Origin of the sequence: Streptomyces sp. NPDC005899 (assembly GCF_040629645.1) — a bacterium.
Classification (GTDB): Bacteria; Actinomycetota; Actinomycetes; order Streptomycetales; family Streptomycetaceae; genus Streptomyces.
This window is the reverse complement of sequence record NZ_JBEXWB010000004.1, coordinates 1-57,671: the sequence shown is the minus strand read 5'-3', so window position 1 is coordinate 57,671 and position 57,671 is coordinate 1. Positions and strand designations below refer to the sequence as shown.

Below are 57,671 nucleotides of genomic sequence, written 5' to 3'. Positions count from 1 at the left end.
TGCGGGGGACGGCCGGTACGGAAGAGGGCGTCGGCCAGACCGGCCGCGCCCGGGTGGTGGGCCCGGACGTGCCCGGCACGTACGAGCGTGCTCGGGGCGGTGCCGCCGAGGTAGATCGAGCCCAGGTCGCTGATGTCCAGGGACAGGTCGGGATTCCGGTCCGTCGGGACGCAGTGGCCTTCGCCTTCCCGGACGGTCAGCAGGTAGCGGCCGTGTTCTCCGAGGAAGGGATCGTCGACGTCGAGGACGAGCGCGCCGTCCGTGAACCAGCCGCGTGCGGTCAGCGCATGCGGGATGTCGAGGAGCCGCACCCAGAGCCAGTCCGTGTCGTCGCTCACCTCGCCGGCGCGGAAGTCCGCGAGCTGCCAGCGCAATGGGTGCCCGGGCGGGAGGTGCTTGAACACGACCTTCGCGACGAGGTCGTGCCCGAGCAGGAACCGGGCCAGGGCCGCGAAGACGGAATCGTCGGTGGCGATGGTCTCGTCGACCGTCAAGGTGTCGGCCTCGCCGATCGAGTAGCTGGCGTACCCGTCCGGGACGCCGTCGGCGTCACGGTGGAAGGCCACGTAGCGCGGTGCCGTCGAGATCGGGGGCTGCCCCGCGCGCAGGGTCCACCAGCGGCGCGGCCGGGACAGCGCGCCGGGCTGGGCGCGGCGGTACCGGTCGTAGACCTCTTCCAGGATCTCGCCGCACTCGGCACGCCGCAGTATCTCCACCGCGGAGTTGTCCGAACCGGGCGACAGGGCGCCTGCCGGGATGCGGGCCCTGGGAACGGCGAAGGCGGCGCGCGGGCGCGGCACCGTCAGCCGCGCGGTGTAGGTGGCCGGTCCGTAGCCGAACCTCCCGTAGATCGGCGCTTCCGAAGCCAGCAGCACGGAAAGGGACTCTCCGCGGGCGCGCACCTCGGCGAGCTGACGCCGCATCATCGCGCTCAGCACACCCTGCCGACGGTGGGAGGGCAGGACACCGACGGCGGTCACACCGGCGACAGGGACGGGTGTCCCACCGGGCAGCGTGAGCTCGAACGAGTGCGCGGCAGCCGTGCCCACGGCCCGTCCGTCCGCCGTCATGGCGAGCAGGCCCCGGTCCATCTCGAGCGCCGACCACCAGAGCCCGCCGCCCTCCACCGGGGTCTCCGGGAAGCGCCCGAACGCGGCATGCACAGTGTCGACGAAGACATCGAGATCCTCATCGGTCGTGGACCGGATTTCCGTCACTGCCGCTGCCTCCCCGAGAAACCGGCACCACGATTCGTGGTGTCCCGGCACAGTGCAGCGCCGGCCCGTGGCCCGGTCAAACGAATTACGGCTGAGCGCACCGGCCGGCCACGGCACCGGCTCGCCGTGCCCGCCGCCTCGGCCGGTGTCTGCGGGAGGGAGGCCAGGGGGCAAAACCACCTCGCCCCTCGCCCTCACCCCGCCGCGGGGTGCCCCTCGCCCGCCGCCGGGACGGTAGGTGCGGCGGAACCGTCACCGAGCCAGGCGCGGAGGCAGTGAGCGCCGGGTGCGCGGATCGACCATGAGGCCGACCGATCCGAAGCTGCCTGGTCCCGCGAGAGTTGCGCGCGCCGGTCGGCTTTGCGGCCGACCGGCGCGTTCAGATCACGATGCGGCTCAGCACTCGCGAAGGCCCGGGGCGGGGTCCTGGCCGGTGTGTACGGACACCGCGGGGACGTTGCCCCACTGGCCGTTGTCGAGCTGCGTCCAGTACCAGATGTCGTTTCCGCCCTGGTGAGGGTCGCCATGGCCCCAGCAGGCGAACCAGCTGAATCCGGAGGTGAGGGTGCCGCGGGTCGCGGAGCGGTAGGAGCGGTCCGCGTATCCCTTCGCTCCGACGGTGTTGCCGCAGTACAGCCGCCCGTCCGAGCGGACCCCGCACTCGGCGGCGTGGGCGGTGGTGGCGGGTACGGACAGGGCGAGCAGCGCGGTGACAGCGAGGGTGCCCAGCACGGACGTCACGCGTCGCGCTTTCGGTCGAGTATTCATGATCGACACAACGGCTGAGCCCGGCGCGGGTAACGGAGGAAGCCGAGATCATGCCGGGATGGGCGCCTGTGGACGCGTACCGGAAGCCCCGGCGCGACCGCTCCGCGACACGCCCGCACGACGTGCGTACCGTCTCCCGCGCGGAGGCGTCGTCGTCCCGGCCGTCCGGATCGGGTGCCTGGAATCGCAAGGCACCGGAGTCCACCTGGCGAGCGCGCCCGGGGAGGAGCAGCGGAGGGTGCGTTCCTCACCGCACGGGGCTCAGGACCTGCGGCGTCGCGGTCGGGAGGGCCCCTCGGCGGCCAGGGAGCCGACCGGTTCGACGGGCTCCGGGCCGGGAACGGCAGACGGCGCCGGACCGGTTCGGCCGGCGCTCTTCGCCGCTCACGTCTCCCCGGACGACGGTGGTTGCCGGAAGATCGGCCTGCCCCGGGGTGTTCTCTCCGGGTATGAGGATCAGCGAAGCTTCCGGAGCGAGCGGTGTCAGCGCACGATCGTTGCGGTACTACGAGGACGAGGGCTTGATCGTCCCCGGTCGGTCGAGCAACGGGTTCCGCGACTACTGCCGGTCCACGATCGACCGGGTGCTCGCCGTACGTTCGCTGCTGGAATCCGGGCTGCCCGTCCGGTTGATCAGGGAAGCGCTGCCCAGCCCCACCGGCGAAGCCGATGGCCGCACGGACGTGGCGCACGCGGAATTCCTGCACGAGGTGCAGGCCCATCGTGATCGCCTCGCCGCGCGTGCAGCCATTCTCAGCAATCAGCAAGCGGCACTTGACGCCTACCTACGAGAGGCTCGTCGCACCGGCCGGCGATCGCCCGCTTGACCTTGACGTAAGTGTGAGAGTCCTACGTTGCCCGCATGGAGATCAACGAACAGCAGAGCAGCGCCGGCCGGTCGGTACGTGCGCTGGTGCAGCAGTCGCGCCGAGGGCCGAAAGACCTGGTCCTCACGACCGATCCGCGCCTCCTCACCCCGGGGCCCGGCGAGTACCTCATCCGGGTGGGCGCCGCCGGGGTCAACTTCGCTGACGTCATGCAGACCCATGGGACGTACGAAGGAGGCCCACAGGCGCCATACGTGGCGGGCTTCGAAGCCGCGGGCGAGATCATCGGGGTCGGCCCGCACGTCGAGAGCGCCCTCCCGCTCGGCACCCACGTCGTCGGAGCCGGGCCGGGCGCCTTCGCGCAGTACATGACGATGCCGGCCGCCGGGGTGGTCCCGGTGCCTTCCGGCTGGAGCGACGCCGAAGCCCTCGGCCTGGTGCTGAACTGGGCCACCGCCCTGGCGGCGCTGAGACCCCTGGGTGAGGTCGAGGCGGGCGAGGTGGTGCTCGTCCACGCCGCGGCCGGAGGAGTGGGTCAGGCCGCCGTCCGCCTTGCCCGGCACTACGGTGCACGCGTCATCGCGACGGCGTCACCGGGCAAGCACGAGACCGTCGAAGCGCTCGGTGCCGACGAGGTCCTGGACAGCGGACGCCCTGATCTGGCCGAGGAGATCACCCGCCTGACCGGCGGGGTCGACCTCGTACTGGAATCGGTGGGACAGGCGACCTTCGCTGTCAGCCTGTCGGTCGCCAAACCCTTCACCGGTCGTGTCGTCGTGTTCGGTGCCGCTTCCGGCGACGCCACTGTGACCACGCACGACCTGGTGTTCACCCACCAGGTACAGCTCAAGGGCCTGCACATCGGTGCGCTGGCGGCTGCGGCACCTTCCCTCTACCGGTCGTTGCTCGTCGAGCTCGAGTGCCTCGTCGGTCTGGGGGTGTACCCGCCCGGCACGCCTCAGGTCCACTCCCTGGCCGAAGGACCGTCAGTGCTGCGACAACTCGAAGCCGGCCGGACCCGCGGCAAGCACGCACTCGATCCCTGGCGGCGGGAAGGCCTGTGAGTCACCGCGGTCCGCAGGACGCCCTTACCGTCCCGACGGAAGCGACTGCGCCCCGCAGCACGTCGCCGGGACCGCCGAGCGCGCGTCTGGCGGCCGAAGTGGGCAACTCCGTGCGTGCCGCGCCGAGAAGGGGCGGCCGCTAACGCTGCCATGGTGAGACCGCTCTGCTCGACCCTTCCTCAGCACCTCGCAACCGGCCGGTCCGCGGCCGGCAGGTCCGCTGTCTGCGGTGCAGCAAGCCCGGGTGGGGGCAGTACCGTCCTCAGCAGGGCCGGGGAAGCCGGTCCCGCTGAGGCGATCGTGCGGGAGGCGGCCGTGGACCGGCCGATCGCGCGGGTCGCGCGCATGTCGGGGGTGACCGCCCGGACCCTGCGGCACTACGACGAGATCGGCCTGCTGCCGCCGGCCAGGACCGGTGCCAACGGCCACCGCTACTACGAGGAAGGCCAGTTGCTGCGCCTGCAGCAGAATCTCGTACTGCGGGCGCTGGGGTCGGGGCTTCCCCAGGTCGGCCGTATTCCGGCCGAGCAGATCGACGAGGTGGAAGCCCTGCGCGGACACCACAGAAGACTGCTCGCCGAGCGTGACCGACCGACCGACCTCGCTCGGCCGTCCGTCCGTCCGTAGGGCGTGACTCGTCGGCAGCCGCTTCGGCGTGCCGGCTCAGGCCGCGGTGGCAGTGCCGACCCGCGCTCATCGCGCGGTGTATCCGCCGTCGACGGGGAGGGCGATTCCGGTGACGTAGCCGGCACCGGGGCTGCACAGCCACAGGACTGCCTGGGCGATCTCCTCGGCGGTGCCGAGCCGGTCGATGGCCTGGCCTGCTTCGGCCTGCCGACGGTCGAGTTCTCCGGCGTCGATCATGGCGTCGACCATGGGGGTGCTGATGGTGCCGGGGCACACCGCGTTGACGCGGATGCCCCGGGAGCCGTATTCGAGGGCGGCGCTCCTGGTCAGGCCGATCACGCCGTGCTTGGTCGCGTGGTAGGCGGCGCGGCCGGGGTTGCCGACGAGGCCGCCGAGGGAGGAGCAGTTGACGATGGCACCGCTGCCCTGCTCCCGCATGTGGCGCAGTTCGTGCTTCGTGCTCGCCCAGATGCCGCGCAGGTTGATCGCGTTGACACGGTCGAACTGGTCGGCGCTCTCGTCGGCGGCGTCGGTGGGCGGGGGCATGATCCCGGCGTTGTTGTAGGCCATGTCGACGCGGCCGAAGACTTCTGCCGTGCGGTCGACGGCAGCGGCGACCTGGTCCTCGTCGGTGACGTCGCAGACCAGGGCGAGGGCTTGGTGGCCGGCGTCGGTGAGCTCCGTGACCGCCCGGTCGAGGGCGTGCTCGTCGATGTCGGCGAGGCCGACGGCGGCGCCCGCTTCGGCGAAGGCGCGGGCGGTGGCCAGGCCCATGCCCGAGGAGGCGCCGGTGACGAAGGCGACGCGGCCGGTGAAGTCGTAGGTGGGGTTCATGCGGTCCTCTCCCGTCGGGAGCTGAGTGGCGAATGGGGTACGGGGTGTGTCAGGGCGCGAGTGCACAGTCGCGGACACGGCGGGCAGGGTGCCGAGGACGGTCAGTGCCCGGAGAGGCGGTGGCGGGCGGTCCGGCGACGGGGCGATCGGTGACACCCGTCAGGAACGAGGCGGCGGCGAGGCCCCCGACACCACGAAGCGGCTGGCCCGTACGGATGCGGCCGCGGGAGGCATACGCGCATCTCTCCTCCTCGGTGCCGGGCGGCGTCAGGTGGTCGCGGCTTCGACGGTGATGCGGTCCGCCTCGCCCAACTGGTCGGCGCTGACGTCGAGGTGCCCGAGGACGAGCAGGTCCGCGGAGGCGTCCGGCCCGTCCCGGTGGAAGAGGGCCAGATTGCCCCAGGGCGCGTAGTAGGCGATATCTCCGGCCCTGGCCGCGACCGGTGCGGGGGAACCGGCGGTGTCCAGCTCGCGCGGCAGGTCGGCTGTCCGTTCCATGTCGTGGAAGTCCGCCAGGTCCAGGCTGAGGGGGAGGAGTGCGGCGAAGTCGCGGGCGGCGGGGCTGTCGTTCAGGGTGGCCTCGACGGGGTGGCCGTCGAGAGTGACCCGGATGTCCATGGCGGTACTCCTGTCGGAGGGATGCGACGAGGTGGGCGTCGCGGAGGGTGGTGTGTGGGTTGCTGCCGCCTTCCGGCGTGCCGAGGCGGAGGGCGGAGCGGGTGGCGCGGCTTCCCCGGAGCCGGTGGAGCAGGCGGTCACGGCGAGCAGCAGGGCCGCCGCCGAAGCCAGGCGGACCGGACCGGGGCCGACCACGGAGCTCGCGAAGAGGGGCCGCGGGCTCCTCATGCGGGCAGCGGCGAGGTGTCCGGCAGCGGCTTCGTGGAGCCGGCCCGCGGCACGGGGCTGCACTGCGGCACTTCGATCACACCCGGCGTGGCGGTCACGGCGTCGAGGGCCGCGATCAGGGCCTGCGGGTCGCACACGTCGGCGGCGAAGCCGCGGGCGTGGACACCCTCCCGGTCCAGTTCCGCGGCCAGGCCGTCGAGGCGGTACTGGCCGCGGGCGACGGGGGCGATGTCGACATCCGCGCGGCCGAAGCGGCGGGCGGTCGCCGGCCCCGGACCGGGGCCGGCACCGACCGGGGCGCATGGGGTCACGGTGAGCCTTTCGGGAGAGGAGACGGAGAGCAGGCCGCAGGGGCGCCGCAGGGGCGACCGGGACGGAAGTCAGCCGGTCACCGGGGCGGCGGTGTACTCCTCGTCGGTGACAGGCGTCAGCCAGTGGACGACGTCGTGGTCCTCGTCGCCCTCGTTGATGGCCAGGTGGACCATCAACCGGTTCGGCGCGGCGCCGTGCCAGTGCTCCTCGTCGGCCTCGAACAGGACCCGGTCACCCGGCCGGATGACCTCCACGGGCCCGCCGCGCCGCTGGCACAGGCCGACCCCTTCGGTGACGAAGACGGTCTGGCCCAGCGGATGACGGTGCCAGTGGGTGCGGGCGCCCGGCGTGAAGTGCACCAGTGAGGCGGTGACCCGGGACGGGGCGGGCGCGGCGGCGACGGGGTCGATGTAGACGTCACCGGTGAACCAGTCGGCCGGGCCCTTGGCGGTGTCGATCGAGCTGCGGGTGATCTGCACGGGCTGCTCCTTGTCGGGGGTGGACGTCAGGGCTTCAGGAGGGTCTTGACGGCGCGGCGCTCGTCCATGGCCCGGTAGCCCTCGGCGACCTGCTCCAGGGGCAGGGTGAGGTCGAAGACCTTGCCCGGGTCGATACGGCGGGTCAGGACGTGGTCGATCAGATCGGGCAGGTACCGGCGTACGGGGGCGGGTCCGCCGCGCAGGCCGACGTGGGAGAAGAACAGTTCCTGTCCGTCGACGGCGACCTCGTGGGGGACTCCGACGAAGCCCACGTTGCCGCCGGGCCGGGCGGAGTGCAGCGCCTGGCTCATGGCCTGGGCCGTGCCGACGCACTCCAGCACGGAGTCCGCGCCGATACCGCCGGTCATCTCCTTGATCCGGGCCACGCCCTCCGCACCCCGCTCGGCGATGATGTCGGTGGCGCCGAACTCGCGCGCCAGCTTCTGGCGGGACTCGTGCCGCGACATGGCGATGATCCGCTCCGCGCCCATCTCCTTGGCGGCGATCACCCCGCACAGGCCGACCGCGCCGTCGCCGACGACCACAGCGGTCGAGCCGGGCTTCACCTCGGCGGCGTCCGCGGCCCACCAGCCGGTGCCCATCACGTCGGAGACGGCCAGCAACCCGGGCCAGAACTCCTCGTCCGGCACCTCGTCGGTCGCGACGAGGGTGCCCTGGGCGTTGGGGATGCGGACGTACTCGGCCTGGCAGGTCGACATGAACTCGCGGTTCAGGCAGTTCGACTGGAAACCGTTGCGGCAGTTCGCGCAGGTGTTGTCCGAGGTGGCGAACGAGCCGACGACGAACTGGCCCGGCCGGACGGAGGTGACCTCGGCCCCGACCTCCTCCACGAAGCCGACGTACTCGTGCCCCATGGGGTGTGCGTGCTCCGTCGGCTCCGCACCGCGATAGGGCCACAGGTCCGAGCCGCACACGCAGGTCACGGCCGTACGGATCACGGCGTCGGTCGGCCGGAGGATCCTGGCGTCCTCCACGGTCTCGAAGCGTATGTCGCCGGGGGCGTGGATCACTGCTCCGCGCATGAGTGAGGCTCCTTGCCTGCTGGGGCGGGCCTGGCCGGTACCTGGGGTTCCGGCAAGCCGCCGAATGGGTGACGGTGCCCTGGTTGGCGGACGGCGAATCCGCCGCCCACTGGACCGGGCCCGGCGTCCGGTCCGCCCGCCACGACGGGCGGACGGCGAGCGCCATGTCATCCAGGTAACCCCCGTCCCGCACGGGCAGCGAGTCACTGCCGATGGGTGTACCAGCAGTACATCCCTCCGCCGCCGGACAGGCCGTACCGTCGAAGGCATGGACAACCGTGCCGAGGTCCGCGAGTTCCTCACCTCGCGGCGAGCGAAGATCAGCCCCGAGCGAGCCGGACTGCCCGCAGGTCCCCGGCGGCGCGTCCCGGGACTGCGCAGGAGCGAGGTCGCCGCCCTGGCCGACATGAGCGTGGAGTACTACTCCAAGCTCGAGCGCGGCAACCTCGCCGGTGTCTCCCCGTCCGTCCTCGAAGCCCTCGCCCGGGCCCTCCGGCTCGACGAAGCCGAACGTGCCCACCTGCTCCACCTGGCCCGGGCCGCCGACGGGTCCGACGCCCTCACCCGGCCCCGCCGGCGGCGTACGCAGGAGCAGTGGCGGCCGCACCGCAGCCTGCAGTGGACACTGGACGCCGTCACCGCGGGCCCCGCGTTCGTCCGCAACGGCCGCATGGACATCCTCGCCGTCAACCCGCTCGCCCGCGCCTTCTACGCAGACGTCTACGCCTCGCCCGGCAACCAGGCCAACCTGGCACGGTTCAACTTCCTCGACCCCGCCTCACGCCGCTTCTACCCGGACTGGGAACTCTTCGCCGACACGGCCGTCGCCCTCCTGCGCACCGAAGCCGGACGCAACCCGTACGACAAGGACCTGCACGACCTGGTCGGTGAGCTCTCCACCCGGAGCGACGACTTCCGCACCCGTTGGGGCACCCACAACGTCCGCCACCACGGAACCGGTACCAAACGCTTCCACCACCACGCCGTCGGCGACCTCACGCTCGCCTTCGAGGGCCTGGAGATGGCCGCCGAACCCGGCCTCACCCTCACCATCTACACGGCGGAGCCCGGATCGGCCTCCGAAGAGTGTCTCCGCCTCCTCTCCTCCTGGGCCGCCACGTCCCCCGCCCCCGCCCGCACACCGCACCCCACCGACTGACGTCCACCCGGTCGCCGGCTGCGCGTGGCGGGTCTCCGAGCGCGCTGCCCTGTCGGTCTGTACCGAGAAACCCATGAAGGCCGGGGTGTTCCCCGCCCCTGCGATGGGCACCTCCGTTTCCGCCGGGAGGCCGCTGTGTCGCGACACCGCCCCGACTGACCGCCCAGGACTCCACCACCCCCGGGGGGCCGGTCGAGGTCCCGCGCCCGGAGCCTTCAGGACGCGCCGCCCGGCGCACCGGTCGTCATCCGCAACCGCGGCGTCCGCAACTGGGCGTTCACTCCCGGCCCGGCCGCCGCCCGCGCGGGGCGTCAGGTCGCGGAGGCACTGCACCGGTGGGGCTACCGGCCCAAGGACGACCACCCGGACCTGGGCCGGTAGGTGCGCCGCGCGCGACGAGCCGGCACGGAGTGCGGTGGTGGGGCCGGACGGCTTCAGCCGCGTCACCCCGCGAGGCCGACGAGAGCCCTGCCCGTCAGCCGGCCGCCCGGCGACGAGCGCCGCATCGTTGTGGAGGAGCGGGCTTCGAGCACGGGCTCCGCTGGCTGCACGTCCGTGAGCGGCGGGCGCCACGCGTATGCCACCGTCGACCACGCCCGCGCGTCACAGTACCGGCGCGTAGCTCACCGAGGTGCTGGGCTCCGCGCCGGTAGGACGGAGGGCTCTTCAGGCGTTTGCTACCTGCTGCCTTGCGAGTTGTTCCCGGGCGCCGATCGTCCAGGGATGATGGGGACCGAACAACTGCTCCCGCCCCGTTACCACGAGTGCCGTGTGCCTGACCGCCTCCTCGTGGTGGCCGGTCGCGGCCAGGGCAAGGGCGAGGAGACTGCGGGCAGACAGCGAGATGGGGTAGTCCGCGCCGAAGCGCCGCTCGTAAGTGGCGAACGCCTCGCGCGCGCGGGGGAGTGCCTCGGTGACCTGGCCCGTCTCGAACAGGGCGTAGGCACAGTTGAGTTCGGCCCCCAGGGTGATGGAATGATCAGCTCCCAGTTCACGGCGGCAGTCGGTGACGAGTTGGGGCCCATCCGGGGCAGCGGCTTCCAGCTCGGGCCCTGGTGGCACCTCCAGAAGGTGCGATCGCGCGAGGAGGGTCAGAGGGTGCGACGGTCCCAGAGCGTCGGTCAGACCCGCTTTCGCTCGGTGCATGAACGAGACGGCTTCGGCGGTCCTTCCCAACTGGTACAGCGGAAGAGAAAGGGCGAGTCCGGCATCCAGTGTCGCGAGCGCTGTGGGCCCGAGAGCGCGCTCGCTGTCGGTGTGCACCTCACGCTGGATGGCGGCTGCTTCTTCGAATCGCCCGAGGCGGTAGACGCTTTTGCCGGCACGCTTCCTGAGCTCCAGGATGAGGACGTGGTCTCTGGCCAGGCGTTGTTCGGCCAGTTGCCGGGCCTGGGTCGCCAGAGCGAGCGCGGACGTGTACTCACCTGATCGGTGCAGAGCTGTCACCAGGCGCACAGCGCATTCCACCGCGATCTCCGCGGTGTTCTGCCCCACGGTCGGCCAGTCGCGTATGCGCCGGAGGAGCGCGAGGACGTGGGGGGAGAGAAGGCCGTACCCGTCGTCAGTGGTGCCGCGGTCGGGAATCACCGGAAGAACGGAAGCCAGGAGCCGTGCCGCCTCGGCAACGAGTTGCTCCCGCTCGTCCTCCGGCGTGCTCCGCGCGACACTGTCGAGCAGGACGCCGTGAGAACGCAGGCACCGGACACCCTGGGAGACGAGGTCCGTCAGGGAATGCTCGAGCAGGCCCCGTAGGGCCGACTCGACGCGGGCGGCACGGAGACCGGGGCCCAGCGACACACCTGACAACAAGGAGACCGGCAACGGGTCGCTCGACCAGCAGGCCAGCAGGCGGAGCAGCCTTACGGCTTCCGGCAGACCGGTGGCCGCGAGCCGGTCCATCGAAAGCTGCCACGTGCCGCTGATCAGGTGCCGCGAGTCGCCACCCGTCCCGACAACCGCACCCTGGTCGATCAGATCGATGGGGTCGACTCCCATGTCCCCGTCGAGGTGACGGCCGTAATCGGTCATGGTCCACGGAGTGATGACCTGATGGGCGAGGAACCCGCCGGCCAGGGTCAGGGCGAGCGGGAGGCGGCCCAGCCGATCCGCGATCACAGCCGCCTCCTCGACACTCCCGGAATCCGGGGCAAGGTCGCACAGGACCTCGGCGGCTTCCCTACGCGGCAGCACACCGACGTGCAGCAGGTCGGCCGCAGGCCACCAGTGGGCCGCGGCTTGACGGGTGGTCACGAGGACGGTTCCGCGGGCGCTGGTCCGTAGCCACCCGCCGTCTCGCAGCACCGCCGGATCGTCGGCATTGTCCAGGACGAGCAACCAGGAGCGGTCGGAGTGGTCCAGGTAGTCCCAGACCAGGTCCGCCGCGGCGCGAAGGCCACTGCGTGCCGCGACGAGCTCACCCTCGCCCGCCCCCCGGTCGGCGGCGATCGCGAGCATCCCGGCGCGCAGGGACGTCTGGTCGGAGGCGTTCACCCAGAAGCCCAGACGCTCACCCCCGGCGACGCACTCCTCGAAGAGCGTGTACGCCACGGCAGTCTTGCCGCATCCGCCGAGTCCGTGCAGCACCAGCACGGCGCTCGCGGTCTCCTCGGCCACCGCTGCCCGTAACCGGCTCATCAGGTCGACGCGGTCGCGAAGGACGACCGGCGGCCGGCCGACGGCCGGCCGCCGCACCGAGTCCGGACCGGACCACGCCCGCCCGTGGTGATGGTGCTCGGTGATGTACTGATCACCGGACGCCTGATAGACACGGCCCTGCCCGTCAGCGTGACCGTACTGCCGCTCCGTCACGACCGCCCCACGTGCATGTCCCCGCCTGCCTGGTATACCCGTGCATGACCGGAGGCGGTGGCACGCTGGGTGACCACGGACGGCGCCGGCTCGTCCGGAGGGTCTTCACCGAGAAGCGCACGAAGGTCCTCCGCCAGCTCAGGATGCGCGCCGAGCAAGCGCCGGATCCGGCCCTGCCACTCGACCCTCATCTCCGACTGCGTCTCCGCATCGCCCGTCTCTTCGGCCCTGAGCAACTCCTCTCGAGTCGAGGCGAGTTCGGCAGAGATGACCGGCACCCTGTCCGGTCGCACGCGATGCCATATCTCGAGCAGACCGTCCCGGGCGCTCTGCCATGCGTCAGTCGCGAGGAGAGTCATCAGCGTCGTCCCCGCGGTACTCGCCAGAAGTGTTATCTCCGCGTCCATGTAAGTCCCCCTGAAGACGTGGGCAGTGACGCCAACCCTAGGCCAGACGTGCCCCACCCGGCACCCGCTGACCGGCCGCCTGGAGTGCGACCGTACGGGAGCCCGGTCGAAGGCCGCCTCGCCCTGCCCGTGGTGTCGAGGTCGCGCCGGGTGCGTACCAGGTCGAAGGGGAAGCCGGCAGCATCCGATTGCGTGCCGGTTCGCGTTCGCTCAACCCGGTACTGGGAACGGCGCGCGTGAACACCTTGCGGCCGTGGGGCCGCAGGGTGTTCACGCGGGCTGATCGGCGACAGATCGCACTTCTTCCGTGATCGTCGCGACGGCGAGATCGCAACTCCCCGCCGGTACCGCGGGGACCCGACGCCGCACCCGGGTGCGGAGTTGTCACGGCCGGATCGGGCGAGAGCCAACCGGATCGTCGAAGCAGTCAGGTGGGCCCAGGCAAAGCATCCGACCTGTCCTCACGTATTCATTGAGCAGCCGTTTCATGAAGCAGGCCGTCTCGCACCAGAGCGAAGATCGAGAACGGGTGGCTCTCCAGGACGGCCCTCCGGCATGGCCGCTCCACCGGCCGGGTCGGGACGGGCCGGTGCATAGCGCCGGCACCGTGGTGGTTTCGTCGTGTCAGCGAGGCCGGCAGGACGCCGCGTGTCCCAACGCGGCGTGGGGGAGGCTCCCGTCCGGGCAGACCCGCGATCGACGGGGCGCAGAAGGCAGGTGACGGACACGCAACTGCGGGACGCCGCGGACCCCATCACCGTGGCTGCGCGGGCCGCCTGCACCAAGGACTGACACGCGCCCCACATGGCCGGGATCCCGGCCGACCAGCCGGGCAGGTGTCCCGGCCGTCTGCAACGGCATGTGCAGCGGCGTCCCGAGCGTGTGCGGTGACCGTCCGGCCGCCGTCGAGCCGCCGCCTGCGTCCGGGCGCGTCCCACCCGGCGCTCCCACCGGACGCATCCCGCCGGGCGGGGTCCGCAGCGGCCCCCGCCCCCGGCCGGAGTGAACGTCGCGTCGCATGCTGCGGTGTCATGGCCGTGGCTTGTGGGCGAACACCCACCGGTTCCCCTCGAGCGCGTCGTTCGGCTCCGGAAGGGGTCCGCGGCCGTGCCGACGGGTGAAGTCGAAGGGCGTGTACATCGTGGTGGACCAGCCGTTGGCCGTCAGGGCGCCCGCGGAGTCGGGCCGGGGCCCCTCGTCGAAGAGGTGCAAGAGGTCGATCCCGATCTGTTCACGTGTCGCCGTGTAGATCGGGCTGTCGCGGTACACCAGCAGGTCCTTCTCCAGTTTCGCCTCGAAGGCCAACGCACTGCCTTCGGTGGTCAGCCGGTCCACCGTGTCGATGAGGTACGTCTCGGCGGGGGCCGGCAGGTAGAAGAGGAGCCCCTCCGCCAGCCAGACGCTCGGTGCGGCCGGGTCGAAACCGGCGGCGGTCAGCGCGCTGACCCAGTCCTCGCGCAGGTCGACCGGTACGGGGACACGCTTCGCCTTCGGGACGGCCGCCCGGTCATCGAGCACGTGGTGCTTGAAATCCAGCACGCCGGCCCTGTCGATCTCGAAGACCGTGCAGCCGGACGGCCAGTCCAGCCGGAACGCGCGGGTGTCCAACCCCGCGCCCAGCAGGACCACCTGCCTGGTGCCCGTCCGGACCGACCGGAGCAGGAAGTCGTCGAGGACCCTGGTCCGCAGCCCGAAGTAGCGGGCGAACCGCCCCCACAGGGGGTTGGCGTCACCGTCCGGGACCTGCTGGATGCGCACCGGCCAGTGCGCGCATGCCGGCGCGGCGCGCACGAAGTGCTCCGCGTAGGCGTCCTGGGCCAGGCTGTCGTGGCGATGGGTCTCGATCGCCCGCGCCGCGGCGACCAGGAGGGCGGTCAGGCCGACGCCTCCGTCCACGCCTTCCACGTCGGTGCGCTGCGGTGCCGTGCCAGTCATGTGTCCTCCGTCGGCGGGAGTGTCGGCCGCGAGCTTCCTGCTCGTCGGGCGGGCTGGGTGAACGGGTGCGGTGTGCCGTGCTCAGCGGCTCCTGCCGGCCGGTAGCAGGACGGGTTTGACCACCCGGCCGGCGTCGCAGTCGCGCTCGGCCTGATTGATGTCGGCCAGCGGATAGGTGCGGATGAGCTGGTCGAAGGGGAAGCGTCCCGCCTGCCAGAGCCGGGTCAGGAGCGGAATCAGCAGTCCGGGGACGGCGTCCCCTTCGCAGATGTGGCGGATGCTGCGGCCCCGGTCGAGCGTGCCCGGTTCGAGCGGCAGCGCCGTGTGGAGCCGTGCCACCAGGCCGAGACTCCCGGTGGGACGCAAGGCCCGGAGCGTCTCGTTGATGAGGGGGGCGCAGGCCGTCGTGTCGAGTGCGTACTGCGCGCCGCCGCCGGTGAGCCGCCGGATCCGCTCGGCCAGTCCTGCCGTGTCGGCGGCGAGCGGGATCGCGCCGAAGCGTTCGGCCAGGGCCAGCCGCCGGGGATGCCGGTCGACGGCCACGGTCGGTGCGCCGACCGCGCCGGCCGCCATCACCGCGGCCAGGCCCACGGCTCCCGCCCCGACGACGACGAGGGTGTCGCCCGGTCCGGCGGCGAAGGTGTTCAGCACGGCTCCGGCGCCGGTGAGGAAGCCGCAGCCGAGCGGCCCGAGCAGTTCGACAGGCAGCGCGGAGTCGACCCGGACGGCGTTGCGGGCCGAGACGAGCGCGTACTCGGCGAAGGAGGACTGGCCGAACCACCGGGGGGCCAGCGCCGCACCGGCCGCGTCGGTGAGCCGTGGCACGTCCTCCGCACGTCCTCCGAACAGGTTGAGGGAGGCGAAGGAGTCGCAGTAGGCAGGGGCCGCGCCGCGGCAGTTGCGACAGTGCCCGCAGGAGTCGAAGCTCAGCACGACGTGGTCGCCGACGGCGAGACCGGTGCCCGGGCCACCGCCGGTCCGCACCACGACTCCGGACCCTTCGTGGCCGAGCACCGCCGGCAGCGGACTGCTGCCGGCCGAACGCCGGACCGCGAGATCGGTCCGGCACATCCCGCAGCCGGCGATCCGGACCAGGACCTCGCCCGCGGCGAGCTCCGTTACCAGGGCCACCTCCTCGACCGCGAACGGATCCCCGTACGAGCGCAGGACGGCCGCCCGGAACCTCACCGTCACGCCTCCCGCGGGCGGTGGACGACGAACGGCCGGAGGTTGCCGTACAGCCCCCACGGTCCGCCCGCCACACCGACTCCGCTGTCCTTGACGCCCGCGAAGGGCTGGGCGAGCGACAGCTCGGCGTGGTGGTTGATCCAGGCTGTACCGCACTCGAGCCGACCGGCCACGCCCTCGGCCCTGTCGAGGTCGGTGCCCCATACGGAGCCCCCCAGCCCGAAGCCGGTGCCGTTGGCGGCGTCGACGGCTTCGTCGACGCTCCGGTACGGCAGCACCGGCAGGGCCGGCCCGAACTGCTCCTGGGTCACCACCGGGCTGTCGGGTGGGACGTCGGTGAGGATCGTGGGGGCGAAGAAGTAGCCCGGCCCGGCCGGCCGGTGACCGCCGGCCGCCGCCCGGGCGCCGTCCGCCAAGGCGCGCTGCACCATCTCCTCGACCCTGGCCAGCTGGGGGGCGTTGTGTTGAGCGGTCCGAGCCGGGTCTCCGGGTCGAGGCCGGGCCCGACGGCGACGCTCCTGGCGCGCTCGGCGAGGGCTTCGACGACCTCGGCGTGGAGCCGGGCCGGGGCGTACACGCGCTTGACCGCCATGCAGACCTGCCCGCAGTTGCGGAAGGCGGCCTCGAACAGCCGGTCCGCGATCTTGTCCACGTCGACGTCGTCCAGCAGGACGGCGGCGTCGTTGCCGCCCAGTTCCAGGGTGACCCGGGCGAGCGAGGACGCCGCCGCTTCGGCGACGGCCCGCCCGGTGGGCACCGAACCGGTGAAGGTGACGTGGCGGATGCCGGGGTGGGAGGCGAGGCGGGCACCGAGCGGTTCCCGGCCGGTGACGACGGTGAGCACGTCCTGCGGCAGGACGCTCGCGAGGACGGAACCGAGCAGCCGGGTGGCGAGAGGGGTGAAGGGGGATGGTTTGAGGACCACCGTGTTGCCCGCCGCGAGGGCGGGCGCGAACTTCGCCGCCGCGAGCTGGAGGGGGAAGTTCCACGGCACGATCGCGGCGACGGGCCCGAGGGATCGCCAGCGGATCTCGCTGTGTACGGGCCGGCCGTCGGTGATCCGCCGGGGCCTGGGGGCCAGGTCGGCGAAGTAGCGCAGGCGGGCCGCCGTGCGGGCGATCTCCGCATGCGACTCGGCCAGGGGCTTGCCCTGTTCCCGGGTGAGCAGCCGGGCGAGTTCGTCGCCGGCCACCTCCACGGCGTCGGCCGCGGCGCGCAGCGCGGTGGTGCGGGCCGCGGCGTCGGCACGCCAACTGCGCCAGGCCCGGCCGGCACGGTCGATGACGGAGTCCAGGGCGGCCGGCTGCTGATCGGGGACGTCGTCGAAGACCTCCCCGGTGGCCGGGTCCACGACGGTGAGACGCGCGGAACACCGCCCGGGGACGCGGTCGGGCTCACGCCCGGGCTCGGAGAACGGCATGCCCGTGGTCAGCTCGCTGCGGCGATGTCGGCCGCGAGCTCCCGGGCCTGCCTGTCCATCTCCGCCCGGAAGGAGGCCACCAGGTGTGGCCGGATCCGTCCGGCGTTGCGGTCGCCGCCCTCGCAGACCGCTCCGCGCACCCCGACGATGTCCGTGCCGATGCGGGTCAGTGGGCCGAGGTCGGCGTGCCTGACACTGCCGGCGAGGGCGGCCAGCAGGCCGGCGGCGTGGGACAGCCGGACGAACTCGGCGCAGACGTCGGGCGGCACGTGGTCGAACAGCCGTGTCCCGTCCTTGATCGCGGTGTCGAGCATGGCGGCGTCAGCGCCGGAGCGGGCGGCGATGTCGGGCAGCGCGAGCGGGTTGACGCAGCCGATCCGATGGGCGTCGGCGTAGCCGGAGGCGACGACGAGCGCGTCGGGGCGGTGGTCCTTCACCGCGCGGACGACCGCACGCATGACCGCGATGCCCTGGTCCGGCGTCGTGCAACCGTAGAGGCCGACCTTGATATACGTGGCCCCCGACACGACCGCGCCCAGTGCGGCCTGCGCCACCGTGCCCGGTTTGTACGGGACATCCCCCACGGTCGCGGACACCGGCTTGTCCGCCGGTACCGTGTCACGGATCTCGCGGATGACCCAGGGGAAGTTCGCGCCGAGCGAGCCCTCGTCGGGTTTCTTGACGTCGACGATGTCGAGGTGCTCCGCCGCCTTCGCGCAGTCGAGGGCCTCTTCGACACCGTCCGGGGAGATGAGAAGCAACACCGTGAACTCCTTCCGCCGCCGGTCCGCCCGGCCGTGGATCAGGGGACCGCGGATCACCTGGTTCGTGTGCGGTGCGCTCATCATTTCCGTCACTCAGGAGAACCGGGAGGGCGCGCACAGTGCCTATTGGGTGCTCGGACCCACCCACGGTGCGCCGTGCATAACGCAGCAAAGCAACCCCACTGGTCACCTTTCGTCCATCTGGTGTCCCCCGTGTGGAGCGGGTGACCGAACCCGGTGGCGGTGGCGGCCTGCGCCGGCAGGCACGGGCCGGGTGGGCGGCGAACGGGCACCGGGGCCGGGGCACGGTCACCCTCCGGGACGGGCGAGCTGACCGAGTCGGCCGGCACGCTCGTACCGCCGGCAACCGTCACCCTCCTCACCGCACGGCTGACCCACCGCTCCCGCAGCCCGGGCCACCACCCGCCCTGCCACCGAGCCGTCCCGGTGGGCCGCAGCCGGCCGGGGATTCCGTTCGCCGGCCGGGTCGGTGATCCTGGAGGGATGCGCGCCTCCCGCCTGATCCGTATGGCTCTCCTGCTCCAGTCGAACCCCGGTCTGACCGCGGCCGCTCTCGCCGGTGAACTGGAGGTCTCCGAGCGGACCGTGATCCGCGACGCCCAGGCGTTGCAGGAGGCCGGCATTCCCGTCCGGTCGGAGCGGGGCCGGGTGGGTGGGTACTTCCTCGCCGCGGGATACCGGACCCGGCTCACCACGCTCCACCCCAGCGAGGCGGAGACGCTGTTCCTGTCCGGTCTGCCCTCGGCGTTGCGGGACCTGGGGCTGTCGGACGCCGCGGAGACCGCCCGACTGAAACTGACCGCGACCCTGCTCCCGTCGGTACGTCAGGCCGCCGAGTCCTCGGTGCGCCGTTTCCACCTCGACGCCCCGGCCTGGTTCCGCGAACCCGCCACCCCACACCTGCTGCCCGAGTTGGCCCGCGCGGTACGGGCGGATCGCGCCGTCGAGTTGTCTTACGCGCAGCGGGGACGGGACGGCGCACCGTCCCGCGTGGTGACGCGGGTGGTGGAACCGTACGGGCTCGTGCTGAAGGCCGGTACCTGGTACGCCGTGGCCCGCACCCCCGATGGGCGGGCGGGCGACGACGGCGGGTGGCGCACCTACCGTGTCGACCGGATCACCGCCGTCGACCCCGCCCCCGGGGCAGCGGGTCCGTTCGTGCGTGACCCGGCCTTCGAGCTGGCCGCGCACTGGGAGGCCCGCTCGGCCGCCTTCGCCCGCACCCTGCTGCGGACCACCGTCACCGTCCGGCTGACCGACCGGGGGCTGCGACGACTGCCGGACGTCGTGGACGGGGCCGCCGTCCCGGACGCGCTGGCCTCCGCGAGTGCCCCGGACCCCGCCGGCCTGGTCACCCTCGACCTGCCGGTGGAGTCCGAGGACGTCGCCTTCGACCAGCTGGCCCGGCTCGGCGCGGACGCCGAGGTGCTGGCTCCGGACAGCCTGCGCACCCGTTTCCGTGAGCGTGCCGGAGCCCTGGCCGCCCTCTACCGCGCCTGCCCGCAGGGCACGGGAACCGACGAAGCCGGGGATCAGCGGTAGTCCTCGGGAGAACCTCCCTTGCCGCGGGCCTCGTCCTCGAAGTACGCCCAGGCGTCCGGCTGACTGCCGTCCACGTCCGTCACTCCGTACGCCCGGGCGAGTTCCGCACTGGAGGTGGACCTGCCGTTCCACCGCTTCGCACGGTCCGGGTCGGCGGCCAGCGCCGCTACCGTACGTGCCAGGTAGTGAGGTGACTCGGCGATCGCGAACCCCGGCTCCTGGGCGATGGCGTCGTGCCAGTTCTCCTCGCCCACACCGAAGTGGGAGAGCATCTGCTCCGAGCGCAGGAAGCCCGGCGAGACCGCGACCGCCGTGCCCCCGTACTCGGCCAGCTCCTGACCCAGCCCGAACGCGAGACGGATCGGGGCGTTCTTCGCCAGGTCGTAGTACATGTTCTCCCGGTAACGGCGGTTGAAGCGCGCGGTGCCGTCGGTGACCTCCACGTGCAGGGGTGCGTCGGAACGGATCAGCAGCGGCAGCAGCAGGGCCGCCGTGATCACATGACTGCGCGCACCGAGCTCCAGGATCCGCAGGCCGTCGGCGAGCGGCGTCTCCCAGCTCTTCTTCCCGAACACCGACGTGACCAGGAGGTGCTCACCGCCCCACAGGTCATTGACGAGGATGTCGAGCCGCCCGTGCTCCCGGTCGATCTGCTGGGCCAGGGCACGTACCTGGGCTTCGTCGAGGTGATCGGTGGGCACCGCGATCCCGGTGCCCCCCGCCGCGGTGACGAGTTCGCCGGTCTCCTCGATGGTCTCGGTGGTCCGGCCGACCTCGCTGGCCCGGGCCCGGGTGGTGCGGCCGGTGACGTACACGGTGGCACCGGCCCGGCCCAGCTCCACCGCCTGAGCCCGTCCCGCCCCGCGCGTAGCACCCGCCACGAGTGCGATCCGCCCCGTCAGCGGACCCGCCGGGCCGGCCGGCGCGGTGTCCTGGATGTTCTGGATGGTGGTGTCCTCGTTCCTCATGCCATCCATCGTTCATGCCAATCCTGACAGAACACGTCACCTTTTACAGGGTGTCGCGCGTGATCCCACCCCAGCGCGAACACCACAGGTGGGCGCAGGCATCGCCCACCTGCGGGCCGTCGGCACGCTCAGCCCCCGGCCCGTGCGGCCGGGTCGCCGGCACCGGAGGACAGCGGGCGAGGCCCGTCGGCCGCACTCCGTCGGAGGCGCGCTCCCGCACCGTCACCGAACGAGAACCGGCCATCGGCTGCACCCGTTCCCCGGCGTTCCGGTCGGTGCGCGCGAGGTCGGAGAGGTCGAAGGCGCCATCGCTCGAACCTTCGCTCCCGCGCTTCCGCAGGTTTCCTGGACGGCGCGTGCGCGGCCCCCGGCGGGGACTACTCGGCGTCGCGTCGCCGACGCGCGCGTTCGAACTCGGCGGCATCCGATATCCAGGAGCCGTGCTGTTCGAGTGCGGCACAGCCATCGCGGACGAAGGTGCGCACCAGGTCGCGGTAGCCGCCGAGCCCGTCGACCAGGCTGTACTCGACCCGGTACTCCGGGTCCGCCCCACCGTCACCCTTGCGCAGCGTCGTGATGCGGGCGATCGAATCCGCGTAGAAGTGGAGCTGGATCCCTTCGCCCAGCTCCTCGTCCTCGATGGTGAACACTTCGTTGTCCGCGGCAGAGCGATCACCGACGAACTCCCAGAACTCCGCGGTGGCTGTGCGGGCATCGCCCGGACCCCACTTCTTCTCAACACCCTTGTCGTCGGTGAACGACAGACGTGTCTTCCTCGCACCCTCACCGGAACCGGCGCGGTCAGCGACAGCCTCCTCGTCACCCTCCGCGGGCGTGTTCCTGGCACGGGCCGCGGCCTCGGAGCACATCAGGAAGCTCACCGTACGCACCGCGTCCTCGACGAGCCCGGGGTGTGCGCGGCGCACGGCCGTGTCAACCGTCGTCGCCATCCGATTCCAGTCGCCCTTGTCCGTGGCGCGTTTTCCCCGTCGCGGGTCGCGGCCGATCCGCATCCCGGCGCACGCGTGCTCCGCGGTGGCGATCACGCGTATCACCTCGGGCAGCATCGCGGGGTCGACGGCATCCGGCACCCGCCTCGGCACCGTCGCGCCATGCACGTACTGACCCGTGTACCGGAGGATCGCGGCGTCGAGTGGGCCGAGTACGGTTCCGCGCTCGGCGCGACGGCGGTCCGCGTGGTACTCCTGAGCCCGCTTGCCGTCGGACGTCTCTGTCGCCGCGCGCATCGCCGCGTGGACCTGACCGCGCTCGAGCAGGCGGACGTCAGCTCCATGGGCGATGAGCCGGCCCCTGTCCCACCGTATGCGTCGGAAGAACGCGTCGACGTCCGCCGGCGCGGCCAGGAGTACCGGGTCCAGGAGCGCGACGGCAGCGTTCTCGTCGAGCCGGCCCCGGGTCCCGGCGGCGTCGCACATCGGAAGGACCGCGCTCCACAGCAGCAGGTGTCTGGCCAGGTCCTCCCGGATCACCGCAAGATGGGCTTCCCCGATCGGGAACGTGAACGTGCGAGGCTCATGGTTGGCGTCGGCCCCGGCACCGAGCATGAGCTTCAGCTCGCCGTTCTCGCGGATCACGTTCGGGATCCAGCCGCTCTCGCGTGTGAACACGATGTCTCTCATGGACTCAGTCTTTCTCACGACCCCGTCCGACGAGACCATCGCGTAGTGCGCGCCCGCGCCTGGCGTGCGCGTACGGCCAACGCCGGAGGTCGGCAGCGAGCACCGGCAACGAGACGCATGGGGTGGCAGGGTGGCAGGTCCACCGTAGGACGGCGGATGGCGTGGTCATCCGGGTCGCTCAGCCGGGGCCTTCTTGGCTGTGTGAGCACAGCGCTGGGTGGGGCGGGGCGACACGGGCGGACGCCGGGCCGACTGCCGCGGGCAGGAGAGCCTGGGCCCACGGCGGGCCTCGGTCGGTGCGCTTGTCGGCGAGGTGGTAGGTGGCGAGCTGCCTTCTCGCGATGTCCTCAAGTGTTCGCGTCGCATTTTTTCCCGTGTTTCCCGGCTGGTGTCGAAGAAGGCCGGTGTCGCAGAAGGCAGTCCGCGAAGAAGGCAGTTCGGCAGGTAGGCGATGCTGCACCAGGGAATGCGCCTATCTCGCTCTCCCGTAAGGAGGCCGGTCACGTCGGCGGAGATCACGCCGGGACCATGTTCGACAGGAGAGGAGTCCAGCATCCCTCTCCGACCTTCTGCGACCGCCTCCGGACGGCAAGGCGATCCAGCCTGTTCCGGCAACATGAGTCGACCGCCGGACCGGCGGCCGCCCGCCGACCAGTTCGCGAGCCGAGAAGGCGCAGGAATTCGCTCCAGCGTCTCACCGGCGCGCTCCGACAGTGTTCCCGTGAAGCCGGCCGGCAGTACCTTGCCCGGGCAAAACACAGGGAATCACGTCGGAGGTACGGAACCGGAGCAGCTGGTCGCCGCCTGAAGGATCAACATGTCAGAGCGACGAAGGTGGTTCCGTGTCGACCTGGGGAAGGCGCAGTACGACACAAGATCAGCGGCATGTGACACAAGGTCAGAGGCAGGTGTCCGGCCACCGGCAGGGTGACTCGGCGCGGATGGATCACGGCCGACATCGCGCAGCACCTGGCCAGCCATGCCCAAGGCGGAGGTAATTGACGATGGTGGATTTAGCGGTCATACCGGGCTACGTTGCGGTAATTCTTCTTTTCCTCGCGCCGCCCGGGCCCGACATGGCCTACATGCTCGCAGTGGGTCTTGAGGGGGGCCGTCGCTCCGCGTTCAAAGCCATCCTGGGCATCGGCACCGGTATGGCCGTCTATGCCGCAGCCGTTGTCGCCGGGCTGGGTGAGATCGCTCGATCGCACCCAGCCGTGCTTGATGCGGTCAGGATATTCGGCGCGGTGTACCTGTTGTGGTTGGCCTACTCGACGATGCGAAGTGCGCGTCGGGCGATCAGCGGGCACGGCGACATCAAAACAGGCAGATGGTATCTCCGCGGGGTGTTGGTCAGTCTGGCGAACCCGAAAGTGATCCTGTTCTTCCTCGCGGTGCTACCGCAGTTCATGGGGAGTGCGGATGATCCCGAACTGCAGATGGCCGTTCTCGGTGCGATCAATGTGCTGATGGAGGTAATTCTTTACGGCGGCATCGGGTTGTTGTCCGGATCCTTCCATGCGCGACTCACCGGCTCGACGAATTCGACTGCTGTACTGAATTATGTCGCGTGCACTGTCTATGTCGTGCTGGCGGTGGTGATCTCCGTCGAGATCCTTCTGGCCTAGGGCGACGTCTCCTACGGTGAGTCAGCGACAGCGGGCGGGACGCACGCAGCCTGCGTCCACCGCCTCGGCGGTGGGTACCGGTGGATGGGGACGCCGTCGAACGGCTCGCCCCCGGTGTCCGGATCGCGCTGTACCCGACGACGGGGGTGGTCGGGTCGCCCTCGCGGGCCCGCCGGGCCAGAGCCGTGCAGGCCTCCGGTCCGGCGGGGTCATCGAGCTGCTCGCGCCGCAGTACGGCGTAGGCGCTCACACGCCGGACCGGCCGGGGACGGCGGTCCGGGTGGCGAGCTCGATGAGCGCGTCGGCGGTCGGGCCGGAGGAGGCGGGGTTCTGCCCGGTGATCAGCAGGCCGTCCCTCAGGACGTACGGCGCCCAGTCCGCACCCTTGGAGTAGTCGCCGCCGAGCCGCACGAGCTCGTCCTCGACCAGGAAGGGAACCACCTCGGTGAGCTGGACCCCCTCCTCCTCGCTGTTGGTGAACCCGGTGACCTTCTTGCCCCGCACCAGCGGTGATCCGTCCGCGTTCACCGCGTGCCGCAGGACACCGGGGGCGTGGCAGACCAGGGCGAGCGGCTTGCCGGCGCGCAGGGTGGTCTCGATCAGGCGGACGGAGGTGGCGTCCTCGGCCAGATCCCACAGGGGACCGTGACCGCCGGGGTAGAAGACGGTGTCGAAGTCGTCGACGGAGACGGTGTCGAGACGGACGGTGTGAGCGAGGGCGTCCATGGCCTCGGGGTCGGCCTCGAAGCGGCGGGTCTCGTCGGTCCGGTTGGCCGGCTCGTTGCTCTTGGGATCCAGTGGCGGGCGGCCGCCCTTCGGCGAGGCGAGGACGAGGTCGATGCCGGCGTCCTTGAAGCGGTAGTAGGGGGCGGCCAGTTCCTCCAGCCAGAAGCCGGTCTTCCTGCCGGTGGTGCCGAGCTCGTCGTGCGAGGTCAGGACGATGAGGACCTTCATGGTTACTGCTCCTTCGGTTGAGTAGACCAGTCGTCTCACAATAATTAGACCGGTCGTCTATGAGTGTCGAGCAAGCCGCGCGGACGCGAGGCGTGGTGGATGGGCCGGGATGGCGTGAGTGCTACAGGTGCAGAAGCCGGCGGGTGACCGTCGTCGTGGTGGCCAGGGGGCCTGCATCGCGGTGGATCTTGGCCATGACGCTCGCGCCGAGCCACATGTCGTACAGGACCTGCGCGGTGGTGCGGGCGTCGTCGTCGACCGCGAGCGAGCCGTCCTCCAGGCCGGCGGTGATCGCCCGTTCGAGTCGGTCGACGATGGCGGTGGTGCCGTCCTTCAGTGCGAGCCGCATCGACTCCGACAGGTCGGAGACCTCCGCGCCGAGCTTCACGGCCAGGCATTTCCCCTGGCATTCGTCGACGCTCTGCGTCTCGCGCCAGGCCTGCCAGTAGTTCATCAGCCGCTGCGCCGAGGTGAGGCCCGGCGCGGCGAGGACGCGGTCCATGTCCGCGAGGTAGTCGGTGAAGTACGACCGCATCATCGCCTCGCCGAAGGCGTCCTTGGAGTTGAAGTAGTGGTAGAAGGACCCCTTGGGCACTCCGGCCGCGGAGAGGACCTCGTTGATCCCCACTGCGGCGAAGCCCTTGTGGGACATGATCCGCTGGGCCGTGTCGAGAATGCTTCGGCGGGTGTCGCCCTGAGTGGCTGGCATGGTTCCATCCTATCGCCGACTAGACCGGTCGTCTAGTCGGCGGTCACTGGCCGAGGAAGTCCAGCAGGATCTCGTTGACCTCGGCGGTGTGGGTGGTGAGCAGCCCGTGGGGGGCGCCCTCGATCTCGGTGTACCGCGCGGTGGGCAGGGCCTTGGCGAAGCGGCGCCCGGTGGCGTCGATGGGCAGGGTGCGGTCGGCGGTCCCGTGCACGATCAGCGCCGGAACGTCGATGCGGGGGATGTCGGCGCGGAAGTCGGTGGGCCAGGTCAGGGGCGCGGCCACCGAGGCGATCGCACCGGCGCCGGCCGCCACGTTCCAGGCGTTGCGCACCGGCTCCTCGCTGACCCTGGTGCCGAGGTTCTCGTCGAGGTTGAAGAAGTCGTTGTAGAAGTCGGTGAAGAAGGCGTACCGGTCCTTCTTGGCGGCATCGGAGACGCCCTGGAAGAAGGAGGCGGGGGCGGCGCCGTCGGGGTTGTCGTCGGTGATGAGCAGGAAGGGTTCCAGTGAGGCCAGGAAGACGGCCTTGGCCACGCGGGCGGAACCGTAGGTGGAGAGGTAGCGGGCGACTTCACCGGTCCCCATGGAGAACCCGACCAGGACCGCGTCGCGGAGGTCGAGGGTCTCCATGAGGGTGTGCAGGTCGGCGGCGAAGGTGTCGTAGTCGTAACCGGTCGCGGGCCGGCCGGACTTGCCGAAGCCGCGCCGGTCGTAGGTGATGACCCAATGGCCTGCCGCCAGTCCCACGGCTCCGGGGCCCAACTGATGGGCGTCTTCCAGGTCTCGATCCTGCACAACCTGGTGCACCTGGCCTTCGGCGTCGCCGGGATGGCCATGGCGCGCACCGACTCTGCGCACGAACGTTTCTGCTGGCCGGCGGCGCCGTCTACCTGGTCCTGTGGCTCTACGGGATGTTCGTCGGGCACCACAGCAGTGCCAACTTCGTGCCGCTCAACGCGGCCGACGACTGGATGCACTTCGTCCTCGGTATCGGCATGGTCACTCTGGGAACGGTGCTGACCCGTCGCGGCACGAGCGCCCCGGGGGTGTGAGGGCCTTGCCCACCGGGACCGCCAGGGCGGACCGGCCTTCGGCTTCGGTGTGTTCGCCGGTGCTGTCGGCAAGTCCCCCCTCGGCGCGGTGAGCGACAAGCTCGGCGCGGTGAGCGACAAGGGTCCGCCGCGTACGACATGTCCGAGCACAGGTCCGACAGCTGCGTCCGCGCGGTGATCGGGCCCGGACACCGAGGCCGGGACGGTGGCGGGGCCGGGTACGGGCAGCCCTCCCGCCCCGTCGCCGTCCGACCGGCCGCGCGATGTGATGGACGGGATGCCCGGTCGCTTCGGCCTGCTCGCCCACCCGGGCGGTCGTGCGGCGTCCCCTCCGGTCAGGGGATGACCCGGCTCCCGCCCCGCCGCACTCCGGACGTGCGCCGGGCCGTGATAGATCGGGTCCGAACGGGGCACCCGCTGCATCAGGGCGGGGGCCGCCCCCACCACCATCGGCAGCAGGAACGGACAGCTGGATGAACTTTCTCGACCGTCTGGCGTTCCGGACGGCCCGTGCCGCAGCTCGCCGGCGCGGCAGCCGCCCGGCCCTGCACCCCGACGGGGTGATCGTGGCGGGCCGCATCGACGTGCCCGCGCGAGCGACCCGCTGGGACGTGCCATGGCTGGACACCCCCGGCTCGTACCCGGTGACGGCGCGCTGGTCGCGTGCCGCGGGGTTCCCACGGCCCCTGCCGGACGGGGCGGGGCTGGCTCTGCGGGTGACCGACGCCGACGGCCCCGGCCGCCCCCTGGACCTGCTCCTGACCACCAGTGGCCGTGGCCGCTGGTCCCGCCACGTGCCGCTTCCCCGTACGTCCGCCACCGCCGGCCCGTACTCCACGCTCCTGCCGTATGTCGTCGGCGGACGGCGTGGGGTGCTCGCCGTGTTCCCGGAGCCCGGGACTCCCCAGGTCCCCGCCGACCCGGCCGCGGTCGGCGACGCCACCGCCGCGCGGCCCCTCGCGTTCAGGCTCTGCGTGGGGACGGGGGCGACCTGGCGGCCCCTGGCCCGGCTGACCCTGCTAGGCGAGGATCCCGCCGAGCGGTCGAAGGGCGCTGAGGCCTTCGACCCCTACCGCAACCTGCTGCGCGGCCTCCGCCCCGTGGACCGTCTGCGCACGCTCCGGGTCGCCGCTTACGCGGGTTCCCGTGCCGGACGGCATGTCGCGGCCCCCGACTGAGGGTCCCGGCCCTCCCGCGGCCGGACACCCCCGGCTCGCCGAGCTCGACGCCGCGTCCCCCGGCGACGGCAGTGAGCTTGTGATCGGTGCACGTCATGAGTGCTCGAGGGGGCCGGAGCCGGAAAGCCCCGGCGCCGCGCCCGGCGGTCATGCGGCGGTGAGGATGGTCCACTTCTGGTTCGCGCCGCCGTGGCAGTCCCACAGGTGGAGCTGCGTGCCGTCGGCCGTCGAGGAGCCCGGGTCGTCGAGGCAGCGGCCGGAGGCGGGATTGCGGTACCCACCGTTGTAGGGCTCCCAGACCTGGTTGGAGCCGCCGCTGCACGACCAGATCTGCACCTTCGTGCCGTTCGCCGTCCCCCGGCCGACGGCGTCCAGGCACTTGCCCATCGAGCGCAGGGTGCCGTCGCTGTGCGCGGACCAGAGCTGGTTGACGCCGCCACCGCAGCTCCAGATCTGGACGGCGGTCCCGTCGGCGGTGCCCGCGCCGCTGACGTCCAGGCACTTGCCGGAGACGGCGGACTGCACCCGTGAGGCGGCGGGGGCGGGGTTCCGTAGCCACCCGGCGTCGTCCGCGGCCTGGATGCCGCGGTGGAAGGCGTCGGCCATCTTCCGGTAACCCGCGTCGCCGGGATGCAGGGCGTCGACCAGGTCGGCTGCGGTCAGGCCGCTCATGTCCACGTACGCGACGTGCTTGCCCGCCGCCTGCGCGGCGCCCACGATCTGGGGGATCGCCTGGTTGTACGCTGCGCGGTACTGCTCCTCCGAGCCGCTGGTGGACACCACCAGCGAGGCGACGAGGACCGTCGCGTCGGGGACGGCGGCGGTGATCCGGTCGACCAGTGACCTCAGGCGGGCGGTGGCGGTGGAGACCTGGTAGCCCTCGTTGAGGTCGTTGGTCCCGATCTCCAGCGTCACGACGTTGGGCCGATAACGCGTCAGCGACGCGTCGGCGAGTGCGGCGATCTGGTGGATCTTGTATCCGTTGTGTCCTTCGTTGTCGGGGTCGGACATCGAACCGCCCCGCGACGTGCCGACGAAGTCCAGCGGATGGCCGTCCGCCGCGAGCTCGTCCCACAACGGACCCCGGTAGCCGTTGCCCGTACTGCTTCCCACCCCCCAGGTGATGGAGTCGCCCAACGGCATGACCCGCAAGGGCGTGCTCGGGGCGGCGGAGGCCGGGGTCGCACCGGCCGTCGTCAGCCCGAGCACGGCGGTGACGAGAGTGACGAGGGACAGAGCCCAGGATCTCTTCATGCAGATGTCCTCCTTCTGCGAGTGAGTGCCGGGACGACGGACCGCGACCGCCGCGTGAGGCGTCGACCCGGCCGTTTCGCCGCCCCCGTGGGAACGGCCGGCCGACGTCCCGGAGAGGAACGAGGTGAGACGGTCAGGTCGGCTGTCGCGGTGTGCGCGACGGGTTCGGCGCGCCGCGCAGGTCACTGCGCTGTGGGGCACCTGCCCCCTGTGCGACGGCTTCGGCCCGGCTCCGGCTCACGCGCGAGTCCACTTCTGGTTGGCCTGGCCGTTGCAGGTCCACAGGAGCAGTCGGGTGCCGTTGGCGGTGCCCGCCCCGTCGGCGTCGAGGCACAGCCCGGCGTGGACGTTGCGGAGCGACCCGTCGGAGCCGAGTGTCCATCTCTGGTTGGCCTGGCCGTTGCAGGGCCAGGTGATGACACGGGTGCCGACGGCGGAGCCCTGGTCGTAGGCGTCCAGGCACTTGTCGCCGTAGACGCGGATCTCGCCGCCCGCCCAGGTGGTCCACAGTTGGTTGGCCGCCGTGTGGCAGTCCCAGAGGAGTACGGCGGCCCCGGCGGCGGTGGAGGCGTTGTCCACGTCCAGGCAGCGGCCGGAGCCGTTGCCCCGCAGACGCGACTGGGTGGCGGTCAGCGGGGTGCCGCCGCTCACCCGGAAGGCGGTGACGCCGTGTGCGGGCACGCTCGCGGAGATCTGCCCGGACGTGCTCGACGTGCCGCCGGTCCACAGGTCGGTGAGAGTGAACGGACCTCCGGACAGACCGACCTGCGCGGCCGTCGTCGTGACCGTCGCGGTGGCGCCGCCCCGGTTGAACAGGCCCACCGCGACCGAGCCGTCCGACAGGGGCTTGGCGAACACCTCGGTGGCGCCGTCGTCGCGTACCCTGCGTCCCCCCGCGCCCAGCGAGTCCTGGTTCACCGCGAGCAGACGCGGGTTGCGCAGGATCGCGCTCACGTCGGCCGACATGGTGCGGATGTCGTTGCCGGCCATGAGCGGAGCGCCCAGCAGCGCCCACAGGGCGAAGTGGGAGCGGGACTCGGTCAGGGACAGGCCGGGGCGGCCGACGACCAGCATGTCGGGGTCGTTGAAGTGGCCGGGGCCGGACTGCGCCGCGAGCGGCGCGGTGACGTCGAGGACGTTGCCGACGCCCATCGGATAGCTGTTGGTGTTGCCGTTCTGCCAGATGTCCAGCAGGTCCTCGGTCGTCCGCCACAGGTCGGCGACCTCGCCCCAGTCGTAGGTGGCGCCGGTGATGGCGTGGAAGCTGTTGGGGTTGATGCTGTAGACGATCGGCCGCCCGGTCGCACGCAGGGCGTCGCGCATCAGCGTGAACCGCGCGACCTGCTCGTCCCGGGTACCGCTGGAGGAGCACCAGTCGTACTTGAGGTAGTCGACTCCCCACGAGGCGAACGTGGCGGCGTCCTGGGCTTCGTGCCCCCTGCTGCCCGTCGACCCGGGATAGGCGCCGCTGGTCTGCGCGCACGTGCGCTCGCCCGGCACCTGGTAGATCCCGAACTTCAGGCCCTTGCCGTGTATGTAGTCCCCGAGCGCCTTCATCCCGCCGGGGAACTTGGTCGGGTTGGCCCGCAGGTTGCCCGCCGCGTCGCGCTGCGGGTCGAACCAGCAGTCGTCGACCACCAGGTACCGGTAACCGACGTCGCGCATGCCCGAGGACACCATCGCGTCGGCGGCCTGGCGCACCTGGGTCTCGGTGATCCCGCACCCGAAGCTGTTCCAGCTGTTCCATCCCAGCGGCGGGGTGAGTGCCGGGCTGCCCGGTGCGGCCGAGGCGGTGGGGTTCGAGGAGGCGGTCACGGGCACGGTGACCGTCAGGACGGCAGTCGCGAGGAGGCGGAGCAGTCGTCCGCCTGATCGTCTGGGCACCTGGGCTCCTTGTTCCGAGGATCGTTACGGGTGGAAGTTCGAAATTTCGACCATCGTTCGGAAATCGGCTGCCACGGATACTAGAGGTGCGATCGGCCGTGTCAACAGCGCCGGCGATATCGGTCCACGTCGTCTGCGGTGCGCGATGAAGCGGATCGGGTCGTTCGCGGACATCCACCGCAGTATGTCCGCATGGAAGTCGTCGAATGTTTCGGAGCCTCGAGCGGCTCGTGCGAGGGGTATTGACGTCGCGCGCGGAGTCCCTCACATTCAGGTTGCTCGACACCTCGACCCTCGTTCGATATACGGAACAGTAGGGAGGCCCCGCTCGCGGCGGGGCAGCCCGGGTCGCGCCCACCGGAACGCTGAGTCGCAAGGAGCGCGTAGCGCATGAATATGTCATGGCCTCGTCAGCCTTTATCTCGTCGTCGCGCTCTGACGGCCGCCACCGGCCTCGCCGCCGGTGCGGTCCTTCTGCCGACGGACGCCTCTCGCGCCGCGACCGGTCCGGCCCCCGGGCCGGACCGCGTCGCCGCCGGGGAGTACACGAACCCGGTGATCTGGCAGGACTTCGCGGACATCGACGTCATACGCGTCGGTGACACGTACTACGCCTCGGCGTCGACCATGCACTACTCACCGGGTGCGCCGGTCCTGCGCTCGTACGACCTGGTGCACTGGGAGATCGCCGGGCACTCGGTGCCGGTCCTGGACTTCGGCGCCAAGTACGACCTGAACGCGGCCCGTGGCTATGTGAGAGGCATCTGGGCATCGTCGCTGGCCTATCGTCCGAGCAACAGGACGTTCTACTGGCTGGGGCAGATCGACTTCGCCCGGACGTACATCTACACCGCGACGGCCGCCGAAGGGCCGTGGAGCCGGCTGACGACGATCGGCACGCCCTACTACGACGCCGGGCTCCTGGTGGACAGCGACGACACCCTCTACGTGGCGTACGGCAACTCCACGATCAGCGTGGCCCAGCTCTCCCCGGACGGCCGCACCCAGGTCCGTACACAACAGGTGTTCACGACGCCCTCGAGCGTCGGCACCCTCGAGGGCTCCCGCTTCTACAAGATCAACGGGCAGTACTACATCTTTCTGACCCGCCCCGCGAACGGGCAGTACATCCTGAAGTCGTCGGGTGGCCCGTTCGGTCCGTACACGATGCGGCAGGTCCTCCTCGACCTTCGCGGGCCGATCCCGGGCGGAGGCGTCCCGCACCAGGGCGGCCTGGTGCAGACGCAGAACGGCGCCTGGTACTACCTGGCGTTCGTCGACGCCTACCCCGGCGGCCGGGTGCCCGCGCTGGCACCGGTCACCTGGACCTGGGACGGCTGGCCCGTGGTCCAACTGGTGAACGGTGCGTGGGGCACCGCCTATCCCGGTCCGGCCCTGCCAGCACCACCCCGTCAGGTCGCTCCCATGACCGGGGTCGACACCTTCGACAGAACGGCCCTCGGCCCGAGGTGGGAGTGGAACCACAACCCGGACAACACCAAGTGGTCGGCCGGCGGCGGCCTGACCCTGCGCACCGCGACGGTCACCGGCGACCTGTACTGGGCACGCAACACCCTCACCCACCGGATCCAGGGCCCCACCTCCACCGCCACGGTGCAGCTCGACCACTCCGGGATGCGCGACGGTGACCGGGCCGGTCTCGCCCTGCTGCGCGACTCCTCCGCATGGATCGGCATCAAGCGTGAGGGTGGCGCAGCGCGGGTGGTGAGGGTCGGCGGGCTCACCATGGACGGCGACTGGAACACCACCGGCACCGGCTACGAACTCGCGAGCGCCGCCGTCCCGGGCGATCGCGTCTGGCTGCGCGCGAGTGCCGACATCCGCCCCGGCGCGGCCCGCCCGGGGACGTTCTCCTACAGCACCGACGGGATCACGTTCACCCGCCTCGGGCCCGACTTCTCCATGGGAAACGACTGGCGGTTCTTCATGGGCTACCGGTTCGCCCTCTTCAACCACGCCACCCGGGCACTCGGTGGCTCGGTCCGTGTCACGCGTTTCGAACTGTCCACGCCCTGAACCGGTGCGGCCCCGGGCGCTCTCCGGCCGGGCCCGGACCTGACGGCGTGGTGCGCGCTGTGCTGTCGCCCGCACCTCGGGCGTCACCGAACGCCCTTACGCCGGCCGGGCCATGACGCACTGCCCCGGCCGGCTGGATCAGGCACCGTAGGGTCGACGCGACGACGCTTGCCGCGCAGCACTCGACGCGCCCGCCCTCGGTACGCACCCACCACCGACGCCTGTGCCGCACATGAACAGGAGTCTTCCGGCATAGGGATCGAGCGTCATGGCGCGGGGGTGACAACGCGAGACACTCGACGACCCCGGAAGGCCGACCACCCCGGAAGGTCGATCACCCGGAAAGGCCGACCACCCGGGAGGGTCGACTACCAGGGCCTCTCGTCCACCAACTTCCGCCAGGGCGTCCACGCCTTGCCGAGGGCCGGCCGCATCGCGGTCCACTGGTTGCCGTCGGTCCCCCGGACGAGAAGAGTGGTCTCGATGTCGTTACCCGTGCCGATGTAGGCGTGGGCGGCCTCCACCCTGCTGCGCACGTTGCCTCCGATCGAGACCCATCCGCCCCACGTGCCGCCCGTGGTCCGTCGCGTCCACACCGCGTAGTCGGAACCGACCACGAACTGCTCCTTCTCCCCGCGCAGGAGTTGGTGGTTCGTGATGCCGTACTCACAGATGTATACGCCGCCGCCCTCCGTCGCGCATGTGCCGGCCTGCGCCGGTGCGACGGCTACGGTGAGGCCCGCCACGGCGACCGCCGCCACGATCGCGGCCTTGAGACGCTTCGTTCCCGACATCCTGTCTTCCCTTGTCCGATAGAACGTGAGCACGGCCGGAGCCGTGCCGTTCCGCGACCGGGTGGCGGAACGACGTCGAACTCTGCGGGAAACCGCTGACGTCACGCTCACGTTTCACTGACGTCCACGAGCCACCCCCGCCGGCTCCGGCACGGCACCTACGAACGGGCCGGCGGCGCCGAACAGGTCCGCGCGCTCATCGCACTGCGTGAACCCCCGACCGCCTTCTTCGTCTGCTCCGACCACATGGCCATCGGCGGGTACGAAGCACTGGCCGAGGCCGGTCTGCGGGTGCCGGACGACGTCTGCGTGATCGGCTTCGACGACCTGCCCGAAGCGCGCTGGGTCGCTCCGGCCCTGACGACCGTGCGCCAGCCACTCAAGGAGAGGGGGGCAGCGCCCTGCGCACCCTGCTCAGACTGATCGGTGGTGAGGAGTTGGAGAGCCGCCGGCTCGAACCGGCGACCACCCCTCGTGGTCCGGGCCAGCACGGCCGCACACACGCCGTGGAGGGCCCCGCGCGGCTGCGGGTGCCGGATCTGTGGCCCGGTCGCTGCCCGATGAGCCGGCGCTGTGTCCCGCAGGCCGGCAGGGCGGAACCGCCACTGCGCGTGACACCCTTGAGGGCCGCCTGTCGGAGGAATCCGGTTGGATGAGTACGTGACTGTCCATGACGTAGCTCTTCGGCTTCCCTCCATCGCCGACCTGCGGAACCTGTGCCGCTCGCTGGCAGTACTCAACGCGATCCTGAGCCCGGACCGGGAAGGCCGGTACTACTCCTTCGACACCGGCTGGGCCGATGGCGAGGAGCTGGCATCGATGCGCAACGGATCGGGGGACGAGTACTCCATCGTGTTCTCGGCGGCCGGGGCCTATGTCCGTGGTTTCGACCACGAAGCACCGATGAGCCCTTATGCCAACGATGGTGAGCCCTGGCCGGGAGTGATCGACGAGGTCCCGGGGATCTTCAAGCCCTTCGTCGAAGAACCGGCGTTCACCGACGAGGACGACGTTCCGGTCGTGACGGCCTGCCTGTGGCGGGCAGCGACGGATGACCGGTGGCGGCACGGCGTGATCGACTTCCCCGCCGGGTGCTCCGACCCCGACGGGGCATCAGGCCTGTTCGAGCTCCTGGTCGACCGTTCACCGGAAGCGTTCCAGCGCTTCGCCGAGGACTACTACGAGGTGCCCGTGGACCTGGAAGCGGTGCGCGACGTGTACGCCCTGCGACCGCTGAGCCGGAAGCTCGTGTCATCGCTGAACTCGCAGCTCACCTTCAGCGACCTGGCCGAGGACATCGCCGACGTCGGCTACCCCGAAGCGGCATCGCCTGATATCCCATCGTGACCTCAAGGGTGTACAACCCTGCGTGCACGCCGGACGTCTCTCAGGCGCCGGAGGGATGAGCCTTCGGTGCCTTCCGTACGGAGATCGGGGATCAGGTGGGACAGCAGGTCTGGAGAGTCGTCGTGGCCGGCGGTGCGGCGGCGGTGTTCACAGCCGTAGCCGCGGTGCCGGCCGGGGCGGCCGAGGGTGGAGTCTCCTTCACCCGTGTCCAAGTGAACGGCGGCAAGCCGATCGTGATCGGGACGTCGAAAGAGGTCGCGGTACCCGCCTCCTTCCGGATGACGACCGAGCGCCGGTGGAAGTGGCCCGCGGTGTTCCTGTACCGCAGTGGTACGGATGAACGACTGTGGCACGCCATCGAGACGAGCGATTGCCCCGGCTCCGGCCCGGGCGTCTGCGACATCAACGAGAGGATGTTCTTCGACCCGAGCGTGTGGTCCATGCGCAACAGTGACGCCGGGGCCTGGAAGGTCGCGGCGGAGGTGTACTTCGAGGGCGGCGGTGCCGACGTCGACGACAAGGGTCTGACCGCCTACGTCAAGCGAAACTCCCGCCTGACCGTCAACGCCTCGCCCGAACCGGTCTCCAAGGGCAGGACCATCACCGTGACCGGAAAGGTCACGCGGGCCGACTGGGAGACCAGGAAGTACGCCTCCTACGGAGGCCGCACGGTGAGCCTGCAGTACAAGCCCGCCGGTGCCGCGTCCTACACCACGGTGAAGAAGGTGCTCGCGAACAGCTCGGGCAACCTCAAGACGACCGTGACGGCCTCCAAGACGGGTACGTGGCGCTGGGCGTACTACGGCAACACCACCACCGGGCCGTCCATGTCGTCCGGGGACAACGTCGTGGTGAAGTGACGGCTCTCCTGCCGGCGAGCCGGTGGGGGCCGAGCCGCCGATGACGGCTGCGACGGTCAAGACGTAGGGTCCGCCACGATGACGGCGGACCCTACGCCTTGTGTCGCCGAGGGGCCGTGATGCTGCTCCGGTCTCATGCTGTCGGCTGGGCGCACGTTGTTACGGGCCTCGCCGGATATGCGCCCACTGCGAAGCGAGCTGGATCGCAGGACGTTGCAGCATGGTTCCCTGCGAGCCCTCAGCCCGCGACGTCACTCATGTGACGCCGGTATGTGCCAGGGCCCACCACACGCCGACGGCGGCGAGCGCGAGTCCCGCGATACCGATCAGGACCCACAAGACGCTGCGTAGACCGGCGGCGATGAGCGGAACCAGGACACCGCCCAGCACCAGCAGCACCGCTGCGCGGGCACCCGCGGCGCTGTGCGCGCCCCGCCCGCCCGTCGCTCGCGGTGCGCTCGGCCGGTCACCTCGTGATCCCACCTGTCGGCCCTTCTTCTCCGGCTCGCGCTGTCGCGACCCGCGCTACCGGGACGGGCGGTCCCGCGGGTTGCCTCCGCTCCGCACCCCGGACAGGGCGCCCGGAGCGAGGTGGCTCAAGCCCCAGCCGGTGGGGACGACCTCGCAGGACATGGTGGGGCGTGGTGCCGAAGACGTCGTCCTCGCCGATAACCGTGATGCCCCGGAGAAGGGCGAGGAGACCGGCGCGGCGGAGTGGCACGGCCGCGCAGGCGGCCGGCCCGGTCGTCCGTTCCTGCCTCGCGGTGCGTGCCGGGCCGGTGTGTGCCGGGCCGGTGTCTGCCGTGGTCATCCCGGTGGCAGGCCGAGAGGGTAGGGCGAACCGTGTCCGCAGGTACGGATCGCCCGACGGGTCGGTGCCCGTACCGGCCGGCCCCGGGGCTCTCCCGCTGGTCCTGGCCACGGCCCTCAATCTCCCGATCCCGGGCCGTCGGCGTACCCAGGCCCGGTGCGGCCGAGTACACCCCCGCCCGGCCGGACGACGCCGTGACTGCCCTCGGGCACCCCATTCCAGGTGTCCGGCAGGCCCCCCAAGGGCTCCGACACGACGGGACCGGGACGGGTCTCGTCGAAGAACCCACGATGCGGCTGGGACAGGAACCGGCTGAGGAAGACGGGCGTGCCCGAACGGACGATCCAGCGGCACATCGCGACGCCCCTTCCGGCGGTGGCGAGGACGCCACCACGGTGGCCGGCCGCGGGCCCCGTGGCGGCCTCGGCGCATGGCAGGCGTCGTCCCGCGGCTGATATCAGTATCGCTTCCGGCGGCCACCCGGGCATGCGGACGGAAAGCGCACGGGCGGGTCCTGGCCCGGGGTGGTGGTCGGGATGGCCACCATCCGGATCGGTCTCCGATGCCCGTGCCGTGCCGCGGTGCCTGGATCAGCCCTCGTGCGGGCCTCGTACGGGCTCGCCCCTGAGGCGTGCGGCGGGGGCGCCGTGCGGACCTGGCGGATGGGGGTCTGCACCGCACATCTCCGGTCGGTGCGGACGCATCGGCTTCCACCGCGGTGCACCGGTGATGCGGCCCACGGCGTCCACGGGCGTTCCCCGCCGCACCGGACCCGAAGCGCGCTCTGCACCCCTGTGGGCGCCGGTACCGGGATCACAGAGCGGGGCGGCGAGCGACTGAGGGAGACCTTCGTGGCAGCATGATCCTCTGCTGCGAGTGACCGTGCGCCCGGCTGGTCTGTGTGAGGGCTTCGGGCGGCGAGCGAATGAGACTGTGATGAGTGAAGTGACGAAGCCCGAGATCGATCGTCCGGAGGGCGACCCTCCTGCGGAGCTGACGATCCGCGACCTTGTCGTCGGGGAGGGGCCCGAGGCGAAGCCGGGCAGGGTGGTCCAGGTGCACTACGTGGGGGTCACCTTCGCGTCCGGCAAGGAATTCGACTCCTCCTGGGACCGGGGCCGGACGTTCAAGTTCGCCGTGGGTGGTGGCAAGGTCATCAAGGGCTGGGACCGCGGGATCAGAGGGATGAAGGCCGGCGGCCGACGAGAGATCATCGTTCCGCCGCGCCTCGGTTACGGCAACCGGTCACCCTCCTCGCTGATCCCGCCGGGCTCGACCCTCGTCTTCGTGGTGGACCTGTTGTCCGTCGCGGTCTGAGGCCTCCGGCCACCCGATCTCCCCGACCGGCACCAGGGCCGGACAACGCCTGGCAGACACCTCGGTGGAGGGCCCGACCCCGGATCGGGCCCAGGTGGTCCCTGGTGTCCGCCACGACAACGCCACCGCTCTGCCATGCGAAGTGTCAGTGGGTCCGGAGTTCGGCGAGCAGCCAGCGGATGCGGGCTTCGATCGCGTCGCGGATCGGCCTGACGGCCTCGCCCCCCGCCGGGTCGTCGAGCGCCCGTCATGTGCTGCAACCGAGGTGCCACGGCGCGACGCCGAACGACACCGGCGACCTCCAGGGATGGCACCTCCGGGCGGATCGCTCGGAGCGAGAGGGCAGTCCTTCTGCGTGAAGGACGGGTCTCTCATGTCCGTGACCGTGTACGCCGACGACGACGAACGCGAGTGCGCCACACTCGGCGCGGGGATCGGCTACGTGTCGGCACTGTCCTCCCGACGGACGGAGAAGGCGCCCGCGGCAGCCGCCAGGACTGCCGTGTCCGCGGCCCGTTCCGGGAGTCGCGGGTCCGGATCGGCACGCAGAAGCACCAGTTGGTGGTAGAGCGGCGCCGTGGCGGCGATCAGAAGGCTCCGTGCGTCCGTGTCCCGTGCGGGGAGTTCACCGCGCTCGACGGCGCGCTCGACGAGGATCTCGCACTGGGCATACCGGTCCGTCCACAACCGCGTCTGAGCCCGCGCGGCCTGTTCGGAGTGGAACGAGGCGGCCATCAGGGCGACGGCGAAAGACGGTTGCAGGACCAGGGATGCCTGTATCTCCTGGTTGAGGGTCGTCAGATCGCCGCGCAGCGAGCCGGTGTCCGGCGGCTGCCAGTCGATCTCGCCGGCGGCGTCGATGACGTCGACGAGCAGGCCACCGACATCGCGCCAACGCCGGTAGACCGTGGCGCGGTGCACTCCGGCTCGCGTCGCGACCCCCTCCATCGTGAGTCCTTCGTGACCGCCTTCAGCGAGTTCGGCGCGCACCGCATCGAGAACCTGGGCGCGGATGCGGGCGGTGCGACCGCCCGGACGGCGGTCCGACGTCGTGTCCAGTCGGTCTGTCATCGGCAATCAGTATCCGGTTGATCAGGTGGCAGGGCTGTGCCAGCATCTTAACGCGACAGTCGTCGCTCTAGGTCCCCGGAGAGGAACCGTTGCCGCGATGCAGCCCGTGCCCGCTGACCCCACCGTGCTCCACCCGATGCCTGAGCACCCGCGCGTGGTTCTGCTCAAGCCGTTGGTGAGGTCGCCGTTGATCGAGGTCGGTGACTACTCCTACTACGACGATCCGGACGAGCCGACCGCCTTCGAGACGCGAAACGTCCTGTACCACTACGGGCCCGAGCGGCTTGTCATCGGCAAGTACTGCGCGTTGGGGACGGGCACCCGGTTCCTCATGAACGGCGCCAACCACCGCATGGACGGTCCTTCCACGTTCCCGTTCCCCACCATGGGAGGCTCCTGGGCCGAGCACTTCGACCTGATCACCGGCCTGCCCGGCCGGGGCGACACGGTCGTCGGCAACGACGTGTGGTTCGGCCGCGGTGCCACGGTCATGCCCGGTGTACGCGTCGGGCACGGCGCGATCATCGCCGCCGGCGCCGTGGTCACCGCCGACGTCCCCGACTACGGCATCGTCGGCGGCAATCCGGCTCGGCTCATCCGCACCCGCTACGACGCTGCGGACATCGCCCGGCTCGTCGCCGTGGCGTGGTGGGACTGGCCCGTGCAGCACATCACCCGGCACGTACGGACGATCATGTCGGGGACCGTCGCCGATCTGGAGGAAGCCGCCGCCGACTCGGGGGAGGCCGCCCCGCAGACCGACCGGCCCTGACATCCCGGTTCGCGCCGACGCGCATGGCCGGGGCTCGCGGGAGCTTTTTTCGTCGACCTTCCGGTTACGGTTCGGACCGGCAGGTCGGGGTGTATCTGGCGAGCATGGTCCGGACGGCCTGTTCGACGGCGTCATGGACGTCGGAGGCTGCTGGGTTCCAGTCGGTCAGCAGCATGCGGGGCCACAGGACGTAGTTGGCGATCATGCCGAGGAACTGGTTCGCGGCGCTCGCCGCATCAGGGACGTCGGCGTTGCCCGCCTCGTGCTCGGCTTCCAGGTAGTGCTGCACGGAGGTGAAGTAGGGCAGTTTGCCGAGCCGGAACTGCATTCGTCCCAGCTCGGGGAAACGAGGCAGTTCGGCGATGACGATCCGGAAGAGGGCTGTCATGCCGGGCCGGCCGACCAGGTCGGCATAGCGGTGGCCGATGGCGGTCAGTCCGGCGCGTAGATCTCCGGTCTGTGGCCGCGTGGCGGCGTCGTCGGCGTCACGTTGCCAGGACTCGGTGACGATGGCCTCGAAGAGGGCCGCTTTGGTGGGGAACCGCTTGAACAGGGTGGACTTCGAGACCCCGGCCGCTTCGGCGATCCGGGCCAGTGAGGTGCCGTCGTAGCCGCGGTCCAGGAACAGCTCTGTGGCCGCGGAGGTGATCGCCTCGCGCTTCTGCTGAGCGAGTCTGCGGTGGTGCGCGGAGAGTTCTGCTGCCATGCGGACAGTATGCCGCAGCCCCGAGGTGAGTCACTTGACTCGCCTCAGTCGTCCTGCCTACGGTTACCGGGAGAAGGCGAGTCGAGTGACTCGCATCGCATCTACGGCGCCGGACGAACGCCGGTAGCCGAGCGGTGGAGGAGAAGTTCATGACGATCGACAAGATCGCTTTGGTGACCGGTGCGAATCGCGGCCTCGGACGTGGCGCGGCCGTTGCTCTGGCCAGGCGAGGGGTGCGGGTCCTGGTCACCCACCGCGGTGATGGGACCGGGGCCGAGCAGACGGTGGAGCAGGTTCAGGGGGTGGGTGGGACCGCCGCTGCTCTCCGGCTCGACATCAGCGACGTCTCCTCCTTCGCGTCCTTCACCTCCGAACTGAGCCGGCAACTGGAGCGCTGGGGTGCCTCGCGGCTCGACATCCTGGTCAACAACGCCGGGGTGGGGGTGTTCGGGCCGCTGGAGGACGTCACGGTCGACGACTTCGACACGGTGATGGACACCAACGTCCGGGGCACCTTCTTCCTCATCCAGTCACTCGCGCCCCTGCTGGCTGAGGGCGGCCGCGTCATCAACGTCTCGACGTCACTGACCCGCCACACCAGCCCCGCCACCTCGGTCTACTCCGCCTCGAAGGCCGCCGTCGAAGCCCTGAGCCGCACCCTCGCCGCGGAACTCGGTCCGCGCGGCATCCGGGTCAACTCCATCGCGCCGGGGCCGACCGCCACCGATTTCAACGGGGGAGCGATGCGGGACGACGCCGGGATGCGCGGGATTCTGGCCGGGCAGACCGCGCTCGGCCGCGTCGGCGAACCTGAGGAAATCGGCGATGCCATAGCCGCGCTGGCCTCCGAGGGCCTGCGCTGGGTCACCGCCCAGCGCATCGAGGTTTCCGGCGGCGCCCTCCTCTGAGTTGTCGGGCAATGGTCTCCATAGGCGCGGGCAGCGCACCTTCCATGTCCTGTGCGGAGCGAGGCTTGCCCGAGGACAGCCTGGCACCGCACGGGCCCAATTGGAACGTGGCTCTTCGTTGTGCGGCGGAGGTCAAGAGGAGTGGTGGCAGGTGGGTCGCTGGACTTCTCCCGGGCAGTTCGGAGACGTCTTTTCCTGTGGCGCCCTGAGTTTGGCGGTAGGCGGGCAGAGAACCGTGGTGGTTGTGGATCCACAGGAGCGCGCGACGAAGGTGCCCGGCCATCGACGGGTAGAGCTCCATCGCCGCGTTCTTGCACGGCTGGGAAACGGCGGGCGGGGGAGCACCGTCGTAGCGCTGTACGGGTGCCCACGATCCCAGGCGGGTGTGGGCGCCCCGAGTGGGGAGCGCCGGCGCGTTCGGCCGGCGTTGGGCCGTGCCGGACCACCCCGCTGGAACCCGGTTGCACGCGGGAGGTTTTTCAGGCGGTGCGGCGATCTCCCTGGCGTGCCATCAGCGCGGTCTCGGCGCTGGGATGGGCGGGCAGGAAGGCGTCCATCCCGGTGACGCCGAGCAGGCGGCCCAGCCGCTCGGGAATGGCCGCCAGGGTCAGAGAGCCATCGGCGTCCTTGGCGCAGCGCCAGATACCGATGAGGGCTCCCAGCCCCGAGGAGTCGCAGAAGGTGACGCCCGCCAGGTCGGCGACCAGGTGGGGGTGGCCGTTCGCGATGAGTTCCAGGCCGCGGGCCCGTACGGCGGGTGCGGCGGCGATGTCGAATTCGCCGGACAGGGCGATCACGGCCAGGGCGCCGTCGGTGTGCGGGACGTCGATGCGGAATGCGTCGGTCATGGACGTGGGTTCTCCTGCCCGATGCAGACGTCGGCGGTCGGGGCGGCGGCGCTGTGAGCGGTGGTGACGATGCCTGTGGGAGCGGCGTCGGGGGTGGGAACGGACAGGGCGAGCAGGGCCACGTCATCGCGTTCGGTGTCGGGGAGCGTGTCCAGCAGTGCGACGGTGTCATCGATCAGAGCACCGGCGCTCACCGGTCCCGGTCGCCGGGTCAGGAAGTCGGTCAAGCCCGTATCGGCGAGCATGTGACCATCAGAAGTTCGGGCCTCGGTCAGCCCGTCGGTGTACAGCAGCAGTCCCTCGCCGGGGGCCAGGTGCAGGGTGCGTGAGGCGAAGGTGGCTTCGGCGAACGCACCGACGAGCATGCCGCCCTTGGCGCGGACCGCTTCGACCCGCACACCGCCGTCCTCGACCGGGCTGAGGTGGTAGGCGGGCGGGTGGCCGCCGGTGGCCAGCGTGACCGTGAACCCGCCGTCCCTGGCCGGATCGAGCAGGCCGAAGACGGCGGTGCAGAAGCGGGTGCCGACTGCCGCGTCCAGCAGCAGCGCGGTGTTCAGGGCCTTGAGCGCGGCTGTGGGGTCGGCGTCGACGAGGGCCGCGGCCCGCAGTGTGTAGCGGGTCAGAGAGGTGATCGAGGCGGCTTCGGCGCCCTTGCCGCACACATCGCCCAGGAAGAACGCCCACCGGCCCCCGCCGACAGGGAAGACGTCGTAGAAGTCGCCGCCCACTTCCTGCGGGGAGGCGGTCTTGTAATGGCAGGCCAGTTCCAGGCCCGGTACCGCGGGCAGTGCCGGGGGCACCAGGGTGCGCTGCAGGGTGGAGGCGAACGCGGCGATGGCCGCCTTGTCGCGCTCGGCACGCCGGCGGGCCTCTTCCTCCGCCTGGCGCTTGTCCTGCTCGACCTTGCGGCGCTCCTGCTCGACGCGCACCACGTGCAACGCCGACAGTCGCAACTCCAGTTGGTCACACACCACGGCCGCCAGGTCCCCGAGTGTGGAGGCATCGGCCTCGCTGATCTCGCGGGGGCGGGTGTCGAGGATGTTGACCGTGCCCAGCCGGTACCCGTCGGCGGTGGTGATCGGGGCGGCGGCGTAGAAGCGCACCCCCATCGGGCCGGCGACCAGCGGGTTGGAGCAGGCGACCGGGTCCAGCAGGGTGTCGGGGATGACCGTGGTGTCATCGGTGAGCACCGCCGAGGCACAGAGCCCCGGATCGCGGCCGATCTCGCTGACGCCTTCCAGGCCGTGGGTGGCCTTGAACCAGATCCGGTCCTCGTCCACGATCGTCACCGTCGCCACCGGCACCTCGAACAACCGCGCGGCCAGCGCCGCGACCCGGTCGTACGCGCCGTCCGGCGGAGTGTCGAGAATGTCGTAACGGCGCACCGCCGCCATCCGTGCTGCCTCGACCGAAGCCTCCAGGTGACCGTCCGGTGCTATCGCAGGCGGGCTCGCTTGCTCAGGCATAGTCCTCGTCTCGTCATCCCCCCGGAAGGCACCGACCAGGCAGCCAGCACCCCGCCACCCTACCGAACACCCCCGGGCCGCCCGATTCCACGACGAGCTCCGTGGAACAGCGACCGGGGGACCGCCCACTACCGAGCAGCCGACGTCGACCAGGATCAGCCGCGCGCGGTGGAGAAGGATGGCGCTTCCCCGCTCACCGGAGGGCTGATCGGCCCGGCGCCACTGGGCCGGTGACCGGCGGCCGATCACTCCGGCAAGCGGGTGTCCGCTGCGAAGACCGTCTTCTTCTCCGAGTCTCCAGGTGCCACGCCGGCGTTGTCCGACCTGCTCGCGCTCGAGGAACCCGGCACCGCTCTCCCGCTGCGGTCATCACCAACTCCGCGATCACCGGCCACCCCGTCCGACCCGTCCAGCGACGCCAACGCCCTCCACGATGCAAAGGCCGACCGCGCTCTGCTCACCCGGCTCATCGGCCAGTACCTGGGCAGCACCCGGCCGGACCAGTCTCCGCAGCCACCGATCCACGGCGACCTCGACGGCCTTCCCGCCGCTGCTGTTCACGGTCGGCGCCTCGGAGGGGCGCTTCAGGACGACTCCTGCGTTCCGCGCAGATGGCCTCCGACGCCGGAATCCGGGTGGGTGTAGAGGCGTACGAGGCGACGCCGCACGTCTTCCGGATCACGAACCCACCCGGCAGAACCCGACAGGCAGGCGTCTGCCGAAAAGCTTCACGGAGTGGGTCGCCGACGCCGAGCGGTGAGGGGACGGCTGCTGGCGGAAGCCCCGCCCCGCCCGGTGCTACGCCGAGGTGGGCCCGTGCGGTGAGCGGAGCACGAGCAGGGTGATCTCGCTGGGGGCGAAGACGCGGAACGGCGGGCCCCAGAAACCGGTGCCGCGGCTGGTGTAGAGGAGTGTGCGGGCGCCGTGGCGGCTGAGGCCGGCGAGGGCGGGCTGGTCGATGCGGACCAGATGGTGGAAGGGCCAGATCTGGCCGCCGTGGGTGTGGCCCGAGAGCTGGAGGTCGACGCCGCCCGCCGCCGCCCGGTCGACGAACTTGGGCTGGTGGGCCAGGAGCAGGACGGGCAGGTCCGGGTCGGCACCGTTCAGGGCTCCGGCGAGGTGGGCGCGGTGGCCGGCCAGGCCGGAGGACTCGGCGGTGACGTCGTCCACGCCGGCGACCACCAGGGTGTCGCCGCCGCGTTCGAGCAGCAGGTGACGGTTGCGCAGCGGCTCCCAGCCCAGCTCCTCCATCAGGTCGACCCAGCCCTGGGCCTCGCTGTAGTACTCGTGGTTACCGGTGACGTAGACCCGGGCCCGGGTGGCTCGCACGGTGCCGAGCGGGGCGGCCTGGGCGCGGCGGCGTCGCGCCGTGCCGTCCGCGATGTCGCCGGTGTGGCACACCAGGTCGGCCTCCAAGGTGTTGACCTTCGCACAGACCCGCTCCGACCAGCGGGCGCGGTCGAGCGGGCCGTAATGGGTGTCGGTGATGAGGACGACACGGGTGCCGTCCAAACCGGCTCTCAGGCGCGGGAGTCGTACGTCGAGCCGGCGTACCCGCGGCACCCGGCGGGCCTCGGCGTACCCCCAGGCGAGCAAGAGGGCGGCCACACCGAGCACCGCCCAGGTGACGATCCGGGCCCTGCTCCGCCCGTCGCCCACGCCGGTCACGGTCAGGGCGAGCCGCAGCAGGACGCCGAACAGGACGGACCAGGTGAACAGCACCCAGCTGGTCCCGAGGAGACTGTCCCCGACGATCGCCGCCCGGTCCTGCTGGCGCCGGCCGTGGCCGCGCACCATCGCGAGCGGCATGGTGACCAGACCGAGGGCGAACAGGACGGTGCCGCCCAGCGCCACGGGGAGCGGCCAGTGCTGGCCGGCGTGCAGTAGCACCCAGCAGGGCACAGCCCACAGCAGGATCGGGGCGATCAAAGGGATGAAGCGCATCAGGCGGCTCAGCCGACTCTGCTGGGCCGCAGGAGCCGCACCGTCCGCGGATCGGGCTTCGTCGGTGTCGGTCACGCTTCCCCTCCTCAAAGGAACCAGGTTGCCGGCGGGCACGATACCCGGTCGTCCTGGTGGGCCCGGTCCGGAGCTGCGGCCGGCGAAATCGCCGATGACCTCGTGACGCACTCCGGTACGGCGAAACCAAGGTGCCCGAACTGATTGTCACTGGGGCCGCCTAGAGTCTCTTCCACTCGTCACGGTGCGTTGCCGTCGACGGGTCTCATCAGCGTGCCGCCGGTCCGGCGGCCGTCCGTACGGGGGAGAACAGCGCATGGGGTGGGTTCCGGCGGGCGACTACGAGGTCGCTCTGGAGGCGGGCAAGGTGGTCTGCCGCAACGGGAAGGGCCGGCGGCTGAAATCCGTCCCGGCCGCAGTGAAGGACGACCCGGCGGTCGTCGGGCTCCGGCAGTTGACCGAGTGGCTGGAGCGGCACGAACGCCGGTGCCTGGCCGACGTCGAGCAGTGGATGGTGCGTTCGTTGCCCGTCCCCACGGCCGTGCTCGCCCGGGTCTGGCCCGATCCGGCGTGGCAGACGGCCCTGCGGGACGTGGTGGTCACCGCCCAGGACGGGGGGGTCGCCGGGTTCCTGCGCGACGTCGACCCCGACCGCGGTCTCGGCCTCGTCGATCTGGACGGCGACACGGTCCGCATCACCCCGGACGTCGTCAGCGTTCCTCACCCCGTCCTCCTCGACGACCTCGACGACCTGCGGGAGTTCGCGGTCGAACTGGGGGTGAGCCAGAACGTGGAGCAGCTGTTCCGCGAGGTGTGGCGCCGTCCGCAGGGCCTCGCCCCGGACACCACCTCCGTGGACACCTACGCCGGCGGCGTGTTCAAGGAACTGCGCTTCCTGCACGGCCGCGTCACCCAGCTCGGCTACCGGTCGCGCGGCGGGTACGCGGTCTGCCCGGTCGTGGAGGACGGCGTGACGGCCGAGGCGCGCATCTGGATCGGCGAACACGACGGATACGACGCGTACGACACCGAGACGGGCCCGCTGGGCTGGACCGACCCCGCGGGGCGCTCGCTGACGGCAGCCGAGGTCGGCCCCGTCGCGTGGTCCGAGGGCATGCGCATGGCGGCGGCGCTCTACGCCGGCCGCGATGTCGAGGACGAGGAGCGGGCGGCATGAGCACCACGACGACGAACACCGACACGAACACGGCGGCAGCGGGCACGCCCTCCATCCCCGCCCAGGCCCGGGACGAGGACACCTCCGCCCCCGTCACCGACGCCCGCGCGGCGGCCCTGCTGGACGCCGGTGCGATCCTCGCGGCGCGCACCACCGACGCGGACGACGCCGACACGCTGACGGCCCGCACCTACACCCACCCTGCCCTCGGCGACCGCCCCGTGGTCCGGCTCGTGCCCGGCACCCTCGGCGAAGCCGAGGACCTGGCCCTGGAGTTCCTCGGACTGGCCCGGACCGCCGAGGCCCCCGTCGTGGGCCAGGTGCGCCGTGAGGCGCTGGGCTTCCCGGCCTGGGCCCTGGTCAACGATCCGGCGAACGGGTATCACGCCCTCGCCCTGGTCAAGGACATCGAGCGTCTGGGCCGGCAGGCCAAAACCCGCGCCGGAGCGGCCAAGGACGGCTTCGACGAGCTCGGCACCCGTCTCGGCAGGGCCGTGCCGCACTTCCTCCCGACCTACTACGAGCAGGTGGCGCGCCTCTTCCTCCAGGCGGAGAACACCATTTACGCTGCCTCCTTCTTCGGCAAGGCCCGCGAGGCCGAGCGGGTGCACGGGCTGGCCGTGGACGAGGACCGGCAGCGGGCCGTCTTCCTGGAGTTCGCCTTCGCCGGCGCGCTGACGGTCAAGGCGCTGCGTCAGTACGTACGGGACCTGGTGGCCCGACTCGCACCGGCGGACGCCTGGGCGCAGTTCCGCCGTCTGCTGGTGGAGCGCTGCGCTGCCGGCATGCCCCCGTACGCGGCGCTGCCACAGGACGTGCGCGCGCTGGTCAAGGCCGCCGGGCTGGACCGCGAAGCCGCCGAACGCGACCTGGTGGCCGACCTGATCGGTTCGCCGGGTGTCGTCCGCGCCCCCGCCTCGTTCTGGGCTTCCTACCGTTGCGCGCTCGTCGCCCTCGCCCGGGGGGACGGAGCCGTGCGGGCGAGGCTCCTCGGTTTCTTCCCGGAGACCTTCAGCGAGAGCGGCCGGGACACGGACGGCGATTCCGGCTGGCTCGCGTTGCTGGCCGAGGCCGGTGCCGAGGACCTGTTGACCGCACTCCCGGACGCCTCCCACGAGGACGCCTCCTCCGATGCCTGCGTGTCCCCGGCGGACTGGCTCGCCCGCTGGGAGGCACACCGCCGGCGCAACCGGGCCACTTCGGGCCGCAGCCCGCAGACCCTCGGCCTCGCCGCCCGGATGACGGACCGGCTGCGCGCCGACGGGCGCCCCGTCGAACTGTTCCAGGGCCGCTGGCAGCGCACCGCCGACCTGGACCTTCTCGACCTCTGCCTGGCATCCGGCGTCCCCGTCGCCGAACCGGACGACCAGGAGCACACCGGCACACCCGCGCTCCAGCTTTCCTGCGGCCCATGGCTGACCGACACCGAGCCCGGCGCGCGGGATCTCACCGCCGTCGCCGAACGGCCGGCCTTCCGTGCCCTACTGAGCCGGAACATCGGCGGTCTCGGCGGCCGGCACGGCCAGGGGCTGGACGACATCACCATGGCCAGGCTGGCCGAGCACCCGGTGCTCTCCGGGATCCTGCGGGAGTGGCTGACCGCCTGCGCGGAGGAGTACACGGCCGCGCGGGGGCTCCCCGGGCTACGAACGGCCCTCCACAAGCTCTCGGCCTTCCGCTCCGTGGCCGCGGACGTCGCTCCGGAGGCCGTGCGACTCCTCGAAGGCCATGACATCGTGCCGCTGCTCGCCTCCACGCTGCGTACCGGCATCCTCGACGAACTGGGCTGGTCCGCCCTGGACGAGGCCTACGACGAACTGGCGGCCGAGGCAGCCGAGGCCGCCGCCGCGCGCCCGCGGCACCGTCGCTCGGAGGGCGTCGGCGTCACCGGTGCCTGGCCCGCGCTGATCCTGAACACGCTCGAACGGGCCGTCGTCATCGGCCCGGACGGCGTTCTGCTGCGGCACACCCTGCGACTGCCCGCCACCGTCGACCAGTGGCGGACCCCTGCCTTCCGCCACGTCGACGGCGAACTGCTGGTCATGTGGTGGGAGGACGGCAAGCAGCGCGGCTACTGGTCGCACCGCCCCGCCGAGATCTTCACCATGGGCGGCGAGGAGATCCCCCGCTGGGGCGGCTCCGGCCCGTCGGACGAGGTCTGCCTGCCGCTCCCCGGCGGCGGTCGCGCCACCGGCGGCAAGGCCCTGCACGCGGGCGACACCTCACTGCCACCCCAGCGTGCCGTCATCTCCGACGGCACGGGGCTCTGGCGCGAAGGCCACCAGGGCACCCAGCGGGTGTGGCTGGAGTACGACCCGGCCGCAGGCACCCACGGCAGAGCCTCCCTCCCCGCGTTCCTCCGCTCCGGCGTTCGGGACGGCAGCCGGCTGCTCACCGAGCACTGCCAGGTGCTGCCCCTCCAGCCCGGCCTGGAGACCACCCCCTTCGGCACCGACGGCACGGTCCTCGGCCGCTGGGTCCGCCGCACCGTGACCGAGCCCGGCACGGCCGCCCCCGCCGACGGGCACCGGACCGCGGCCGGCACCCCCGACGGCCACACGGTCAGCCTGCCGCACCCACTGCCCGACGGTGGCTCCCCGGTGCCGCTCGGCGCCCTCACCCTGCCCGGTGGGTCACGTCCGGTCGTGGCCCTGCGCCACCGCGCGGTCGAGGCGCACCCGGCCGACACGGACGGCATCGGTGGCAGCCTCTGGTCCGTCACCCTCGGCTCCTCGGGCGGGAACCACGCGGCGGGCACCCCCTACCTGCCTCCCGTCGCCTACTGGCACGCCCTGCGCCCGAGGGACGAACGGGGCTCCGCCGCCCTGCGCGCCATGACGGACTCCCGCGCGGACGAACTGTTCGAGGTCGTCGTCGACGCCGTCGCCCGGCACACGGAGGCTTTCCGGGCAGTCGAGGAGTACACCGGACCGTCGGTGCGGGAGCTCAGCGAGGAGGCCGTCGCCGGACTGCTGCCGGAAGTGACCGACGCACGGCTCCTCTCCGGCGTCACCGCGACCGTCCGCGACGCCGTGGACCGGGCCGTCGCGGTCCTCCGGTACCTGGAACCGCCCCGGCCCGCGGAGGCGGCCACCCCCCAGGACACCGCACGCACCCACGGCATGTTCTTCGAGCAGGAGCCCGAGTACGGCGACGACCTGACCCTGCGGCACGCCTCCGTCTGGGGCTCCGAGCGCATGAACGGGAGCTGGTGGGGAGGCGGGCCCCGGTGGACCGTCATCCGGCAGATTCTCGCCGTCAACCACGTCCTCGGCGGCGAGCCCGCGTTCGGCCCGCCCATCGTGCCCAAAGCCCCGTTCGCTCCCGGGGACGGCTGGCAGCGGGACGAGTACACCGTGCCCAGCGACGCCTCGGACTGGACCGGCCTCCTCGACAAGCTGCCCCAGCTGGCCTACCGGGCCTCCTCGCAGGCCACCGCCCCCGAGCACCGCGCCGGTCTTCTCGTGCTGCTGGACACCCTCGCCGCAGGCCCGCTCACCGGCCCGTCGGGCACCGTACGCCGGGTGCGACTCGTCGAGCCGTTCGCGGTGGGGGCATCCGGGCCGGGGCGCCCCGAAGCCGTGCACCGCCTCGGCCAGGTACTGCGCAAGGGCACCCGCACCGTCGTGATCCTCGCCCACCGCGGAACCAACTCCCGTGACGACGCGACATGCTGGCTCGCCCTGGACCACGACCCGACCGGCGCCTTCGGCCCGGTTCCCGGCTTCACCCTCGACCGCGAGCACGTGTACCGGCAGGACATCGCCCCCGACCGGCTGACCCGGCTCACCGCCCTGGTGCGGGAGCAGGGACCGGCGCCCTGGCGTCCGGAGGCCGTCGAGGCGTTCCACGCCGCCACCCGGATCGGTCCGCTCCAGTCCACCGCCCTGCTGTCGGCGACCGGCGAGGAACCCGGAGCCGAGACGCTGGCGCTGCTCGGGGTGAAGAAGCGCGCCTTCGAGGAGGCCAGAGCCAGGCTGGACGAGCTGCCGCGCGACGACCGGCACGCCGTACTCCGGGCGCTGCTGCCCACGGACCCGGCCGAGCTGTGGACCACGGGCCCCGACGTCAAGGCCGCGGCCGAGGTCTGGCAGGAGCGTCTGGGCTCCCTGGTCCGGGTCCCCGAGGACCTGGACCTGGACCTGTCGGGCACCTCCCCGGGCGCCGTCGACCTCGTCCTCAACACCGGCACCAGGCCCTGGCTGGCCCACGGCGCCGCCGTCGAGGACGGCACCGGCCGCCCCGGCCTGTTCCGGGTGGGCGCGCGGGGCGCGCTCTTCACCGCCCTGACCGCTCTGCGGACCCTCGCCTACACCCTGCCGTACGGGCACCCGCTGCGGGCGCACCTGCCCGTCGGGCTCGCCGCCCTGCGCGCACGCCTCGCCGATCCTTCCCTGGTGCTCGATCTCGGTCTGGACTGGACCGAGTCGGGTCACTCGATCGGCGCCGCCGTCCGTGCCGCCCACGGGCTTCCCGAGACCGGCGGCGCCGGCCCCGACGGCCTGGTCCCGGCCGGAACGGCGCTGCTCCTGGCCCCCGGCCACGGCGACAACGAGAAACTGCTGATCCGGCCGGCCGGACTCGCGGGCCCCGACGATCCGGCGTTCGGCCTGGTCGAGGGCACCGTCGCGCCCTACGCCACGGGTGATCTGCTCGCGATGCGCGCACTGCTGAGCGAGGAGACCGCGGCGGCGGTCTCGGCGGGCGCCCCCGACGGCTCCCCGCAGCACCCGGCCCAGGACCCGACGCGTGCGGTGCCGGACCTGGTGACCGAGGTGGCCGACACGCTCGGCCTGGGCGCGGACGCCGCCGCCCTCTACCTGATGCTGCTCGCCCTGCCCGATCCCACGGACCGCAACTGCGTCCGCTGGACCGGCTGGAAGCCGGCCCGGATCAAGAAGGCCCGGACGGAACTCGCCGCCACCGACCTCGTGGTCGAGGCGAAGCGCTCCCGCGCCGGGCGCACCCTGTTCCTTCCCTGCGGCTGGATCGAACGCGGGGCACCCGGCCTGCCGCTGGAGACCTGGAAGGAAGATCTGTACCCCACGCCGGGTTCCACCCGGACCCTGCCGCACCTCCCCGTGCCGGCGTTGTTCGCAGCCGCCTGGGCACGGGTCAGCGCCGGCGACGCCCCCGCCTTCGAAGAACTGGACACCCGCACAACCCGGAAGGGCCGCCGCCGATGACGAACGACACCACGACCACCCCGGACAGCACCACCACGGGCGGCGTCCCGGACCAGGCGACGGCGCCGGGCCGGCAGCAGCGCCAGTCCACGCCGCCCGAGGACCGGTACGCCACCGAGCTGGCCTTCCTCGCCGCCCACGACTCCGGGCCCCGCCCGCCCGGCTGGCAGCTCACCCCGCGCGCCGTCGTCACCTTCGTGATGGGCAGCGCGGGCGAGGCACTCAGCCTGCCGAAGGGCGCCGTGCCCGCAGACGGGGTGCCCCGCCGCCTGGCGATCGAGCAGAAGTTCGTCGGCGAGCGCGCCCTGGTCGAACGGTGCGTGGTCACCCTCGCCGGAGAACGCGGACTCCTCCTGGTAGGCGAACCCGGCACCGCCAAGTCCATGCTCTCCGAGCTGCTGTCGGCGGGCGTGTGCGGCACCAGCGCGCTCACCGTTCAGGGCACCGCGGGCACCACCGAGGACCAGCTCAGGTACGGCTGGAACTACGCACTGCTGCTCGCCCAGGGCCCCACCGAGCAGGCACTGGTGCCCTCCCCGGTACTCACCGCCATGACCCGGGGTGCCGTCGCCCGCGTCGAGGAGGTCACCCGCTGCCTGCCGGAGGTCCAGGACGCCCTCGTGTCGCTGCTCTCCGAACGGCGGATATCGGTCCCCGAACTCGCGGGCGGCAAGGGCGCCCAGGTGCACGCGGCCCCGGGGTTCACCCTCATCGCCACCGCCAACCTGCGGGACAAGGGCGTCTCCGAGATGTCCGCGGCGCTCAAGCGGCGCTTCAACTTCGAGACCGTGGGCCCCATCGGGGACGTGGACGCCGAGACCGCGCTGGTCCGGCGCCAGTCGCGGGCAGCCGTCGAACGCGTGGGCGCCGTCTACCAGGTGGACGACGCGGTCCTCGAAGCACTCGTCACGGCCTTTCGGGACCTGCGCGAGGGCCGCTCGGTGGAGGGCTGGGAGGTCGAGCGCCCCTCCACGGTCCTGAGCACGGCGGAGGCGGTCTCCGTCGCGGGGTCCCTTGGCCTGGCCGCTGCGTACTTCCCCGGCGACCGGGACGTGCTCTCCCTGCTGCCCGGGCATCTGCTCGGCGTCGTGCGGAAGGACGACCCCGCCGACGCGGCACGGCTGCTGGGCTACTGGGACGGTCCGGTGCGCAGGCGCGCGGAGCAGGGGTCGGCCACCTGGCGTGCCCTGTGGGACCTGCGTGCGGTGCTGGAGAACTGAGGATGAGAGAGCCGAGCACCCCCGCGACGCGGTCCGCCCCCGAGGTGCCGATCACCAGCAGGATCCGGTCCGCCCCCGAGACGCCGACCACCCCCGAGACGCGGTCCGTCCTGGAGGTGTCGCCCGCTGCCGGTGCGCCGGCCGCCACCCGGGCGCAGGGCCCGGCGGCCGGGCACGCCACTCCGGAAGCCGCGGTGGCGGCTCTCGCGGCGACCGGCCCCGGGTCACCGTTCCTGATCGGGGTGCGCCACCACGCGCCCTCGCTGGCGGCCGTCCTCCCGGCACTGCTGGACGCGGCGGCCCCCGACATCCTCCTCGTGGAACTGCCCGCCGAGTTCCAGCCCTGGTTGAGCTGGCTCGCCCACGAGGAGACCGAAGCCCCGGTGGCGCTGGCCGCCGTGCCCGCCGACGGGCCCGGCTCGGCAGGCGAACAGGGGCCCGCCTTCTATCCGTTCGCGGACTTCTCGCCCGAACTGGTCGCTCTGCGCTGGGCGGCGGACAACGGGGTCCCGGCCGTGGCCTGCGATCTACCGCTGGCCGACCGCGCGTGGGCCGGGGGCGGCCCGGACATCCCCGCACCTGTCCCGGGCGCCGACTCCGCGCCCGTGCCGGGGGAGGGGCACGGGCTGTCCGCCGCGCTCCGCTCCCAGCTCACCGGCCGGGACGGTGACGACCTGTGGGACCGGCTGGTCGAGGCCCTCGCGCCCGGTTCGACACCCGAGGCGCTCCGCCGTGCCGCCCTGCTCACCGGCTGGGCGCTGCGGCACGAGGCCGAGGCACGGGGCGGGGTGAGCCGCACGGACCTGGCGCGCGAGGCATGTATGCGCGGTCACGTCGCCCAGGCCCTGGCGAGCGGCCGGCGGCCCGCCGTGGTGGTGGGAGCCTTCCACACCCCGGCCCTGCTGCACTCCTCTTCCGGTGGCGCTGACGCCCACGTCAACGGCGCTGCCGGTACGGCCGCGTGTACGGTCTCCCTGATCCCGTACACCTACCCGCTGCTCGACTCGCGGTCCGGCTACCCGGCCGGCATCCGGGACCCGGAGTGGCAGCACATCGTCCTGGACGCCGCCGGGGACCCGGCCGCGCTGCACGAGGCACTGATCCGGACCGCGGTCCGCGTCTGCGCCGCCCTGCGCGAAAAGGGTCACCCTTACGGCCCGGCGGACGGCCGGGAGGTCGTCCGGGTGGCCGCCGACCTGGCCCGACTGCGCGACCTGCCCGCCCCCGGCCGCGGTGAACTCCTGGAAGCCGCACAGACGGTGCTGGGGCGCGGCGAGACCTACGGCACGGGCCGCGCCGTCGCCCAAGCCCTCGAACGTGTACTCGTCGGAGCCCGCACCGGACGGCCCGCGCCGGCGGCTCCGCGCGGTGGACTGGCCCCCGCCGTCGAGGCCGAGACCGTGACGCTCTCCCTCCCAGGCCCGAAGGACGCGCACGAGAAGACACCGCGCGACCTCCGGCTCGACCCGGCCCGTTCCACGCTGGACCGGCGCCGCGAACTGCTGCTGCGCAGGCTGACGGCGTGCGGCATTCCTTACGCGCGCGAGCAGGGGGTGACCGGCGCGGCGGGCTCGGAAGGACTCACCACGCGCTGGCAGGTGCGGTGGACCCCGGCGACGGCCGCGATGCTCACCGCGGCGGGGGCCCGCGGCGTCACCCCGGCCCAGGCGGCCGAGGGCGTGCTGCGGCAGCGGCACGCGGCCGAGCGCGCGGAGGGCGGCCCGACGGCTGCCCAGGTCGTCCGCGGACTCACGGAGGCCGCCGGGTGCGGGCTCCCCGCCCTGGCCGACGAACGGCTGGCGGAGCTGGCGGCCGTGCTCCCCGCGAGCGGCACCCTTCCCGAACTGCTCACCGGGCTCGACCTGCTGGATCGCATCGACGCCGGCCACCTGCCGGGCCTCACCGCGCCCGATGCCCCCTCGGCCCCGGACGCCGCCGCCCGTGCCGCCGTCACCGCGCACGCGGCCGAACTCCTGACCTCGGCTGCGGTCCGCCAGGTCGACGGACTGACCGGCTCCGAGGAGCCCGAGGACGCCCGTGCGCTGCTCGAACTGGCCCAGCGGGCCGACCGGGTGGGCGGCATCCGGCTCACCGACGCCCTCGCCCGGCTGACCGCCGACGGTACCCCGCTGATGGCCGCAGCCGCCGGTGGAGTCAGGGTGCTGACGGGCCACGAAGAGGCCGGGGCATTCGGGGTGCGCGTCGCCGCCTGGGTGGACGGAGCCGTGGACAGCACCTCCCGGGCCGCGCTCACCGCCCGCCTCACCGGCGTCCTCACCGTGGCGGGCCCGCTCCTGACCGTCGGCGCCGGCGCCCTGGACCCGCTGCTGCACCGGGTCGTCGAACTGGACGACACCGCGTTCCTGGCCCGGCTGCCCGCCCTGCGCGGTGGCTTCGACACCCTGAGCCCAGCCGCTCGGGACCGGTTGCTGGACACCGTCGAGGAGCGGCTGGGCGAACGGGTGGGCACCCTCGACGCCGGCGATCCGGCCGAGCAGGCCCGCCGAACGGCCGCCGACCTCGAGGCCCGTGAACTCCTGGTCGGCCTCGGCCTGCCCGTCCCGCCACCCGCGCACGACGACCGGTTCCCACCGCTGTCCGACCACCCCACCGCGACGCGCCCCACCGTCGGACCCTCCACCGAGGCCGCCCGGGCGCGGACCATCGGGCCCGCCGACCGGTGGCGGCTCGTGCTCGGCCGGCGCCCCGACCAACTGCCGGCCGGAGCCGCCCGCCTGGCGACCGCGCTGGACGAGCTCTACGGCGCGGGACACGGGGAGGGGTCCCGCGGGGGCCTGCCCGGACCCGGTCACGGCGGCGGCCGGGAACCGTCGTTCCCCGGCGTCCGGGAGTGGTCCGAGGAACTGGCCGCGCTGTTCGGCCCCGGCGTCCGCGAGGAGGTCCTCGCCGCCGCAGCCACGACAGGGCGCCAGGACGTCCTCACCGCACTCGACCCGTCGGCCGCCACTCCCTCCATTGAACTGCTCCGCACGATCCTGCGGTACGCCGGCGGTCTCCCCGAAGCCCGCCTCGCGGCCCTCCGCCCCCTGGTCCGCCGCCTGGTCGACGAACTGACCCGGCAGCTCACCACCCGGCTGCGGCCCGCCCTCACCGGCACGATGTCGGCCCGGCCCACCCGCCGCCCGGGCGGCCGACTGGACCTGCCGCGCACACTGCGCGCCAACCTCGCCACCGCGCGCCGGACAGCCGACGGAACGGTCCAGGTCATCCCCGAGAGGCCGGTGTTCCGCAGTCGCGCACGCAGGTCGGCCGACTGGCGCCTGATCCTGGTCACCGACGTCTCCGGATCCATGGAGGCGTCCACGATCTGGTCCGCGCTGACCGCCTCCGTGCTCGCCGGGGTACCGACCCTGAGCACCCACTTCCTGGCCTTCTCCACGGAGGTCGTCGACCTCACCGGCCACGTGCACGACCCCCTCTCCCTCCTGCTGGAGGTGAGCGTGGGCGGGGGTACGCACATCGCCGCCGGGCTGCGGCACGCCCGCACCCTGATCGAAGTGCCCACCCGCACCCTCGTCGTCGTCATCAGCGACTTCGAGGAGGGCGCCCCGCTAGGCGGACTTCTGACCGAGGTCCGGGCTCTGGTCAACACCGGCTGCCACGTCCTCGGGTGCGCCAGCCTCGACGACGCCGGCCGACCCCGTTACTCGACGGGCGTGGCCGGGCAGCTGGTGGCCGCCGGCATGCCCGTGGCGGCCCTCAGCCCACTCGAACTGGCCCGCTGGATAGGGGAGAAGACCCAATGAACGCCGACCGGTTGCCACCCGTCGCACCGGAGGTCACGGCCACGCTCGTGGAGAACCTCTCGCCCCGGCTGCGCAAGCGGCTGGACGCGGCGGTCACCAAGCTCGGAGCCCGCCCGGCGCATCGCCACGGGGACACGGTGACGATCGCGGTCGACGACGAGACCGAGTTGCGTCTGCACGCCCCGGGCGGTGTGGTGGCGACGGCAGACGCCATCACCTGCGGTTGTCTCCTCGCCCCGGCCTGCGTCCACCGCGCGGCCGCCGCCTGCGCCGCCCCCACGGCGGACCCGGCGCCGGAGCCCGCCGATGAGCCCACCCGGGCGTCCCCCGCAGCCGTTGCCGCGACCGACCCCGCCCCCTCCAAGGGCCCCGCCTCCGCGACGGATTCCGCCCCGTCCACGGACTCCGCCTTCTCGCCCGAGGTGGCGAGCCCGGCGCAGCGTGGAGCGGCCGACGCCCTGTGGTCGGCGGGCGCCGCCGTGCTGGAGGCCGGTGTCGACGGGGCGGGCGCTGTCGCCCAGTCGGCACTCCTCCGTGCCGCGCACACCGCCCGGCTCCGGCAACTGCCGCGTGCCGCGGGCACCGCGCTGTCCGTGGTCACGCTGCTGCGCGCGGCCCGCGCCGGGGACCCGGCCTACCGCACCGCCGACCTCGTCACGGCCTTGGCCGAGCTCCTGGGCACCGCACGCCGTATCGGGACGACGTCCGGGGCTGAGCTGGCCGCAGCCAGAGGCCGCGTGCGCCGTCCGTACAGCCCGGACGGCTCGTTGCGCCTGTACGGCTTGTTCACCGAACCCGTGGTCACCGATTCGGGGCACGGCGGCGTGCGAACCTGGGTCGCCGGGGCCGACGGCCGCCTCTTCACGGTCGGCGACGTGGCACCCGGCGGCGTCTGGCGC

42 protein-coding genes and 5 pseudogenes (1 of these 47 running past the window's edge) are annotated in these 57,671 nt (G+C 72.0%); 20 read left to right on the top strand and 27 right to left on the bottom strand.

Going from position 1 to position 57,671, the window contains the following annotated elements:
• On the bottom strand, window positions 1–1,217 hold the 5' portion of the coding sequence (locus ABZ371_RS01270) for a GNAT family N-acetyltransferase (RefSeq protein WP_358672511.1). 19 nt of this gene lie to the left of the window's left edge; only the first 1,217 of its 1,236 coding nucleotides appear in the window; the start codon lies at window positions 1,215–1,217; its stop codon lies off the left edge, out of view.
• 396 nt (window positions 1,218–1,613) lie between these two features.
• Window positions 1,614–1,958, bottom strand: coding sequence for a hypothetical protein (locus ABZ371_RS01265; RefSeq protein ID WP_358672510.1), 345 nt, complete (start codon window positions 1,956–1,958; stop codon window positions 1,614–1,616).
• Window positions 1,959–2,434: 476 nt separating this feature from the next.
• Between ABZ371_RS01265 and ABZ371_RS01260 the strand changes: the two genes are divergently transcribed.
• The 3 genes and pseudogenes from ABZ371_RS01260 to ABZ371_RS01250 form a co-directional block, all read left to right on the top strand.
• Window positions 2,435–2,812 carry a MerR family transcriptional regulator gene (locus ABZ371_RS01260; RefSeq protein ID WP_358672509.1) on the top strand — a complete coding sequence of 126 codons (378 nt, stop codon included), beginning with the start codon at window positions 2,435–2,437 and terminating at the stop codon, window positions 2,810–2,812.
• A 35-nt stretch (window positions 2,813–2,847) separates the two neighbouring features.
• Window positions 2,848–3,876, top strand: a complete 1,029-nt coding sequence (locus ABZ371_RS01255) for a zinc-binding dehydrogenase (protein ID WP_358672508.1) — start codon at window positions 2,848–2,850, stop codon at window positions 3,874–3,876.
• A gap of 315 nt (window positions 3,877–4,191) precedes the next feature.
• A pseudogene (locus tag ABZ371_RS01250) lies at window positions 4,192–4,467 on the top strand (MerR family transcriptional regulator); the annotation flags it as partial.
• A gap of 102 nt (window positions 4,468–4,569) precedes the next feature.
• Here ABZ371_RS01250 and ABZ371_RS01245 read toward each other — a convergent pair.
• The 5 genes from ABZ371_RS01245 to ABZ371_RS01225 all read right to left on the bottom strand — a co-directional run bounded on the left by ABZ371_RS01245 (window position 4,570) and on the right by ABZ371_RS01225 (window position 8,017).
• Window positions 4,570–5,337 carry a glucose 1-dehydrogenase gene (locus ABZ371_RS01245; protein WP_358672507.1) on the bottom strand — a complete coding sequence of 256 codons (768 nt, stop codon included), beginning with the start codon at window positions 5,335–5,337 and terminating at the stop codon, window positions 4,570–4,572.
• A 267-nt stretch (window positions 5,338–5,604) separates the two neighbouring features.
• Window positions 5,605–6,105, bottom strand: coding sequence for a cyclophilin-like fold protein (locus ABZ371_RS01240; protein ID WP_358672515.1), 501 nt, complete (start codon window positions 6,103–6,105; stop codon window positions 5,605–5,607).
• Window positions 6,106–6,179: 74 nt separating this feature from the next.
• A complete protein-coding gene (locus ABZ371_RS01235) occupies window positions 6,180–6,494 on the bottom strand; it encodes a hypothetical protein (protein WP_358672506.1) in 315 nt (104 codons plus the stop codon).
• 69 nt (window positions 6,495–6,563) lie between these two features.
• A complete protein-coding gene (locus ABZ371_RS01230) occupies window positions 6,564–6,974 on the bottom strand; it encodes a cupin domain-containing protein (protein ID WP_358672505.1) in 411 nt (136 codons plus the stop codon).
• A 26-nt stretch (window positions 6,975–7,000) separates the two neighbouring features.
• A complete protein-coding gene (locus ABZ371_RS01225; RefSeq protein WP_358672504.1) occupies window positions 7,001–8,017 on the bottom strand; it encodes a zinc-dependent alcohol dehydrogenase family protein in 1,017 nt (338 codons plus the stop codon).
• Window positions 8,018–8,285: 268 nt separating this feature from the next.
• Between ABZ371_RS01225 and ABZ371_RS01220 the strand changes: the two genes are divergently transcribed.
• Window positions 8,286–9,176 carry a helix-turn-helix transcriptional regulator gene (locus ABZ371_RS01220; protein ID WP_358672503.1) on the top strand — a complete coding sequence of 297 codons (891 nt, stop codon included), beginning with the start codon at window positions 8,286–8,288 and terminating at the stop codon, window positions 9,174–9,176.
• A 666-nt stretch (window positions 9,177–9,842) separates the two neighbouring features.
• Here ABZ371_RS01220 and ABZ371_RS01215 read toward each other — a convergent pair.
• The 6 genes and pseudogenes from ABZ371_RS01215 to ABZ371_RS01190 form a co-directional block, all read right to left on the bottom strand.
• Window positions 9,843–11,810: a tetratricopeptide repeat protein gene (locus ABZ371_RS01215; protein WP_358672514.1), complete on the bottom strand. Its 1,968-nt coding sequence runs from the start codon at window positions 11,808–11,810 to the stop codon at window positions 9,843–9,845.
• 170 nt (window positions 11,811–11,980) lie between these two features.
• Window positions 11,981–12,391 carry a hypothetical protein gene (locus ABZ371_RS01210; protein WP_358672502.1) on the bottom strand — a complete coding sequence of 137 codons (411 nt, stop codon included), beginning with the start codon at window positions 12,389–12,391 and terminating at the stop codon, window positions 11,981–11,983.
• Window positions 12,392–13,420: 1,029 nt separating this feature from the next.
• Complete coding sequence (locus ABZ371_RS01205) at window positions 13,421–14,326, bottom strand: class I SAM-dependent methyltransferase (RefSeq protein WP_358672501.1); 906 nt, start codon at window positions 14,324–14,326, stop codon at window positions 13,421–13,423.
• Between the two features lie 81 nt (window positions 14,327–14,407).
• Window positions 14,408–15,514: an NAD(P)-dependent alcohol dehydrogenase gene (locus tag ABZ371_RS01200; RefSeq protein ID WP_358672513.1), complete on the bottom strand. Its 1,107-nt coding sequence runs from the start codon at window positions 15,512–15,514 to the stop codon at window positions 14,408–14,410.
• Window positions 15,515–15,516: 2 nt separating this feature from the next.
• Window positions 15,517–16,934, bottom strand: a pseudogene (locus tag ABZ371_RS01195) (aldehyde dehydrogenase family protein).
• Between the two features lie 8 nt (window positions 16,935–16,942).
• Window positions 16,943–17,698 (bottom strand): (5-formylfuran-3-yl)methyl phosphate synthase, encoded by a 756-nt coding sequence (locus ABZ371_RS01190; RefSeq protein ID WP_358672500.1) that lies wholly within the window; start codon window positions 17,696–17,698, stop codon window positions 16,943–16,945.
• A gap of 504 nt (window positions 17,699–18,202) precedes the next feature.
• Between ABZ371_RS01190 and ABZ371_RS01185 the strand changes: the two genes are divergently transcribed.
• A complete protein-coding gene (locus ABZ371_RS01185; RefSeq protein WP_358672499.1) occupies window positions 18,203–19,261 on the top strand; it encodes a YafY family protein in 1,059 nt (352 codons plus the stop codon).
• Here ABZ371_RS01185 and ABZ371_RS01180 read toward each other — a convergent pair.
• Entirely contained in the window at window positions 19,252–20,229 is a 978-nt protein-coding gene (locus tag ABZ371_RS01180; RefSeq protein ID WP_358672498.1) for an SDR family oxidoreductase, read from the bottom strand. The two genes, ABZ371_RS01185 and ABZ371_RS01180, sit on opposite strands and share 10 nt — an antisense overlap.
• Window positions 20,230–20,606: 377 nt before the next feature.
• Complete coding sequence (locus ABZ371_RS01175) at window positions 20,607–21,869, bottom strand: DUF6357 family protein (protein WP_358672497.1); 1,263 nt, start codon at window positions 21,867–21,869, stop codon at window positions 20,607–20,609.
• 1,004 nt (window positions 21,870–22,873) lie between these two features.
• Between ABZ371_RS01175 and ABZ371_RS01170 the strand changes: the two genes are divergently transcribed.
• Window positions 22,874–23,497 carry a LysE family translocator gene (locus tag ABZ371_RS01170; protein ID WP_358672496.1) on the top strand — a complete coding sequence of 208 codons (624 nt, stop codon included), beginning with the start codon at window positions 22,874–22,876 and terminating at the stop codon, window positions 23,495–23,497.
• Between the two features lie 246 nt (window positions 23,498–23,743).
• On the opposite strand, the gene ABZ371_RS01165 is transcribed toward ABZ371_RS01170, so the two are convergent.
• The 3 genes from ABZ371_RS01165 to ABZ371_RS01155 form a co-directional block, all read right to left on the bottom strand.
• The gene (locus ABZ371_RS01165; protein ID WP_358672495.1) at window positions 23,744–24,451 is read right to left on the bottom strand and encodes a type 1 glutamine amidotransferase domain-containing protein; all 708 of its coding nucleotides are present in this window, start codon (window positions 24,449–24,451) and stop codon (window positions 23,744–23,746) included.
• Between the two features lie 121 nt (window positions 24,452–24,572).
• Window positions 24,573–25,160: a TetR/AcrR family transcriptional regulator gene (locus ABZ371_RS01160; protein ID WP_358672494.1), complete on the bottom strand. Its 588-nt coding sequence runs from the start codon at window positions 25,158–25,160 to the stop codon at window positions 24,573–24,575.
• Window positions 25,161–25,203: 43 nt separating this feature from the next.
• Window positions 25,204–26,016, bottom strand: a complete 813-nt coding sequence (locus tag ABZ371_RS01155; protein WP_358672493.1) for an alpha/beta hydrolase — start codon at window positions 26,014–26,016, stop codon at window positions 25,204–25,206.
• Between ABZ371_RS01155 and ABZ371_RS01150 the strand changes: the two are divergent.
• Window positions 25,924–26,210: pseudogene (locus ABZ371_RS01150) on the top strand (DUF4383 domain-containing protein). The gene ABZ371_RS01155 and the pseudogene ABZ371_RS01150 overlap by 93 nt on opposite strands.
• 473 nt (window positions 26,211–26,683) lie before the next feature.
• Window positions 26,684–27,388: a phosphodiesterase gene (locus ABZ371_RS01145; protein ID WP_358672492.1), complete on the top strand. Its 705-nt coding sequence runs from the start codon at window positions 26,684–26,686 to the stop codon at window positions 27,386–27,388.
• A gap of 147 nt (window positions 27,389–27,535) precedes the next feature.
• Here the strand turns inward: ABZ371_RS01145 and ABZ371_RS01140 are convergent, their stop codons facing one another.
• Entirely contained in the window at window positions 27,536–28,642 is a 1,107-nt protein-coding gene (locus ABZ371_RS01140; RefSeq protein WP_358672491.1) for a ricin-type beta-trefoil lectin domain protein, read from the bottom strand.
• Between the two features lie 237 nt (window positions 28,643–28,879).
• Window positions 28,880–30,526 (bottom strand): ricin-type beta-trefoil lectin domain protein, encoded by a 1,647-nt coding sequence (locus ABZ371_RS01135; RefSeq protein WP_358672490.1) that lies wholly within the window; start codon window positions 30,524–30,526, stop codon window positions 28,880–28,882.
• 390 nt (window positions 30,527–30,916) lie between these two features.
• Here ABZ371_RS01135 and ABZ371_RS01130 point away from each other — a divergent pair, with 390 nt between their 5' ends.
• The gene (locus tag ABZ371_RS01130) at window positions 30,917–32,563 is read left to right on the top strand and encodes a glycoside hydrolase 43 family protein (protein ID WP_358672489.1); all 1,647 of its coding nucleotides are present in this window, start codon (window positions 30,917–30,919) and stop codon (window positions 32,561–32,563) included.
• Between the two features lie 368 nt (window positions 32,564–32,931).
• On the opposite strand, the gene ABZ371_RS01125 is transcribed toward ABZ371_RS01130, so the two are convergent.
• On the bottom strand, window positions 32,932–33,357 hold the full coding sequence (locus ABZ371_RS01125) for a hypothetical protein (RefSeq protein WP_358672488.1): 426 nt from the start codon (window positions 33,355–33,357) through the stop codon (window positions 32,932–32,934).
• Window positions 33,358–33,501: 144 nt separating this feature from the next.
• Between ABZ371_RS01125 and ABZ371_RS01120 the strand changes: the two are divergent.
• From ABZ371_RS01120 to ABZ371_RS01110, 3 genes and pseudogenes are all read left to right on the top strand, one after another.
• Window positions 33,502–33,921 (top strand): annotated as a pseudogene (locus ABZ371_RS01120) (substrate-binding domain-containing protein); the annotation flags it as partial.
• A 96-nt stretch (window positions 33,922–34,017) separates the two neighbouring features.
• Entirely contained in the window at window positions 34,018–34,704 is a 687-nt protein-coding gene (locus tag ABZ371_RS01115; protein WP_358672487.1) for a hypothetical protein, read from the top strand.
• 95 nt (window positions 34,705–34,799) lie between these two features.
• Window positions 34,800–35,564 (top strand): hypothetical protein, encoded by a 765-nt coding sequence (locus tag ABZ371_RS01110; RefSeq protein ID WP_358672486.1) that lies wholly within the window; start codon window positions 34,800–34,802, stop codon window positions 35,562–35,564.
• A 255-nt stretch (window positions 35,565–35,819) separates the two neighbouring features.
• On the opposite strand, the gene ABZ371_RS01105 is transcribed toward ABZ371_RS01110, so the two are convergent.
• Complete coding sequence (locus ABZ371_RS01105) at window positions 35,820–36,047, bottom strand: hypothetical protein (protein WP_358672485.1); 228 nt, start codon at window positions 36,045–36,047, stop codon at window positions 35,820–35,822.
• Between the two features lie 1,264 nt (window positions 36,048–37,311).
• Here ABZ371_RS01105 and ABZ371_RS01100 point away from each other — a divergent pair.
• Complete coding sequence (locus ABZ371_RS01100) at window positions 37,312–37,692, top strand: FKBP-type peptidyl-prolyl cis-trans isomerase (RefSeq protein ID WP_358672484.1); 381 nt, start codon at window positions 37,312–37,314, stop codon at window positions 37,690–37,692.
• A gap of 438 nt (window positions 37,693–38,130) precedes the next feature.
• Here the strand turns inward: ABZ371_RS01100 and ABZ371_RS01095 are convergent, their stop codons facing one another.
• On the bottom strand, window positions 38,131–38,763 hold the full coding sequence (locus ABZ371_RS01095; protein WP_358672483.1) for a TetR/AcrR family transcriptional regulator: 633 nt from the start codon (window positions 38,761–38,763) through the stop codon (window positions 38,131–38,133).
• Between the two features lie 97 nt (window positions 38,764–38,860).
• Here ABZ371_RS01095 and ABZ371_RS01090 point away from each other — a divergent pair, with 97 nt between their 5' ends.
• Window positions 38,861–39,535, top strand: coding sequence for a CatB-related O-acetyltransferase (locus ABZ371_RS01090; RefSeq protein WP_358672482.1), 675 nt, complete (start codon window positions 38,861–38,863; stop codon window positions 39,533–39,535).
• A gap of 64 nt (window positions 39,536–39,599) precedes the next feature.
• Here ABZ371_RS01090 and ABZ371_RS01085 read toward each other — a convergent pair whose 3' ends face one another.
• Window positions 39,600–40,241: a TetR/AcrR family transcriptional regulator gene (locus tag ABZ371_RS01085; protein WP_358672481.1), complete on the bottom strand. Its 642-nt coding sequence runs from the start codon at window positions 40,239–40,241 to the stop codon at window positions 39,600–39,602.
• A gap of 149 nt (window positions 40,242–40,390) precedes the next feature.
• On the opposite strand from ABZ371_RS01085, the gene ABZ371_RS01080 reads away from it, so the two are divergent.
• On the top strand, window positions 40,391–41,149 hold the full coding sequence (locus ABZ371_RS01080) for an SDR family oxidoreductase (protein WP_358672480.1): 759 nt from the start codon (window positions 40,391–40,393) through the stop codon (window positions 41,147–41,149).
• Window positions 41,150–41,628: 479 nt separating this feature from the next.
• Here the strand turns inward: ABZ371_RS01080 and ABZ371_RS01075 are convergent, their stop codons facing one another.
• The 3 genes from ABZ371_RS01075 to ABZ371_RS01065 all read right to left on the bottom strand — a co-directional run bounded on the left by ABZ371_RS01075 (window position 41,629) and on the right by ABZ371_RS01065 (window position 45,482).
• Window positions 41,629–41,997, bottom strand: coding sequence for an STAS domain-containing protein (locus ABZ371_RS01075; RefSeq protein WP_358672479.1), 369 nt, complete (start codon window positions 41,995–41,997; stop codon window positions 41,629–41,631).
• A complete protein-coding gene (locus ABZ371_RS01070) occupies window positions 41,994–43,391 on the bottom strand; it encodes a GAF domain-containing SpoIIE family protein phosphatase (RefSeq protein WP_358672478.1) in 1,398 nt (465 codons plus the stop codon). Before ABZ371_RS01070 ends, ABZ371_RS01075 begins: the two co-directional genes overlap by 4 nt.
• An 870-nt stretch (window positions 43,392–44,261) precedes the next feature.
• Window positions 44,262–45,482, bottom strand: a complete 1,221-nt coding sequence (locus ABZ371_RS01065) for a metallophosphoesterase (protein ID WP_358672477.1) — start codon at window positions 45,480–45,482, stop codon at window positions 44,262–44,264.
• A gap of 256 nt (window positions 45,483–45,738) precedes the next feature.
• Between ABZ371_RS01065 and ABZ371_RS01060 the strand changes: the two genes are divergently transcribed.
• The 5 genes and pseudogenes from ABZ371_RS01060 to ABZ371_RS01040 all read left to right on the top strand — a co-directional run.
• Complete coding sequence (locus ABZ371_RS01060; RefSeq protein WP_358672476.1) at window positions 45,739–46,599, top strand: DUF4132 domain-containing protein; 861 nt, start codon at window positions 45,739–45,741, stop codon at window positions 46,597–46,599.
• On the top strand, window positions 46,596–51,785 hold the full coding sequence (locus tag ABZ371_RS01055) for a hypothetical protein (protein ID WP_358672475.1): 5,190 nt from the start codon (window positions 46,596–46,598) through the stop codon (window positions 51,783–51,785). The genes ABZ371_RS01060 and ABZ371_RS01055 overlap by 4 nt, the downstream gene beginning before the upstream one ends.
• On the top strand, window positions 51,782–53,005 hold the full coding sequence (locus ABZ371_RS01050; RefSeq protein WP_358672474.1) for an AAA family ATPase: 1,224 nt from the start codon (window positions 51,782–51,784) through the stop codon (window positions 53,003–53,005). The genes ABZ371_RS01055 and ABZ371_RS01050 overlap by 4 nt, the downstream gene beginning before the upstream one ends.
• Window positions 53,006–53,007: 2 nt before the next feature.
• Window positions 53,008–56,772: a DUF5682 family protein gene (locus ABZ371_RS01045; protein WP_358672473.1), complete on the top strand. Its 3,765-nt coding sequence runs from the start codon at window positions 53,008–53,010 to the stop codon at window positions 56,770–56,772.
• Window positions 56,769–57,671: pseudogene (locus ABZ371_RS01040) on the top strand (hypothetical protein); the annotation flags it as partial. The gene ABZ371_RS01045 and the pseudogene ABZ371_RS01040, both read left to right, overlap by 4 nt.

Bases quoted from the DNA above. Each gene is read 5' to 3' on its own strand.
- ABZ371_RS01100 (WP_358672484.1), top strand. From the start codon at position 37,312: ATGAGTGAAGTGACGAAGCCCGAGATCGATCGTCCGGAGGGCGACCCT.
- ABZ371_RS01245 (WP_358672507.1), bottom strand. From the start codon at position 5,337: ATGAACCCCACCTACGACTTCACCGGCCGCGTCGCCTTCGTCACCGGC.
- ABZ371_RS01060 (WP_358672476.1), top strand. From the start codon at position 45,739: ATGGGGTGGGTTCCGGCGGGCGACTACGAGGTCGCTCTGGAGGCGGGC.
- ABZ371_RS01255 (WP_358672508.1), top strand. From the start codon at position 2,848: ATGGAGATCAACGAACAGCAGAGCAGCGCCGGCCGGTCGGTACGTGCG.
- ABZ371_RS01185 (WP_358672499.1), top strand. From the start codon at position 18,203: ATGCGCGCCTCCCGCCTGATCCGTATGGCTCTCCTGCTCCAGTCGAAC.
- ABZ371_RS01090 (WP_358672482.1), top strand. From the start codon at position 38,861: ATGCAGCCCGTGCCCGCTGACCCCACCGTGCTCCACCCGATGCCTGAG.
- ABZ371_RS01130 (WP_358672489.1), top strand. From the start codon at position 30,917: ATGAATATGTCATGGCCTCGTCAGCCTTTATCTCGTCGTCGCGCTCTG.
- ABZ371_RS01220 (WP_358672503.1), top strand. From the start codon at position 8,286: ATGGACAACCGTGCCGAGGTCCGCGAGTTCCTCACCTCGCGGCGAGCG.
- ABZ371_RS01215 (WP_358672514.1), bottom strand. From the start codon at position 11,810: ATGAGCCGGTTACGGGCAGCGGTGGCCGAGGAGACCGCGAGCGCCGTG.
- ABZ371_RS01140 (WP_358672491.1), bottom strand. From the start codon at position 28,642: ATGAAGAGATCCTGGGCTCTGTCCCTCGTCACTCTCGTCACCGCCGTG.
- ABZ371_RS01205 (WP_358672501.1), bottom strand. From the start codon at position 14,326: ATGACTGGCACGGCACCGCAGCGCACCGACGTGGAAGGCGTGGACGGA.
- ABZ371_RS01095 (WP_358672483.1), bottom strand. From the start codon at position 38,763: ATGACAGACCGACTGGACACGACGTCGGACCGCCGTCCGGGCGGTCGC.
- ABZ371_RS01170 (WP_358672496.1), top strand. From the start codon at position 22,874: ATGGTGGATTTAGCGGTCATACCGGGCTACGTTGCGGTAATTCTTCTT.
- ABZ371_RS01080 (WP_358672480.1), top strand. From the start codon at position 40,391: ATGACGATCGACAAGATCGCTTTGGTGACCGGTGCGAATCGCGGCCTC.
- ABZ371_RS01085 (WP_358672481.1), bottom strand. From the start codon at position 40,241: ATGGCAGCAGAACTCTCCGCGCACCACCGCAGACTCGCTCAGCAGAAG.
- ABZ371_RS01210 (WP_358672502.1), bottom strand. From the start codon at position 12,391: ATGGACGCGGAGATAACACTTCTGGCGAGTACCGCGGGGACGACGCTG.
- ABZ371_RS01160 (WP_358672494.1), bottom strand. From the start codon at position 25,160: ATGCCAGCCACTCAGGGCGACACCCGCCGAAGCATTCTCGACACGGCC.
- ABZ371_RS01045 (WP_358672473.1), top strand. From the start codon at position 53,008: ATGAGAGAGCCGAGCACCCCCGCGACGCGGTCCGCCCCCGAGGTGCCG.
- ABZ371_RS01055 (WP_358672475.1), top strand. From the start codon at position 46,596: ATGAGCACCACGACGACGAACACCGACACGAACACGGCGGCAGCGGGC.
- ABZ371_RS01145 (WP_358672492.1), top strand. From the start codon at position 26,684: ATGAACTTTCTCGACCGTCTGGCGTTCCGGACGGCCCGTGCCGCAGCT.
- ABZ371_RS01225 (WP_358672504.1), bottom strand. From the start codon at position 8,017: ATGCGCGGAGCAGTGATCCACGCCCCCGGCGACATACGCTTCGAGACC.
- ABZ371_RS01165 (WP_358672495.1), bottom strand. From the start codon at position 24,451: ATGAAGGTCCTCATCGTCCTGACCTCGCACGACGAGCTCGGCACCACC.
- ABZ371_RS01070 (WP_358672478.1), bottom strand. From the start codon at position 43,391: ATGGCGGCGGTGCGCCGTTACGACATTCTCGACACTCCGCCGGACGGC.
- ABZ371_RS01050 (WP_358672474.1), top strand. From the start codon at position 51,782: ATGACGAACGACACCACGACCACCCCGGACAGCACCACCACGGGCGGC.
- ABZ371_RS01260 (WP_358672509.1), top strand. From the start codon at position 2,435: ATGAGGATCAGCGAAGCTTCCGGAGCGAGCGGTGTCAGCGCACGATCG.
- ABZ371_RS01180 (WP_358672498.1), bottom strand. From the start codon at position 20,229: ATGAGGAACGAGGACACCACCATCCAGAACATCCAGGACACCGCGCCG.
- ABZ371_RS01075 (WP_358672479.1), bottom strand. From the start codon at position 41,997: ATGACCGACGCATTCCGCATCGACGTCCCGCACACCGACGGCGCCCTG.
- ABZ371_RS01175 (WP_358672497.1), bottom strand. From the start codon at position 21,869: ATGAGAGACATCGTGTTCACACGCGAGAGCGGCTGGATCCCGAACGTG.
- ABZ371_RS01125 (WP_358672488.1), bottom strand. From the start codon at position 33,357: ATGTCGGGAACGAAGCGTCTCAAGGCCGCGATCGTGGCGGCGGTCGCC.